Here is a 56,304-nt window from a genome sequence, read left to right as displayed (position 1 = left end):
TCTACATCAATAGCTGCAGTGATATTATTACCAACTTTTAAAAAACCTTTTACAATTTTTCCTAAATGGCCAATACTTTTACCATATTTTTGACTATCAAAAACCCTAAATTCAAGATTAGCTGCTGTTAATAAGCCTTTATCACCAATTTGACCACCAGATTCTCCATAAAATGGCGTTTTGTCTAAAACGACGATAGCTTCATCGCCAGCACTAATACTTTCAACTTTTTGACCATTTTTAAATATAGCAATAACTTTTCCGGATGATTCTGTTGCTTGATAGCCTAAAAACTCAGTTATATCATCAAGTTTAATAACATTGCTATAATCGACATTAAATGAGCTTGATTCGCGGGCTCGTTTCCTTTGCTCTTCCATACATTGATTAAAGCCAGATTCATCAATACTAATATTTTTTTCTCGGCATACATCAGCTGTTAGATCTAACGGGAAGCCATAAGTATCATAAAGTTTAAACGCAACATCTCCAGGTAAAACTTCACCAGTTATTTTAGCTAACTCTTGATCAAGCAAAGATAACCCTCGCTCTAGCGTTTTTAAAAACTGTTCTTCCTCAATTTTGAGTGCGTTTTCAACTAATTCTCGATTATTTTCTAATTCGACTGCTGCACTTCCCATGACGTCAATTAATGGTTTAACCAGCTTATAGAAGAAGATATCTTTTGCTCCTAGCATATGCCCATGGCGCACTGCACGCCGAATAATACGGCGTAATACATATCCTCGACCTTCGTTCGAAGGTAAAACACCATCCGAAATTAGAAAAGCACAAGAACGGATATGGTCAGCAATAACTCTGAGTGATTTACTTTCTAAATCTTTAGTTTGAATAATATTAGCTGCATCTTGAATTAATTTCTTAAATACATCTATTTCATAATTAGAATTTACATGTTGCAAAACTGCAGCAATACGTTCTAGTCCCATACCTGTATCGACTGATGGTTTTGGTAATGGTTCCATTGTGCCATCAGGATGGCGATTAAATTGCATGAAAACAATATTCCAAATTTCGATAAATCTGTCACCATCTTCTTCAGCACTGCCAGGAGGTCCCCCAAAAATATGATCACCATGATCATAGAAAATTTCGGTACATGGACCACAAGGACCAGTATCACCCATCTGCCAGAAATTATCTGAGGCATATGGAGCACCTTTATTATCACCAATACGAATGATGCGTTCTTTTGGTATACCTATTTCTTTTTCCCAAATTGCATACGCTTCGTCATCTGTCTCATAAACGGTAACCGTTAACTTATTTTTAGGTAGATTAAACCATTCTTCACTGGTTAATAATTCCCATGCAAAATGTATTGCATCATGCTTAAAATAGTCACCGAAACTAAAATTCCCTAACATTTCAAAAAAAGTATGATGTCGAGCAGTATAGCCAACATTATCTAAATCATTATGTTTACCACCAGCACGGACGCAACGTTGCGATGTTGTTGCTCTAGTATAAGAACGCTTATCAACACCTAGAAATACATCTTTAAATTGATTCATTCCGGCATTAGTAAATAACAGTGTTGGGTCATTGTGTGGAACAAGGGAACTACTTGCGACAACTTGATGTCCTTTGCCACGGAAAAAGTCAAGAAAACTTTGACGAATTTCTGCAGTACTTTTCATTTATGCTTCCATATAAAACGATAGATTTTTAAACATAGTAATATACCCGTTACAACTAAAGTTGAAAAGTAAATATTCTTAAATCGGGTTGAAGCTAGTTAATATTACAAGTAAATAAGGAAAAAATAAAAAAGAATTAGTGAGCTTTTTGTAATCAATTTTATTAAATTACATATATTGTATTCTAGATATTATAATTACTTAAGTCAATAAATTGGACACAGTTTTAATATCATCTTGTGTATAGCCTCTCGCAATCAAAAAATTAATAACTTTTTGTTTTTTATGATTGTTTTTAAAGTCAATTAGTTTTAGCTTTTTTATTAATTGTTTATATGCAAGATTTGCCCAGTTAATATTAGACATCTGTAATAATTGTCGACTCAAATCAACTGATAACCCTCGTTGTTTAAGCTCCATTGCAATTCTATACTTTCCATAACCTTTATTTGCACGCATAACAATATAATTTTTAATATATTGTTCATCATTAATCCAATTTTGATTAATACAATATTCAATTACATCTAGTATTTCAGTTTTCAGTGTAGCTAATTGATCGTGATATTTTTCATCTGTACTTTGTAGCTTTTTGGCAAAAAAAAATGTTATTTTTTGTCCCAGTTCATATGAAGAGTGATCTCGCTGTGCAAGTAATTGCACAGCTTTATTTAGAATTGATTTATTGAGGTTTGTATTCTTATTCAAAGTTTTCATCCTCTGATGAAATATTTCCTTCATCAGTCGTAAAAACTGCAGGACTATTTAATAATAGATCACGTAGTTTAGTTTCAAGTTCTTTAGCGATTTCAGGATGCTCTTGTAAAAACTTAATTGAGTTAGCTTTGCCTTGGCCAACTTTTTCGCCATTGTAGCTATACCATGCTCCAGCTTTATCGACCAACTTATGCTTAACTCCTAAGTCAATCAATTCTCCTTCTTTAGAAATGCCACAGCCATAAAGAATTTGGAATTCTGCTTGTCTAAAAGGTGCGGCAACTTTATTTTTTACGACTTTTACACGCGTATCACTACCAATAACATCTTCACCTTCTTTTACCGCACCTGTTCGACGAATATCTAAACGTACTGATGCATAGAATTTAAGAGCATTACCGCCAGTTGTGGTTTCTGGATTACCAAACATAACACCAATTTTCATACGAATCTGGTTAATAAAAACAACTAAACAATTTGCATTTTTGATATTCGCAGTTAATTTACGTAATGCTTGTGACATTAAACGGGCTTGCAATCCCATATGAGAATCGCCCATTTCACCTTCGATCTCTGCTTTTGGCGTTAATGCAGCCACTGAATCGACAATAATAACATCAACCGCACCAGAACGAACTAATGCATCACAAATTTCGAGTGCTTGTTCTCCTGTATCTGGCTGAGACACTAATAAGTCGTCTACTTGCACTCCTAATTTTGCGGCATAAATTGGGTCGAGTGCATGTTCGGCATCAATAAATGCACAAGTTTTACCTTCTTTTTGAGCTTGTGCTATGACAGATAAAGTGAGTGTTGTTTTACCTGATGATTCGGGGCCAAAAATTTCAACGATTCGGCCCATTGGTAATCCACCGATACCTAATGCAATATCTAATCCTAAAGAACCAGTAGATACCGCATCTACATCTAAAGTTTGGGTATCGCCTAAACGCATAATCGAACCTTTGCCAAATTGTTTTTCGATTTGACTTAATGCAGCGGAAAGTGCGCGTTGTTTGTTTTCGTTCATATTATAAAACTCCAGTGAGTTAAGATATGGATATATTACACTGTATTATTATACAGTATCAAGTTTTTTTTATACAGAGCAATCATTTAGTTAATTACGGGAATTACTTCACAAATTTTTATGAATAATGGTTGAGTTTAATAATGGAAACTAACAGATGGTGATGAAATATTGATATTCAAGATTACATTTATTGGATTATTCTATTAATTTTATGATTATAATACTCGATTAAATTAAACTAATAATGATTCTTTAAATAAGAAAAGTAATGTGTTTTATAGAGATTGTTATTTACACAATATAATAATCAAATTCTACTAATTTAATGCAATGCAGTAATATTTTCATAAAAATACCTTTTTAATTATTGGCTTTAAATAACTTTTTAATCACACTTTATTTATTAAAGTAATTATTTATCAAGTGATTGTTTAAAATAATTCATCAGTTTTTATACTTAACGCTATACTAATCTGTAATATTTTTACAGGTTAAAATATATATCAAATAAGGAAAATAATGGCCATTGATAGACAACATTATGTTTTATGCTCACACTGTGATTTGGTCATAGAATTAGCTGATATAGTTATAGGGCATAAAGCTGTTTGCTCACGTTGTAATACAACGTTAGCTAAAAACAATAATAATATGAAGTTTAGAGCTACTATCTATGCAGTTTGTTCATTAATTATGATTATCGTAGCCTGTGGCTTTATCTTTATTGATATTCGTATTGTGGGTAATTTTATCGGTATTAGCGTATTAGATATTCCTAAAACCCTTTTTTTTGATAAATATAGCTATATTTCAGCACTTTTTATCTTATTTGTTTTGTTTTTTCCGATAGTTAATTTAGTAATTATCGTCTTTCTCTGCTCCAAGCTACGGTTAACAAAGTATCGGAAACGAGATCTACTTATTGTTTATGAAAAGTTTCAGCATTGGTGTATGCCTGAAATATTTCTTACTGGTATTTTAGTTAGTTTTGTTAAATTAATGAGTTATGGCAGTATTGGTGTGACTGGCACATTTTGGGCGTTCTGTCTATTTGTCTTTTTTTATATAAAGTCTTTAGTTATTTTTTCGCCAGAAGCAATTTGGAATGAAATTCATCGGAATAACTTTGCTACAGATACATTAAAAGTTGGTAAAACAGGCATTTGTCAAAATTTAAAACTATGCAAATGCTGTCAGGCTATATTGCCTGTGCAATATATAAAATGTCCAAGATGTAAGCAAAAAAGCAAAATTAGAGATCGTGATAAAATACAATGGACCCTAGCTTTGTTGGTTACTTCATTGATTTTATACATTCCCGCTAATTTATTTGGAATTATGATAACTGTTGTTTTAGGGGCATCATCTACTTCAAATATTATGGATGGTGTTATTTATATGTGGCAAGCAGGCGATGTGCCTGTTGCTCTTGTCATTTTTATTGCTAGTGTCATTATACCAATCTTAAAAATCATTTCATTAAGCTGGCTTTGCTATTTTGCACTAGCAGTAAAACGAAAAAATAAACGTAATTGCTTAAAAATGAAAAAATTGTACACTGCAGTTGAGTTTATTGGTAAATGGTCAATGATAGATATATTTGTGGTCTCTGTTGTTTGTTCTTTAGTGAGAAATCAACAAATGATGGGGGTTTATCCAGATATTGGTGTTACATTTTTTGCAACTGTCGTTATTATCACAATGATTGCATCACAAAAATTTGATCCTCGTTTAATTTGGGATCGTCCGCAAAATAGACAATAGATTAATAGGAACAATATGGCAACATCAAATAAATCAGCAAAAATAATTAAAATTAGAGCTATTTCAGCAATATGGATTATTCCCATTGTTACTGCAATTGTTGGTCTATGGATAATCTACTCTCATTTTACCAATAAAGGTACTTCGTTCACATTGCTTGCAAAAGATGCAAGTGGCATTGTTGCTGGAAAAACGGTAATTAAAAACCGTAGTGTTGATGTCGGTATAGTTGATGAAGTGACTTTATCGGATGACTACAAGCAAGTGGTAATAAAAGGCCGAATTTATAATGATATGGTTCCACTATTAAAAAATGATTCGATTTTTTGGGTTGTCAAGCCTGAAATTGGTCGCGATGGAGTGACTGGATTGGGGACTATTTTATCGGGTGTATATATAGAATTAATTGCCGGAAACGATACTCACAGTTTTCAAAATAAACCCTTCGTGCTTTCTGATACACCGCCATTATCCGATCCAAGTATTAAAGGAATTCGTTTAAATCTCGAAAGTGAGCAAAACGGTGTAATTCCTCGAGGTGCTTCTGTTATGTTTCATGGCTACCGTGTAGGTAATGTTGAAACCTCAGAATTTGATGTTGAAGCGCGTAAAATGAAATATCAAATTTTTATTACTAAACCTTACGACGTCTTAGTAACACAAAATGTCCGCTTTTGGAAAGAGGGGGGAATTAATTTGACACTCTCATCTCTAGGTGCAAACTTAGATGTTCCTTCTTTAGATGTATTAATGTCTGGTGGAATCAGTTTTGATTTACCTGATGGATCTAAATTAGGCGCGCCTGCGGAGCAAAATGCAGTTTATAAATTATATGAAGATAAAAAATCCATCCAAGATTCACAATATACTGAATATAAAGAATTTCTTATTATGCTTTCTGATTCTATATCTGGATTGTCAGAAGGTGTACCTGTTGAATATCATGGTATTAGGTTAGGTACAGTATCTAAAGTGCCATTTTATACTGCTGAAATGCTAGAAAAATCATCAATTTTAAATAAAAAAGTGCCGATATTAATCAGGATCGAACCTGATCGTTTATCTGAACTCGTTGATGAAAAGATCGACATTGCCGCAGTGATTATGAAAGAGCAAAAAAATGGGTTAAGAGCTTCATTAAAAACATCAAACATGTTCACTGGTGCACTGTATATAGATCTTGATTTTTATCCTGACCTAAAAAACAAATATGATCCCAAACTAGCGAAGCAGTTTGGTTACGATACAATTGAGACAACTTCGACTGGAATTGCGCAAATTCAGGCAAAAATTATGCAGTTACTAGATAACTTTAATAAATTACCATTTAACAATACTTTATCACAGTTTAATCAATCATTAGCTTCAAGCCAACATTTAATGGAATCATTAAATCAGATTATGGCTAGTAAAGAGATGCAGAATATGCCCAAAGATTTGCAAAAGACTTTACGTTCACTAAATGAAACAATGAAAGGCTTACAGCCAGGTTCTGAACTCAACAATCAAATGAAAGAGAGTTTACAAAAAGTGCAACAAATGATGGACGAACTCACTCCATTACTCAATACGCTTAATGATAAAAGTAATGCACTGATTTTTTCTGCGCCGGCGAAAAAAGATCAAGAACCTCAAGCAAAAGGTAAAAAATAATGAACAGAATATACAAAAAACTACTTATAGTCGTATTTATGCCATTGTTCGCTATATTAGCGGGTTGCTCTGCTAGCAACCCGAGTAAAAGTTATTTTCAACTTACTAGCAATTCACAGATTCCTGTATCGCAAAACATGAAAACCACGAATCAATTTATTTGGATTGAGTCAGTTGATGTGGCGAGTTTTTTAAATAAACCGGGTATTGTATTACAAACCGATAATATCAAATATGAAACAGCAATCAACCATTTATGGGTATCAACGTTATCTCAGCAGCTTCAAGACCGATTAACGCAGGATTTAACGGCTATGTTACCTAATTATTTAGTATCCAGTAAGTCAATTACAACACCAACACTAACGGTAAAATTATTTATAGATAGCTTTCATGGTAGTTATACGGGGGATGCGATAATTAAAGGTCGATGGGTTGTTACTGACCGTAAAAATAATATTGAAACCAAACCATTTGAGCGCCATGTTCCTTTAGCAACCAATGGCTATGATGCTTTAGTTAAAGCGCTATCGAAAGGATGGCAAGATGAAGAACTAGACTTTGCAAACTCAATAAAGCATTAGTGTTACACTGACATTCCTTCAGCGTGCTGACGGAATGTCTAAACTTAAATAGCAATAGATCTTAGTGACAGTTTGAACTGACTAAAAACCTTATCATCAATTTCCACCCATTTGCGAACACTATTGATAAAAGCGATTTTATCGGCATTTACCAGATCATCTTTTAAAATCGTTTTTTCTAACAATTGATTGTGATCCAAATAAAATTGTCGCATGGTGCCAGCTAATAATCCTGATTCTTTTTTAGGTGTCACCCATTGATCATTAATCAGTAACGCGAGATTACCATTAACAAATTCAGTTATCTCATTGTGTTGATTAAAATTAATATATTCTTTTCCTACAGTTAAATCCGGAAAGTGCTCACGATTTGATGTTTTATGATACAAATAGACATTTTGGTTATCAACGCACTGTGTTGCAAGTTGAATTTCATTAATGTCTATCGGAGTGTTAATGATATCTTTACTAATAGTATAATGCCCATCTTTTTGCTGTAAGATTCTTACTTTATAAATATTGTTAGGCATTGAATTTGCTAACTTAATAAGTTGCAACTTAATTGCGTGAATGTCACAGTTAAAATCAAAATAATCAGCTGATTGGGCAAGCCTGCTTAAGTGTTCATTCAATAAAAAGAATTGCCCTTTTTCAAGCAATAACGATTCAATGATATATTTTGGAGTAGAAGTAGTACGATGCAAAATTGCTGTTTTAGCCAAGATCTCGCTATATTCGTCTTGGGATGTCGAATCCCAAGTGATCCCCCCGCCAACACCATAACGCAACTGTTGGTTGTGTATGGTCAATGTACGAATTGGGATATTAAATATGGCCTTATTCATATAGGGCTCAATGTAACCAATTGTCCCACAGTAAACGCCACGTGGTGAGTTTTCAATATCTGCGATAATTTGCATGGTACTGGTTTTTGGGGCACCGGTAATTGATCCGCAAGGGAATAGGGCTTGAAAAATTTGATATAAATTGACATCTTCTTTCAATTCACCTTGAATTATTGAAGTCAATTGCCAAACCGTTGGATATTTTTCAGCTGAAAATAATTCAGGCACCGTTACTGTTCCTGGTTTTGCAATGCGACTTAAATCATTACGCAACAAATCAACAATCATCATGTTTTCAGCCTGATTTTTTTCAGAAAATAATAATTTTAACTGTTGTTTATCTTGTTGATTATTTAAGCCGCGTGCAGTTGTCCCTTTCATTGGCTTTGTCGTAATAATTTTATTGTCTAACTTAAAGAATAATTCCGGTGAGATGGATAAAATATGATAATCATCAAACTCAAGATAAGCGCAATAATCTGCCTGATTGTTTTTTTGTAAAAAGTGGTAATAATCAATAGCGCTTTCATTAAATGGTGCGGTAAATTGAATCGTATAGTTGGTTTGATAAGTATTACCTGATTCAATTTGTGATCGAATAAAGTCAATTTTTTGATTATATTCATCCATTAATGTATCGCTAATTAAGTTAAAACTTGACGGTGTATAACCACTTATTTCTACTTGTTCAACGATAGAATAATGATCAAAAATACCAAATAACAATAGTGGTAAACCTTGATGGACCTCATCATTATGTTTTGTTTTATTTTCGCTATTTAACCCTGTTGCGCTTTCATAAGCGAGATACCCAACCGCGTAAAAACCTTGTTGCGTAAATTTTTCGATTAAATCGAATTGCTGTTTAATTGTCGAGTAATCATTCGATCTTAAAATGGCGATAGGATTGCAAAAATATTTATGTTGATTTTCAAAATCTATATAAATTTTCATATCAAGATTGCTCATGGACAAAATTATTAATCATTTGTAAACCTGATTCGGTTTTTATCGCTTCAGGGTGGAATTGAACTGACTCAATGGGTAACGATTTATGACGCAATCCCATAATCAACCCTTGATTGTTTCGAGCGGTTACAATCAGGTGAGAATCTTCTTGTGAAAAATTATCACAAGCAATTAATGAGTGATAGCGAACCACTGAAAGCGGGTTTTTGACTCCTTTAAATACCCCCTGACCATCATGCGTTATTTCATCAACTTTACCATGCATCGGTATTGGTGCTTTGGCAATACGGTAACCATAATATTGAGCAATCGCTTGATGTCCTAAACAGATACCCAGTATCGGGCAAATATGAGCAAATTCGGCAATAATAGCAAGTGATATTCCTGCATGAATTGGTGCCCCTGGGCCGGGAGAAATGATAATTTTAGAAAAGCTTAGTTCTTTTATTTGTTCGATTGTTAGTTCGTCATTTTTGATAACTCTAACTTCGGCGCCAACTTGGCATAAATAATCGTAAATATTAAATGTAAAAGAATCATAATTATCTATTAATAATATCAAAATACAGTCCATTAATTACAAAACATATTGATTTAAAAACCGGTAACTGTAACAGTTAAAATCCAGTCGTAACAGGCTTTATTATATCGTTAATACACTTAAAAAAAGAAATCATTGCGATTTTACCCTCTTTTTATCTCTCTTTTATACTTAAACAATATTTTTAATGAAACTTTTTTACAAAAAGCAGTTTTTCTGTGATTGATTTCACAAAAAAAATACAACTCTACTTGTATGGTAGTATTTGTGTTGTTATTTTAATAACGTCTAAATTTACATGAGAGGTATTGAATGAAAATTGTAAAAGCAGATGTTTTTGTATGCAGTCCAGGAAGAAATTTTGTCACATTAAAAATAACCACCGACGAAGGAGTTTATGGTGTTGGTGATGCAACGCTTAATGGACGTGAATTGGCCGTAGCTTCTTATCTTAAAGATCATCTGTGCCCTCAACTAATTGGGCGCGATCCGCATCAAATAGAAGACATCTTCCAATATTTCTATAAAGGCGCCTATTGGCGTCGTGGTCCTGTGACTATGTCAGCTATTTCGGCCATTGATATGGCTCTGTGGGATATTAAAGGAAAATTAGCCAACATGCCTCTTTACCAGTTATTAGGAGGCGCGTCGCGCACAGGAGTTATGGTTTACTGTCATACTACTGGTGCAAGCATTGACGAAGCATTAGATGACTATGCTAAACATAAGGAAATGGGGTTTAAAGCAATTCGTGTGCAATGTGGTATACCGGGTATGAAGACAACCTATGGTCAAAGTAAAGGGAAAAACCTAGCTTACGAACCCGCCACTCGTGGCAATTACCCAGAAGAACAATGTTGGGCAACAGAGAAATACCTCGATTTTATGCCTAAATTGTTTGATGCCGTACGAAATAAATTTGGTTTTAATGAGCATCTACTACATGACATGCATCACCGTTTAACACCAATCGAAGCTGCTCGTTTTGGAAAAAGTATAGAAGATTACAGGCTGTTTTGGATGGAAGATCCGACACCGGCCGAAAATCAAGAATGTTTTCGTTTGATACGCCAACACACAGTCACTCCAATTGCAGTTGGTGAAGTGTTTAATAGCATCTGGGATTGTAAACAACTTATTCAAGAGCAATTGATTGATTATATTCGAACTACAATTACCCATGCGGGCGGTATTACTCATATGCGCCGTATTGCTGATTTTGCTGCACTTTATCAAGTAAGAACAGGATCCCACGGACCATCTGATTTATCCCCAATTTGCCATGCAGCTGCACTGCATTTTGATATGTGGGTACCTAATTTTGGTGTGCAAGAATTTATGGGTTATTCAGAGCAAATGCTAGAAGTCTTTTCACCAAACTGGACTTTTAATGATGGCTATATGCACCCAAGCGATGAACCAGGCCTTGGTATAGATTTTGATGAAAAGCTTGCCGAAAAATATCCATACAAACCAGCTTACTTACCAATTGCTCGTTTAGATGATGGTACGTTGTGGAATTGGTAAATTATAGGAGGTTATATGAAAAGTATTGTAATCAAACAACCTAATGAATTGGTAATTGAGGAACGAGAAGTTCCTCAGCCTGCAAATGGGGAAGTAAGAGTAAAAGTAAAATTAGCAGGTATTTGTGGTTCAGATAGCCATATATACCGCGGACATAACCCATTTGTTAAATATCCACGAGTTATTGGTCATGAATTTTTTGGTGTGATTGATGAAGTTGGTGAAGGGGTTGATAGATCTAGAATTGGAGAAAGAGTATCTGTCGATCCAGTTATTAGTTGTGGGCACTGCTATTCTTGTTTAGTAGGTCGTCCTAATGTTTGTACATCTCTTACTGTATTGGGTGTTCATCGAGATGGTGGATTTAGTCAGTACGCAGTAGTTCCAAGTAAAAATGCTTATGTTATCCCAGATGAAATTAGTGATGAGTTTGCAGTGATGATTGAACCATTTACTATCGCAGCAAATGCAACCAGCCATTTAAAACCAACTGAAAATGATATTGTACTAATTTATGGTGCAGGCCCAATGGGACTAACTTCAGTACAAGCGTTAAAAGGAGTTTATAACGTTAAAGAGGTTATTGTTGTTGATCGAATTGAAGAACGTTTAAATATGGCAAAAATTAGTGGTGCTGACAGAGTAATAAACAATACCTTTTTATCTTTAAAAGATGAGCTGGATAAGCTCAGTATTAAACCGACGGTTATTATAGATGCAGCCTGTCATCCATCCATTTTGCAAGAAGCAATTAGTATTGCATCACCAGCAGCAAGAATCTTAATTATGGGGTTCTCAAGTGATGCCTGTCAGATAACTCAGCAAGGTATTACAAGTAAAGAATTATCTATTTTTTCATCTCGATTAAATGCTAATAAATTTCCAGTTGTAATTGATTGGCTTAAGAAAAAATTAATTGACCCGCAAAAGTTAATCACACATCAATTCGATTATATGCAAGTCATTCAAGCGATAGAAACTTTTGAAAAAGATCAAGAACAGTGTTGCAAGGTGTTACTAACTATTAGTTAGGAATTTTTAAACACATTTTTATTGATGATCTTTTATATATAAAATTATAAGGCGAGTAAAATATGAATAACATAGGAAAGATTAAATGTGAAAGAAATGCTTCAGATTTAGTTAAAGCGGCTGTTTCTGGATGGCTTGGAACAGCATTAGAATTTATGGACTTTCAATTATATTCTTTAGGCGCTGCACTAGTATTTCGTGAAATATTTTTCCCCGAACAATCGGCAATTATGGCACTAATCTTAGCTATGGGAACCTATGGGGCAGGATACATTGCCCGAATTGTTGGTGCTTTTATCTTTGGGAGAATGGGAGATGCAATTGGTAGAAAGAAAGTATTATTTATTACAATTACTATGATGGGTATTTGTACAACACTAATTGGTGTATTACCAACTTATGCTCAAGTAGGTATTTTAGCTCCTTTAATGTTGGTCCTCTTACGAATAGTTCAAGGTTTGGGTGCTGGTGCTGAAATTTCAGGGGCGGGCACTATGCTTGCAGAATATGCACCTATAGGAAAAAGAGGAATTATTTCTTCATTAGTTGCAATGGGCACTAATTGCGGTACATTGAGCGCTACTGCAATTTGGGCAGTTATGTTTTTTTTGTTAGATAAAGAACAGCTAATTGCATGGGGATGGAGAGTACCTTTCCTTGTAAGTGCGATTGTTATGATTTTTGCGATATGGCTTAGAATGAACTTAAAAGAAAGCCCTGTATTTGATGGTGTTAATGATGTAAATACCCAATCAATTAATGACAAACAACCAATCAAACACATTTCATTAGTTGAAATGATAAAAAGTAAATCATTTTGGCTAGCAACTGGTTTACGTTTTGGGCAAGCAGGAAATTCAGGGTTAATTCAAACTTTTTTAGCAGGTTACTTGGTGCAGGCTTTATTATTCGAAAAAGGTATACCTACAGATGCTTTAATGATTAGTTCTATTGTAGGATTTGTTACTATTCCTTTTTTAGGGTGGTTATCTGACAAAATTGGTCGACGAATTCCATATATTGTTTTGACTGTTTCTTCAATTATTCTTGCTTATCCAATGCTATCTATTGTTGTTGATAAAAGTTATTCAGTTAGCACTATAATGTTATGCTTAATTATTATTCATAACATTGCAGTACTAGGGTTATTTGCGCTAGAAAATATTACTATGGCGGAAATGTTTGGTGCTCGTAATCGCTTTACTCAAATGGCAATATCTAAAGAAGCCGGAGGTCTTATTGCAGTCGGATTTGGTCCTTTATTAGCCGGAATTTTCTGTAATATTGTTAACGATTGGTGGCCAATTGTTGCTATGATCATTGTTTATTCTTGTATTGGTTTGATATCAGCGATTTTTATGCCAGAAATTAAAGATCGTGATTTATCTGATTTAAATGATGCTGCATTATAATTTAAGGTTTTGAAGGAAAAATAATGAAACTATCAAATCTAACTTTATCACAACTACCTGAAAAGGTAGTTGTACCGAACTATGATAGAAATAAGCTTAAAACTAAAATAGTTCATCTTGGTTTTGGTGCTTTTCATCGTGCTCATCAAGCCGTTTTTACTGACATTTTGGCAACAAAATATGGAAGCGATTGGGGATATTGTGAAGTTAATTTAATCGGCGGTGAAAAACAAATTGAAGATTTAAAGCAGCAAGATTACCTATTTAGTGTGTGTGAAATGGCTTATGATAATTGGAATTCGCGAGTTGTCGGGGTTGCCAAAGAGGCATTACATGCTGATATTGATGGTATTGCAAAAATATTAGAAGTTATGACACGCCCTGAAATCGCTATCATTTCAATAACTGTGACTGAAAAGGGATATTGTTATTTACCGTCAACGGCATCAATTGATCTAAATAACCCGCTGATTAAACACGATATTGAAAATGCAGCTAAACCGAAAACTGTTCCGGGTCTGATCGTTGAGGCATTACGTTTACGTAAAGAAAAAGGTTTAAAACCGTTTACGGTAATGTCTTGTGATAACATGCCAGAAAATGGTCATGTGACACGTAATGTTGTTTTGGCGTTAGCCAAACAACGTGATCCAAGTTTGGCTAGTTGGATCGACCAAAATGTGACATTCCCATCAACAATGGTTGACCGAATTGTACCTGCCGTGACACCTGAAACCATGGAAAAAATCCAAAAACAACTGGGTGGCATTGAAGATCCGGCTGGGGTTGCCGGAGAGCCATTTAAGCAATGGGTTATTGAAGATAACTTTGTTGCTGGCAGACCCGAGTGGCAAAAAGCCGGTGCTGAACTTGTTAGTGATGTCTTGCCTTATGAAGAGATGAAGCTACGTATGTTAAATGGTAGTCACTCGTTTTTAGCTTATTTAGGCTATTTAGCAGGTTATTTACATATTGATGAATGCATGCAAGATCCTAATTATGTGAAAGCTGCAAGACATTTGATGATAAATGAACAAGCAAGCACATTACGAGTAAAAGGAGTTGATTTACAGGCTTATGCCGATTCGTTGCTTGATCGTTATCGCAATACAGGTTTAAAACATCGTACTTGGCAAATAGCCATGGATGGTACTTTAAAATTACCCCAACGTATGCTCGATTCAGTCCGTTTTCATTTAGCGAATAACACACCTTTTGATTGCCTAGCTTTAGGTATTGCAGCTTGGATGAAATATGTAAGTGGGACTGATGATGCAGGTAAGATGATTGAGATAAGTGATCCAATTGCTGATAAGTTGAAAGAACTAGTAGCAAACAGCCAAGATAATCAAGAACGGGTAAAATCGCTATTGTCATTATCACATGTATTTGGTGATGATCTACCTAACAATAAATGTTTTGTTGAACAGGTAACTAAAGCTTATTTAGCTTTGCGGGATACTGGCGCTAAAAAGTCAGTTGAACAATTAGCAGAAAGTTTTTAAAGTTTTTTTTAAACATTACTAACACAACTAACATAATTAATAAAAACAAAGTGTAATTGCCTGCAAGGGCGTTACACTTTTCACTTGTACTCCAATTTAGTACAAATAACCTTTCTATATTTATTTCATTGAAATAGCAACACATTTCAAACAAAAAATTAAGGGGTAAGTGTTTTTTAAATTCAACGGAAGGCAAGTAGCCTAACGAAGAATGTAATCGTTTATGATTGTACCAATAGGCATAAGCCGAAAAAGCGCGTTGTAACTCAGTCGTTGAGTTTAAGCTATTAACTCTTGTTCTTTTTATTGATGTGGCAACCCCCTATTATACAAATAAGTCAAATCCTATTAATAATACATTTTCAACAATCGCGCAAAATGATATTCACACACAAATTAATTCATTAGTAGCATCAAATGAAGATAAAACAAAGATTTGTCTTGACGCTCAAAATTTACTTGATTGTGCGCATGAAGTTTGTGAAAAACACCTTTACCATGATGATATAAAACAAGATTTTATTGATGATATTAATAATTTTGCCACGCACATTGTAAATCAAGTCGAAAGCGGAGCTATGAGCTATGAACAAGGCTCAGAAGCGATAAAATCTGAAGAAAAGAGTTATGGGATCAAAGCCTGCACTGGGTAGGTCGGGGACTAAGTGTTTTAGGTGGTGCAGGCTTGATGATGACGGGGTTTGCAATGTGCACAACTGGTATGGGTTGTATACTTGGCTCATATGTAGCAGCGCATGGAGTTAATAGTATTCAAGAAGGGATAACCGGTGAGGATGGTTTTTTAAAATCAATGTATCAAGATGCGGCGGTAGGATTAGGAATGTCTAAAGAGGCAGGTTCTTTGGCTTATGATTTAGTTGATATCGGTATATCCGTACATGGTAAACTTAAATTAGTTCCTAAAATTGATAAAAGTTTTGCAATTAATCAATTTAATCGCGCTAATTCAGCAAAATTCAAATTATTTCATTATGGTAGAGAGGATTTGACACGAGCATATAGACAGATGAATAAATGGTTGTTAAGTTCTGAAATAGTAAGTGATGTTATGTCTTTAAGTGAAATTTATGAACAAAGCAAAAATATTTTTTTTAAAAACAATGAGCTTGATGAGATGAATCTATATATTTCAAATCCCGAACAGATTGATAATATAGAGAAAATTGTAGATAGTTGTGCAATAGTAATACGTATTACAGGTAGTGAATCTGATGTAGATGACCAACCTAATTATTCATTGTGCACGCGCTTGGATGGTACTACATATCGGCAATATTTTGATGGCCATATTGAAGAAGGTTCTATTGAATAACAGGAATAACACAGATGATTATATTGATTTACATTGCGTATTACTTTTTTTCAATTATGCCTATTATTATTACTTATCGTTTTAGACAATATACAATAAGTGATTATCAATATAATAAAAAGTTGAAATGGCAAAGGCGCATTATGTTGTTTTTAAATTATATCGTTGCTTTTTTCGAGGCGTTTATTGCCGGACATAGAAAAACAATCCATAACTATAGTTCTGGCTATGAGCTTTTACTTTTCTCATCAGGAATATTTATTTGTATTTACATTTTTAGCATAGGGTGGTTAGAAAGCCCAAAAGAGTATTTAAAAAAGAAAAAGAAAAAATGGAAATAATAATGACTTTAGTGAAGTTAGCTTTCCACCATTAACAACTGTCGCATTACCTTCCAAACAAATTGTAGAAATTCCTCGCGTTGTTTACAGTAATTTGAGAAACGACTGTAATGAATATACATAAAAAACAAAATTAACGCCTTATCACAGACAAGAAATATGGCGCTTATATCATAAAGAAAAAATAACGGTCACCAATTTGGCTAAATGCTATAACAAAACCTATCCGGGTGAAATGCTACACGTTGTTACCAAAGGTTTACCTTTACTTAAAAATGAAACAAAACAGCAAACTAGAGAATATTCACCCATTAATATCTATTTGATTTTTATTGTTTTTATACATAAACGTAGTGTGCTCCAGAAACTTTTTAACAAAAATTCTACTGTCTTTGTTTGTTAGATAAATGTTTGTTTAGATAAACTGCGTGATAACCAGCGTATCAATCAAAAATCGACAAAAATCACCTGCAACGACAATTTGATGTAGGTGATAAAGAACAAATTGTTGTTGCGGATTTAACCTAATGACAAAGGGTAGCGGAAGCGGCATTTAAAACAATTAAAACGGAATTAGTAAAAGGCCAACGTTTCAACTCAACGGCTGAGTTACAATGCGCTTTTTCGGCTTATGCTTATTGGTATAATCATAAACGATTACATTCTTCGTTAGGCTATTTGCCTCCCGTTAAATTTAAAAAACACTTACCCCTTAATTTTTTGTTTGAAAATGTGTTGCCATTCTAATCAAAAAAACTTTTCTTATACCTAAAAATATCCTACTATTCTTCCTTATTTTGTTCCTTACCATAAGAATGATATATGTTTAAATCTGCCGACTTAAATATTTCAGAACCCGTTAATCAACAAATTTACCGTAAATTAAGAAAAGCGATTATTACTTGTCAAGTATTGCCTGGTGTTTTACTGTCAGAAAAAGAGATTTCTAGTCAATTTAGTGTTTCAAGGCAACCGGTTAGAGAAGCGTTCATTAAATTAGCTGAAGCGGGACTTGTGCAAATTCTTCCGCAACGAGGAACATTTGTTACAAAAATATCGATTAAAAAAGTTATTGATGGCCAATTTATACGAGATGCTGTTGAGTGTGCAATTATCAAACAAGCAGCACTAATGATTAGTGCGGCAGATATTTTATTGCTGCAAAAAAATCTTGATGAACAAAAACAAGCTAATAAGCACAAGAATATTCATTATTTTCTTGAAAAAGATGATGAGTTTCATCAAATTTTAATGAATGTGATAGATTGCCAAATGGCTTGGGAAAGTGTCGAGAACATTAAAGCAATGATGGATAGAGTCAGATTTCTTTCATTAGAACAGATTTCTCCTCCAGAAAATCTTGTTAAACAACACGAAAAAATTCTGACAGCTTTAAAAAAACATGATCCGGAGCTCGCTGCAATAGCTCAACATGAACATTTATCGGCTATTTTAGAGACAATAAAAATAGTATCCAAGCAGAAGAATGAATGGTTTATTGATTAGTATGTATTAAAGCTCTCGATTATTCTTTTTTATGTTATGAATAAAATTATGTTGCTTATCTTTTTATAATCTGATTTATTTTGACGGTTATTGATTTTTACGCAAATAACCTAAAACTCCAAAATCCGCTATTGTCCATCTTCCGTTTTTAAAAATTAAAGGAAAGGTTGCTCGACTGCTTGCATTAGGTCCTGGGTTTTGTTGTACAATTTCAATTTCGTTGTCGGTTACTTTACTGATAATAGCAACATGTCCATAGCTAGACCAATTAAGGACAATAATATCGTCAACTTGTGGTTTAGTGGGTGAGCCGTTATGAAATTGTAGTAAATTGCGCTGACGATTGATCTTTCCATCAACAATTGATGGGTCAAAAAAATCTTTAGCATGACCATAGCTATTTGGCATTTTATGATTAAAACGCTGATAATAATAACGTTTAATAAATTCAACACATTGATATTTTTGACCTAAGTTATAGCCGTCTTTAGCGATATTTCTTCCACTTACATTATGGATACTACCATTATAATAGACTTTCACCCCATTAAATTCATCAATGACTTTGCCAATTTTTTGCTTATCAAATTCAATATTGGCAAAAGCACATGGATAGAGTGTATAGTAGCTCAATACGGAGAATAAACAAAGAAAGAACAAGCTTTTTTTATATTTTAATAACATTTTTATTTCCATCGTTTTAATTATTTATTATTAATCATGATCGCTTATTTTATTAAAAAATAAAATTTAATCGAATAATAAAAACATTATTATTAGTGTATCTAAAATAAAATACTGCAAGTGTCGTATTTATTCGTTGAATGGTGTTCACTTTTTATATAAGTTATTTAGTCATGATAGAGAATTATATTTAGTATTTACAATCTGAATTAGTATTTCATCATTAAGATAAATATGTTTGAATTAATCATAAAATAAGGCTACAGGATGATTAAGAAAGTTAAAATAAATGTTGGTGGTCGTGTACAAGGTGTAGGATTTCGTTTTTTTACTTATCAGCAAGCTCAAAAACTTGGTTTAGTTGGCTATGTTAGAAATTTAGATAACGGCGATGTTGAAATTATTGCTCAAGGTGACAGCTTACAAATAGCCAAATTAACACAATGGGTTAAAAATGGCGGGCCTGCATCATCGCGTATTTCATGTGTAAATATTTGCGAATTATTGCCACAAAACGATTTAACTTCTTTTAATGTTCGATATTAATTTAATAAAAAATAAAGTAGAATAATTAAAATTTTGGGCATTCGAAATAATAATTTCTAATTAATGTGATTAACGTATGTTATGAATAAAAAAAATCTTATCTGTTTTTTACTTCTCATTGTTGTTATCGGTGTTTATTACAATTATCAAAAAGGAGATGATGTAGTAAGCAAATCAACCCAAAATATATCAGATAAGCCGAATTATCAAAGTGATGAAATGTTAACAAATATTTACGACTTATCTGGTGAGCTTATTTATAAAATTGAGTCCAGTAATATTAGGCACTTTGATGATTCAGACAATACTGAATTTGATTTGCCCAATTTTACTTTTTATGATCAAGTTCATTTAGCTGCATGGCATATTAAAGCAAAGAAAGCGATACTAACAAGTGATAAACTTTTGTATCTTTATCATGATGTACAATTAGATAATTTGACACAAGAAGCTCAATTAAAACAAGTAAAAACAGATAATGCCGTGATAGATTTAACTTCACAACTAGTCACATCAAAAGATCCTGTCATCGTTAATGGTGTGGGGTTTTATTCAACAGGTATTGGATTAGCGGGTGATTTGCATGCAAAAACGGCTAACATACTTGAAAATGTAAAAACATATTATAATACAGAGGCAAAATAAAACATGATTTCGCTAAAAAAAGTTGTTTTTTCATTAATTTTATTGCTACCTATCTCTTTAAGTAGTTTTGCAAATGAATCTACTACGCAATCAGTAGAACCTAAAGAAGACCATAAGATGTTCGCCGATAATAAACCTATTACGATTGATGCGGATAATCAACAAATTGATATTGAAAATAACACAATTACATTTATTGGTAACGTTGTCATTGTTCAAGAAGGGTTAACCATACAAGCAGATAAAGTGGTTATAACAGACACGCAAGACACGGTAAAACAAAAAATCACGGCCTATGGAAATCCAGTGAATTATAAGCAAATTTTACCGGAAAACAATAAGATTGTAACGGGTCATTCTTCACAAGTTATTTACAATGTAAAACAAAATAATGTGGTTTTACAAGGTAATGCCGAATTATTTCAACAGGACAATCATATTATTAGTGATCTTATTACTTACGATGTCAAAAAACAGCAAATATTAGCGCAACCAGGTAAGAATATGCGAGTAAAAAGCACTATCATCCCAAACCAAGTTAAAGAGATGAATAAATAAAATGTCAATGTTAAAAGCGGAAAATCTAGCTAAAGTATACAAAAAACGCCGTGTAGTTGAAGATGTGAGTTTAACCGTTAATTCTGGCGAAATCGTCGGGTTATTAGGACCAAATGGCGCAGGTAAAACCACCACTTTTTATATGGTGGTTGGTATTGTGACCTTAAATGCAGGCAAAATTTACCTTGATGATCATGATATCAGCATTTTACCTTTACATGAACGGGCTCAAAAAGGCATTGGTTATTTACCACAAGAAGCCTCTATTTTTAGAAAATTGTCTGTTATTGATAACATTATGGCGATTTTAGAAACGCGCAAAGATATTGATAAAAATGAAAAAATTGATCGTGCCGAAGAATTACTTGAAGAGTTTCATATTACGCATATTCGTGACAGCATAGGTCAATCTCTATCTGGTGGTGAAAGGCGCCGAGTTGAAATAGCAAGGGCATTAGCGGCTAATCCTAAATTTATTTTGCTTGATGAACCTTTTGCTGGTGTCGATCCGATTTCAGTGATAGATATTAAAAGTATCATTAAACATTTACGTGATCGAGGGCTAGGCGTATTAATAACCGATCATAATGTCCGTGAAACGTTAGATGTTTGTGAGCGTGCTTATATTGTTAATAAAGGACATTTAATTGCTGAGGGTTCACCAAGTGACATTTTAAATAACGAATATGTAAAACGCGTTTACTTAGGAAACGAGTTCAGATTATGATCAAACCCAGTTTACAACTGAAAGTATCTCAACAATTATCCATGACACCACAATTACAATTGGCGATTCGATTGTTACAGTTGTCAACTTTAGAGCTTCAACAAGAGATTCAAACCGAGCTTGAAAATAACCCATTGCTCGAAGTGGCCGATCAATATCACGAAATTGATGTTGAACAAAACGTTAAAGATGAAAATATCGATACGCGTGAAGCCTTAGATAGCCGAGAAATACCCGAAGATATCCCATTAGATGCCTCACTAGATGATATCTATACTGCTGGAACCCCCTCTGGCACTCACTCTGATTATCGTAATGATGAATTGCCTATCTACCAAGGTGAAACTCACGAAACGTTACATGATTATTTAAGATGGCAACTTGAGTTAACGCCTTTTAGTGATATTGATAGGGCGATAGCGGTGTCGATTATTGAAGCGATTGATGAGCGAGGCTATCTAACAGTTTCATTAGATGAAATTTTGGAAGAGCAGGGTAATGACGAGATTGAATTGAACGAAGTTGAAACTGTTTTAAAGCGTATTTGGCATTTTGATCCAATTGGCGTGGGAGCCAGATCGTTACAAGAGTGTTTATCCATTCAAATTCAACATTTAACCTGTCCACTACTGGTTAAACAAATTATTGAGAACTACTTAGATTTGTTAGCGACGCGAGATTATAGAACATTAAAAAAAGTATTAAACGCAAGCGATGAGCAGTTAAAAGAAGCAGTCAATTTTATTCAACATTTACAGCCGTATCCTGGTGATTCAGTCAATACCACACCACCAGATTATGTGATCCCTGATATTTTAGTAAAAAAGGTGAATGGAAACTGGGTTGTCGATTTGAATAATGACACCATGCCGCGCTTACGTATTAATCAGCAATATGCAGCAATGGAAAAGATAGCAAATGAAAGTGATAGCCAATATATTCGCTCACATTTGCAAAATGCGAATTGGTTTATTAAAAGTGTTGAAAATCGTAATGAAACATTACTTAAAGTAAGTCAATTTATTGTTGAGCATCAGCAAGCATTTTTTGAACACGGTACTGAATACATGAAACCAATGATTTTATCTGATGTTGCAACGGCAATTGACATGCACGAATCAACCATTTCCCGTGTGACAACACAGAAATATTTACAATGCCCTACAGGAATATTTGAGTTAAAATTCTTTTTTTCTAGTCATGTAAACACAGAATCAGGTGGTGAAGCTTCGTCGACAGCTATTCGTGCTTTAATTAAAAAATATATATTGGCAGAAGACAGCAAAAAGCCATTAAGTGATAGTAAATTGGTCGCAATCCTTGAAGAACAAGGTATTATGATTGCCCGTCGAACCGTAGCAAAATATCGTGAAGTCTTATCAATTCCGCCATCAAGCCAACGTAAACAACTTTAAATTTAAATCTGTTTATGACCACGGATGATTTTAGATGACTTTTTCAGTTTCAATAATCATCATATCTGTAGTAAAAGAACCATCTGCTTGAAGTTCAAAATAATTTTTTGTATCGTCAGCTGCTGTTTCTTGGTAAATTCGTATTGCCTCAATTAACTGTTCAGGAGTACGCATTCGTTTAACCCATGTATCAAAAGAGAGTGTTAAACGATGGCGGGCTATATTATTAATGACAAAACCAGCTTCAGTTAAAAAGGTTAACCACTCACCGGGGGTATAGTGAAATAGAACATGATAAATAATAACAGAATGATGAGATAAATGGGATATAACAAAATAAACAGGGAAATAATGAAATTGTTTTTTGAAAAAGTGTTACAAAATATGAAATAAAAAATTGTCTAAAAAATTTTGCTCTAAAAATTAATTAGGCGTCATTAAATTCAAACAGTGTTGGTTGTTTTTCTTTTATCATTCGTTTATGAACTCGGTCGATTACTTTTCTAATACCTCGTTCGGTCATATTATATTTTTGGCTGAGTTCTGCATAATTATTACCTTTAAATGCATCATAGATTTGTAGATCGCGTTTGTTTAACTTAAAAAAATAATCTCTTGGAAATGTGAAATTTTGACCTCCAAATAATTCTGAAATTGTATTTGCAATGTTATCACCTAACTGTGCTGCAATATCTTCAGGTAAACCATAATCCATTGCGTCGTTAGTAGCAGATAATGATACATGTGTTAGTAATTCGTGACGTTTGATAGACATTGCAGACTTTGTCATAATTTACGCTCCTGTTTTCTTCTTATACCAATCTAGTGCACCAGGTATATTTTTTTCTAATTTATTAAAATCGATACCGGCTCTATACATCTGTTCAAAATACTCTTCATTACTGCTACGAACAGGTTTATCTTCTTCTTTATGTTCAACGTACGCAAATAAATGCTTAGTAGAATCATAAACTGACTTTAGATAATTATGATTTTTAAACGGCTTATATTCACCTAGTGCACGCTTAGCGTGAATATTATTAACGGTTTCTCTTAGTGCATGAGCCAGATGTCTGCTAGGTTGATATAATTTTAGGACCTCATTAATTAAGTTTACTGCTCTAGAATTGCTTAAATTTGATTTTTGAGTACGAAATAAAGCTATGTAGGCAATCATTGGTTTAGCACAGCCATAGTTTAAATTACTTACTAATATAAGTAGTTCTCTGCCAGAATCATCTTCAACTAATGCGTCTAAATTAATTTCGTTATGGCAAATGGGGCAACGTGTTAATTTCATACTTCTTCCTTTATATGCGTGCTTGCCAACTTTTTAGGCTTTCAATTACAACCATTGCTTGTTTTTGAGTCAGCCAATCCATCACTTCAACACCAGTAATACGTTTTACATAAGAATTGATAGCTTTTTCAGAACGATTTTTGATTTCACCTGCATCAGCTAGCTCTAGCCATAATGAGCGTATTTTTTTATGAACTGGTTCTGTAGCAGTTATTTTCCCCGTTTTTTTTGATGATTTAACTTTGAAACCTTTTAATTTCAAATTAGTTATAACTTTTTCCAGTTCCCAAACTGTCATATCCTTGGTGCTAGTTTTTTTAGTTATAGTCAGTAATAGATGACGATAGGTATCGTCATCTAAATTAAGTTGTGTTTTAGCTATATGAATAAGCTTGATGTATCTAGATTTCATCTATTTAACCTCTATTTTTGTCATAAAAACACCTTAAAAAACCAACAAAACGCTGTTTTAATGTTTTAACTGATTTTAATTTTACATATTTAGCATAGAGTTCATCGTACAGCTTTCCATCAACATAGCCCTGACCAGTTACTTCACGCATAAATGAATGTTCATGGCTGATTGAAATATAATGGTCGGGCATATAACGCTTAGGGTTAGAGAATTTAGCCATTTGCTAATTCCTCTAGCTCGTCAACAATACGATCGGCTTCACATGCCGATAAGTCACGTTCTTTACAGTACTCAATAAAATTAGGTATTTGACTAAGGATAAATTGATGCAAAATATAAAAATCTTGTATTTGCATGATTAGATAACCTCCTGTTCAAAAGGTACTATCGCAAAATCCTCTACATCTTTTTTGATAGTGATGCCAGGAACATGTGCTACTGCATTTGGTTCATTCAAAATAGCTTCTTTATTAACTTCTTCTTTTGTACGAATAAATCGTTCCAATTTTAGCTTTTTCAGTGTTTCTATAACTGTTTCTAACCCCCGAATAACACACGATGGTGGCCGATTGCGCCATTGCACTTCACCAGTAACTAAATTAGCTGATTTAACTTTACCATTGTTGGTTAATTCATCACGGTTTGCTTCGCACCAAATTTGGATGCCCTTTTGTATTTCTGCTGACTTCTTTTTTAATACTTCAATATTTGATGAATAAATTGCGGTAATTTCAGCGATTTTATCGTTCATTTCAGTTTCTAAACGAATCAATTCACGTTGAATATCACCCAGATATTTAATCGCTTCTGATGCTTGTTTTTTAGATTGCACAACATAGATTGACGCGGTAGCTTTAATACGTTTTTTAGTCTTTATCATTTCTATAGCTCCTATTCGATTAATGCAAGCGACTAATATCGCGTTCTTTCCATATAACTCGGCAGCCATTTAATTCAAATTGGCCAAACCTGTAATAACCTTCATGTCGGTAATACATCGCTTTACCCACAGCTATAAACTTATTGCACTTTGGGTGATGCTCAATTTCAATAGTTGGCTTTGAAAGTGAATCATGATAAAAACCAATGACGGTAAATTCTTCATTAGATAATATAGTTACAGCCTTATTAACCGCATTGATGCTATTATTGATGAGTTGGTTCTTTTTCATCAGATATCTCCTCGGTCTTTGATACACTCAACAATTACTTCACCTGTAACTTTTAGCGCACCAATGCGTGCAGCTAGATTTAATGCGTTAGAAACAAGGTTATTTACTGCTAATGGATAACATAATGAACGCACTTGCTTTTCACCTCGACGTGTTGTTGCAACACGTAACCGATTGATGATTTCATTAAATGCAGATAAATCAAATAACGTTGTATAGTCCATATCAACACGTGAAAATTTATGCTTGATATATTCTTCAACTTTAAAATCAAGTGGTTTTAAGTTCACAACTTCACAACGCTGAACCACTTCACGAACTTCAGGGTTGTATTCTGATAGTTTTGTTTGTAGCTCTGTTTGCCCAATCAGGATAATTGACAGTAATTTTTTAAAACCTTCTTGTAGCTCATAAAAGCGTTTTAAATGCTTAAGCGTATGAATTGATAAACCATGAGCTTCTTCAATAATCATTAAATGTTTACGACCTGATAACGCACTATTCTTGAGTAGCTCATGCATTTGCCTTGCTCGTGCTTCAGCACTGCGTTTTGGTTTTGCTTGTGGATCAATCGCATTGATGATTGCACCACTAATATCCATACTTTTTAGCGATTTACCTTTGACTTCGTTATCTTCTAAACCAAGTACATACGGCTCGATAACTGTTATTGGTTCATGATTAATATTGATCCAATCAATTAAATCATGGCGCAATGTTGATTTACCACTTCCTGATTCACCAATAACGGCCAACAAGCCCCCATGCTTTGCCGTTTGACGCATTGCTGCACGTACATAACGAATATCATCGGATAGATAAACGTCGGCATCCTGTGTCATTTCATCCGTAAATGGATCCCTTGGAATGCGGAAATGTGCCCGTGCATCTCGATTTATAGTTTGTTTTCGTAGTAACATATAGGCTGACTCCTTTGTTGATTTTTCATTTGAGTCAACTGGCACAGCGTCGTCCGGCAAGATTTCGGCTGTGTCAGTTTCTTCTTCAAAAATATTCAGTAAATAATCGTTATTTAAACCTAGTTTAATTAACGCTTTTTCAATTTTTTGCTCTAGTTCATTACGAACTATTGAGCGTGGCCAAATATCATGATTAACAAGCTGATTAATAACGGCTTGACTGATTGAATTACCTTTATACTCAATCAAGCGGGCAAGCTGTGCTTGTTTAATATTGAACTGTGCCATTACACTTTTTAATTTCAGCATTATTTAACAATCCTTAGTCCTGTTGTACCGTCAGCGACGGCAACAGGTGTTGTAAATGTACGAATTAATGAAGCTAGCGAATCTTCTGGTACACCATCTTGATAACGAGCCGATAACCATTTGTTTTCATCTATTGTTAATCTGCGCCCGATTGAGCTAGTAATACGCATTAAAGCTGCGGTTAGCGTTAATGTTGTGGTAGCCGGCTTTAAATGTTCCGGTGTTTCAATTTCATTGCCTTTTTTAGCACTTGCTAAATAAGTTGGATGTTCAATATCATCTAAATAATCCAGTGTGTTAAGCTTGCCACCAAACGGTGCTACTTGTTTTTGTTTAGCTTTCTTGATTTCGTCATCATTCATATCTGGATATGCAACTTGATCCATCGCTTTAGCTGCTTGTTCAATTTCAGTATCACCTTTCGATTTGTATTCTTCGCCAATCGCTGGTGCATCTAAACATTGTCCAAATTGGTCATAATTGCGATTTGGTTCAACACGATAAATCAGTGCTTCACCGTCATAACGAGGTACTTCAATTTGAATAGCACAATCACCATAAACTAATGAACGCACACTGACTTTATCTTTAACAGCAATACCATCTAAGCCTTTTAAACTATAGACTAATGATGATTCTGATTGTGGATGTTTGAAACTAATGGTTAAATCAGCTTTAACTTGGCGCTCTTGCTCACGACTTGCCATAAGGGCTTGGCAAACTTCTATTGATGGCAATGTGCGTAACTGCTCTGCCGTAATATGTTGCCACAGTGATTGACGTGATACAGGTTCTGATAACCCAATACGACGCAAACGTGTATCTTGCCCTGGTAAACGATTAGCGTTATATGCTTCAGCCCAGTTCATTGCTGCATGATTTAACTCATCAATACTGCTGACAGGTTGAAACTTTAAACGGCTTTCAAATTGTGTTTCGATAATATTATTGGCGTTTTCAACGCCACCTTTAGCCCTTGCATTACCTGCTTCGTGTTCTAGATATTTAACTTCTAAATGGTCTAGCAAGTTCTTGATTGCTGATGATGTATTAGCCGAACCTTTATCCCAATAAAGCAGTTGTGGTACACCATGAAATAAACGCCCATCTTGCTTACCCCAAGCAAACATTAAAAACTGGAATAATGAGTGTTGGTTTTCGCCTGCAGCTTCAACGTACCACGGAATAATGATGCCAGATGCACGGTCATACAATGTGTAACGCCAAACTTTGTATTTAACTTTTGCGTAGTTTTCTAACTTGTTTTTATAAAAATCACGGTCACGCATAATATGCTGTTTATTTTTCATGTAATAAATCAAACATAAAGATGGATCAATTTCATGCACGTGGTTCGGGTGTAAAGCACGCAATGATTGTACAGGATTTGCTACTTTTTGCGCTTTTACGTTCAATTTTCGTTGACGCATCAATCGATTAAGTGTTGCATTACTGACATTAATTTCATGTCCATTTTGTTCCAATATGCCGCGTGCGGTTGTTGTAAACATAGTTTGCTTGCCATTATCCCGTACTGATTCACGACTCATTGTTGCTATTGCTAATAAAGAATCACTTGAAACACTCATCTTGCCTTTATCCGCTCTTGCTTTACGCTCACTTGACCAACCGCAAACTTGTTTTAACTGTCTGTAAATAGTTTGTCTTGAATAACCTAAAAAAGCTTGTGCTTCATCCAAAATCACACCACGTTGCCCGTGGCTGACATTATCCAGTTTGACGGCAACTTTATTTAAATATTCACGAATATTTGGCGCAATCATGTTAATTACCTTTTAAATTACTTACTCATTAATCACACTATCGACAATGTCAGAACCAATCTCATCACTAAAATTCATCCATAAGCGTTGATACGTGTTTTTACTCTGCTGAGCTGTTAATTTTAATGAACCATGTAATATCTTAATTGTTACAACTAATGATTCCGGTAATGAATAAGGCTCCTCAGGGTCATAATCTGGATCATTTTCCATAACTTCTTTTTGTAACTTGTCTGCCATTTCCATGTATTGCCGTTGTTGTTCTAGTAGCTCATCAATACGTGATTGCGTTTCTGCTATTTGTTTTTTAAACGGCTCTAAACGCTCATCTAGTGGTACGGTTTTCATTTCAAATTGAGCCAATTTGATTGCTAATTCTTCCTTTTCTTTCGCTACATCAGCATTACGTTTGCTCAGGGCTTTATAATCAGCTTGCAAATTACTATTTTCTTTTTTGAGCTGCTCTTTTTCCTTAGCATTTTTAGCAATAAACTCTTCTGCCAATTCAACTAAGGCCTCTTTATCACCTGCTTTAGCCACTTCAATTAATGCCGTTTTTTGGTCCTCGGGTAGTTTTCGGTATTGACGTAATTCGCGATATCCGATACCCATGCGGGACATGGATTCAAGGGCTTCCTCGCCGAATGATTTTAAGTTTGCTATATCTAATTCAATTTTGTCTCTAGATGAACCGAGTAACAGACAAAAATCTTCCCACGTTCCTGAAAATAGCGAACCGTTCGCGGTTTTCATTCCTTTAAGTTGTTGATATAGTTTATTTTCACGGATAAAAGCCAATTTAGATGTGCGAACCGTTCGCGAAAACTGTTCAAAAGCCTCAGCCATTTGAGCCTGACCTAAAACTTGATTAACTAAATCACGAGATTCGTTATATTCACTTTGAATCGTAGTCATGGTATTCATTGCATCATTAATCCCTTGCTCATCAAGCGGAGGTAATTCAATTGCTTCTTTTGTTGGATTTGCTGTTCTTGCCATTTTAGTTACCTTTATCTTGCACCAGCTGTAATGCGCTGGTTCATTTCTGTTATTTGGTCTTGCATTTTAGTGATGTGAATTGCATGAGCCTGAGCTATCTGTAACATTTGCACACTATGAGCAAATAAGCCATTATCTAGCTTAATTACCAATCCTTCTTCAATAAGAGTTTGTAACGCCCTAGTAACATTAACAGGTGATTCATTAATCATCTTTGCAATATCGCCGTTAGATAAACCCGTCAACGTATAGCCTTTAAGTGCCTTGAGTACTTTCAGTATTCGAATGCCGGATGTTGAAATTTGTGAACTATGCATGTTTTTTACCCTTTTTCTATATATGAAAAACTGTTACAATCAGGGTTATGAGGCTTGTTTTAAGCCAAGTTTTACTGCGATTTCGTGCATTTTGCCGCGACTTGCTTTAGTAAAACCGTTGGTAACTCGGTAAACGTCAATTGGGTGATAGCCGTTATCATGTGCCCACTTTGTAAATGTCAGTCCCTTTTGACGGAACTGTTGCTTTACTTGTTCGGGAGTAAGAACTTTCGCAGTCATTTTTTTGCTCCTTTTATTACGAATATATGTGTAATTTATGTGCTATAGTATGGGTAATTAATTACCCACTGCCAAGGTATTTATGAGTAAAAATATACCCATTGGTTTAAGACTGCGTGATGAGCGAGAAAGACTTGGTTATAACCAAACTAATTTTGCTGAACATGCAGGAATAACAAGAAAAACTTTATTTGGATATGAAACTGGTGCTAGATCTCCTGATGCTGCGTCTCTTGCTGCGTGGGAAGAATTGGGGTTAGATGTGCTTTATGTCGTCACAGGAGTAAGCCAAAATTTAAGAACTAAAAGAGAAAAAATTTCATCAGAAAAAAAAGAACTTATTGAAGCTTTTGAGGGCATGACCCCCAAACAACAAAAAGTGCTTCTTGAACTCGGCAAAGTCTTGGTGCAACCAGAACCAAACAAAAGTGCAGGATAATGACGAGCAGCTAAAGCGAATGTTATTAGCCTTAGTGAATGGCGGAAATATAGGAGTAGAAAAATATGAAAAAAGCTTTACTGATTTTAATAGTTATAAGCATAGCTGTCGGTATATTTATCTTCATTATGGATGCTCGTTATCAACTTAGTCCTCCAACTAGCTCAGATGCAATATATTTGGCTCAAAAAAGATTAAAAATCAGTTTAAAAAATCCAAAATTTACAGATGTAATTTTCTTCAACACATCAAAAGATAAAGAATCAGAACATGTTTTAGCTGGAAATGTTTGCGGTAAAGTAGCGTCAGAATATTCAGATGATATGTATAGCCAGTTCTCAAGATTTATTGTTCCAATTCTGATAACAAATATGAACGGTAAACAAGGCGAAACTTCTACAATTTATTTAGAAGCAACACATGATAATGCAGATAACTTCCAATTTGCTTGGGATATTATGTGTAAAGAATAGAGATATTTGCATAGAAAATATTTATGAATTATAGCTTGTAATTCAAAAGAGAAAATTGCGAGGTAAAAAGTGAAAATAATAAATAAAATATTTTGTTCATTTTTTATTATGTTTAGTGTTTTTGGGTTGGCTAGCTGTGATTCTCACCCAGAATATGAGAAAAAAATAAAAAATTATATGATGGGTAAACTGAAAGATCCTGATAGTGCACAATATATATTTAAAGGTTATATGCAAGGAAAAATAGATGACCATGATGCAACTATTTATATTGTATTTATTAATGCTAAAAATGGGTATGGTGCTTTTACTGGTTATAAAGAATATGAATTTGCAATCTATAAAAACCCATCTGAAATAAGTGGATTACTTTTATCTCAAGGTGGTGTTGAAGAAGTTAGCCATTTAACAAACACAGATAGATTTGAAGTTATTGAGAAAATGAAGATTATTGATGGTTAATCTATAATATTAAAAAAGCCTTTAAAGCAGGCTATTTAAATAAATAGGACTGAGTATGAATAAATTAAATTTACTAATTTTATGTTTAGCTTTAGTTTTAACTGGCTGTGCTACTAAAAATTACGGTCGTCAGGGAGAATTAACTCAATATGAAAAAGAAACCATGACTTGCCGTGAAATAGCACTAGAAAAAGCAAAAGTTCAAGGTTTTATAGAACATGTTGACAAAGAAAGTAAATTTGATGGTCGTTCCGTTCTATCCTTTTTAGGTGATTTTGGGGTTGGTAATGTTATTGAAAAAGGTGAAGCGCTGAAAAGTGCGAATAGGCGGTTGGCGCAATTAAAAGAAGTTGAAGAGAAGAAAGATTGTGGGGAATAGTTATTAGTTAATTTTTGATGTAAGGAATCAAATAATGAGTTTTAGTAAAAACAAAGAACATCCATATACAAAGCAAGTTACTATCCAAAAGTTTTCAGCATGCATCAACGGGGTGAAAGCTGAATCATTTCAAAAAGATGTTTTTAATGCAATTAAAAATCTAGGCAATGGAACGCTTAATGTTTCAAAGGAAATTCATATTAAATGCCGAAGATATGAGGAAGTAGATAGTAAATTATTTGTTTTTTTTAGCTGGTACGATGATAAAATTGATGTTTCAACTACTGAAGCAATTGCCGATGACAAAATCACAGCTAAAACTGTAGATAATGCAGATATTTGTCATCTATTTGTTTCAATTGAAAATAACATTCTTTGGGCATTCACAACTCTTTCGCCTTTAAATATTGATGTCAGACTCAACCAAACCTTTTTCAAGCTGTTAAAGAATAAAAACTTAAATATTGTTAATGAAACTGATAAAGATAATGTGGCTATCATCCAAAAAGAAGGAATTAATCATATTGAAATTGAGGGTGTTTTCGATTTATTATCATTAGGATTCCCGAAAAAAAATATGTTCAGCAAAATGGTACAAAAAGAAAAAAATAAAGAGGAGGAACAAAATCATTATGGCACATTAATCCTAGGTAAAAAGGGTGATGCAAAAATTATTCAACGTATTGAAGAAAATCCTGCTGTTGCACTAAGTTATATGAAATCTGATTCAAATGAAACGGCAAAAAGTATTTATATTGTAACTAAAAAGAAACGTAAAATAGATGGTAGAGATTTAAAGAAAAGACATATACTATATCTCACACCAAATGGTAAAACAAAAACAGTTCACTGGTCTGATGTATGTGATTTGTTTTCGTCTATTGATGATTAAGAGAATTTAATATGAAAGTGGATATGAAATTTAGTTATTATTTAATATTAAATATTTTGGTATCTATATTCGTTAGTTATTTGTTTTCATCAACAATTACTAAAAATAAAGATGCACTGAATTTGATTGTAAATACCTTTTCTATTTTATCTGGTTTCTTATTTATTGTCATTGCTGCTATTGGTGAGCTAGCTGTATTCAAGAAAGAAGATTCATCAGCAGAAAAAATTAGAAAATACGAGAACTTCAATATCCGTTTCACTCGATTTTCTAGCTTATTTATTTTATACCTTTTTGTTTTGTTAGCAATTTTCGTAGGTTTTATATTAGAAAATGTTTCAAAATCAGAAAATGAACTCTGCAACATAGTCTTGGAAATAACTCAAATTCTAATCCCCTATATTATAACTTTTTCCGCTTGTTTTTGTTTCCTTGCTTCCATTCAATTACCTTGGTCATTAAAACGCTTTGTTGAAGAAAAAAACGAAAACAATTAATCTGCCCCCGTTCAAATTACATTTCAAGTAAGTAAGATCATAATAACCTCATACATTAATTTAATTAATTATGAGGTTTTTTATGGCTCATCCTATCAAAAAATTATCCCAAATTCGTCTGCTTAAGTGGTATTTAGTCGCTATTACTTTATTTGCAATTATTACGTTACTCTCACCTCAACAGTTGCCTGTTGTTGCTTATAAACTGGCTTTAGTCTTGCTTTCTGCTGTGATTGGTTACCACCTAGACCGTGCACTTTTCCCTTATGCATCTCCTGGAGGTTATTTATATAACGATTGGAAAGAGTTTGGTCCTGATTTTTATACTCAGCAATATATTGAATCTTTAGAAAATAATGAACAACCAGAGGCAATGGATTCTAAAATGTGTGCGGAATACCCTGTTCTTGATGAGTATCGAAACCTATTTGCGGTTGTTCTGATTCGTCGGGCGTTGATTGTTTCCGCTGTGATTTTTGGCGTAACACTTGGATTATAGCCATGCGTTACTTAACCTTACTTATTGTGTTTATGCTGTTTAGTTGTCATTTAGCGCCTGCTATAGCAGGTGTACCAAATGATGCTAAGCAACATCAACGGGAACTGACACGTAATGCACGTGCAATCTTTGGTCTTGATGCGCCAATTGCGTTGTTTGCGGCTCAAATTCATCAGGAATCTCGATGGAAAATAAATGCTAAATCACACGTAGGCGCACAGGGGCTTGCTCAATTTATGCCTACAACGGCGGATTGGATTGCAGGGGCTTACCCTAAATCATTGGGTAGCAACGAACCTTATAACCCATCTTGGGCACTGCGTGCCTTAGTTCAATATGATTATTGGTTATATCAGCGTATTAATGCAACGGCGAGTGATTGTGATAGATGGGGATTCACGCTCTCAGCATATAACGGTGGGCTTGGTTGGGTGAATCGTGATCGTCAGCGAGCAAAACGAGAATACCAAGATGCAACACATTACTGGGGGGTAGTTGAAAATATTAATGGTGGACGTAAAAGCATTAATTTTAAAGAAAACCGTGATTATCCGATTCGCATTATCTACCGTTGGCAACCTGTTTACATAGCTGAAAATTGGGGTTTAGGAGTTTGTGATGATTAAAAATATATACAAATTAATCAAAAACTTTTTTGTGGGTAGTAAAAGTTATTTTTTGTTGGGAATAATTTTGATTGTGGGTTTTGGTTCACTTTACCGATTAGGTATCAGTCATGGCAAAGCAATAGCCAAGCAAGAATATATTGCTTTAGAAGCCCAAAAAGTAGCAGATACTTTAAGCCAATTGATTGAGAGCACAAAGCAACTAACTAAAACCGCTAACGATGCAAGTTATTCATTGTCACAGCAGATAGCAGAAAGGAAATTATATGATGAACAATCAAATCAAGCATTACAAGATGCACTTAACAAAACGGCTAATGATCGCAGTCATTGCGTGTTTGATGATAGTGTCTTGCAGTTCATCGACTCAGCCCGTGCAAATGCCGCACAAGCAACAACCCATGGTTTTACCAGCACAACTGACGGTACCATGCGAATTACCCGTAAAACGACGAAATAATACGGCGGATGGTTTAGCTGAAGCCTTAAAACAGCTTTATGACCAATATGGGCAGTGCTCAGGTCGATTTATTGAACTAATAAAATATATTAACGAGGTAAACAATGGACAACGCTGATTTAGCATCAACTGTAGAAATGGAAGCACGGGAACGAATACTAGCAAAACATCAAGCAAAAGCAGGAGTATCAAGCCTGTATTGTCGAATCTGTGAAGAGCCTATAGCTGAAGCACGTCGAAAGTTAGTCGTTACTGATTTATGTATTGAATGTGCAGCATTGGAAGAAAAAAGGAATAAATGATGAATTTTAATGAACTTACCTTTAACTGGCAGTTTCTGCAATGGGCTGTAATGGCGGTGGTTGGTGTTTACTCATGGTTAATTGGACGTCAATCGGCTAGCCAAAAAGAGCTACTAGACTTACGTATTCGAGTAACACAAGTTGAAGAGACGGTTAAGTCATTACCAACTCAGCATCAGGTAACCAAATTGATTGAAAAACTAAGTAGCAATGAAGCTACTTTAAATCAGTTATCTGATCGGCTTTCAGGATTATCTCGTCAATTAGATAACATTAACCAATTTTTATTAAAGAACAAGTGAGGGATTATGAGCTACGCTGAATTTTTAAAAGAAGATCAACGGTTGGTTATTTTGCGTATCTTATATGAAATGCCAAGCTACAGTAGTAATTCTAGCATTATCTATAGTGCTTTAGATCACTATGGCCACGCTATTAGTCGTGATCAAGTTAAAACCCATTTAAGTTGGCTTGGACAGCAAGATTTAATTAAAACGGAAACAATCGGTAGTGTTATTGTTGCACGTTTAACCGATTTTGGTGCTGATGTGGCTACCGGTAAAGTTGTTGTGCCTGGTGTAAAACGTCCAAGCGCAGGAGCGTAATTATGGGACGTAAATCAACGATCCACAAATTAGAACCCGAAGTTCGTTCATACATTGAAAAACTATTACGAGCGGATCAACTTACTCTTGATGAGATGATTGCAGAACTGCAACAAAAATTCCCAAGCAATGAAACTCCTAGCAGAAGCAGTTTGCATCGATATCAGAAGGGATTTAATGAAATGACCAATAGCTTACGTGAAATTGAAACGGCATCACGTATTTTGGTTGATGAACTTGGTGATAGTGTTGATGATAAATCAGGAGCACTACTTGCTCAGGCTGTTACAACGCTGGCAACGCGTGCTGCATTTAAGGCGCATGAATCGGAAGATATCACGATTAAAGAAATTAGTTTTTTAGCGAAAGCCGCTAAAGAGGCCATGCAAGCAAGGCAATTAAGCTTTAAAGAAAGGCAGGAAATAGAGAAAGCAGCACGTGAAAAGTTATTGCGTGAACAAAAAGAAAAACTGGATGAGCTAGAAAAAACAGGCGAAGTACCAGCTGAAATGTTAGCTAAAGTAATTAAAGCGGCGTATGACTTATGACAGTAAAAAATGAACCGGCCTTAAAACTCTATGACTATCAAAAACAGTGGGTAAACGACACTAGCCGTTTTGCTATTGCAATGTTCTCTCGTCAATGCGGTAAAACCTTTACCAGTACATTACAAATTGTACTCGACTGTTTGCGAGCTGAAGCTCAAGGTAAACGTGCGCGTTGGGTGATTTTATCACGTGGTGAACGTCAAGCACGTGAAGCCATGAATGAGGGGGTTAAAGTTCATCTGCGTGCAATGTCCGCAGGTTTTAAAGAACTCGATTATGATTGGGATGCCAATATTCGAGCGTTAGAAGTTGAATTACCAGGTGGCAGTAAAATTACTGCTTTACCTGCCAATCCAGACACCGCTCGTGGTTTTAGTGCTAGTGTGTTACTTGATGAATTTGCCTTTCATCAAGATAGCCGTGCCATTTGGAAAGCCTTGTTCCCTGTTATTTCAAAGCCCGGATTAAAATTGCGTGTGATCAGCACTCCCAATGGTAAAGGGAATAAGTTCTATGAACTGATGACTGGTAAAGATGATGGTTGGTCACGCCATGTAGCGGATATTTATCAATGCGTTAATGATGGGTTGCCTCGAAATATTGAGGAATTACGCAAAGGTGCCGGTGATGATGATTTATGGGCACAAGAGTTTGAACTCAAGTGGCTTGATGAAGCCAGCAGTTGGCTTGATTTTGATTTAATTACTAGCGTTGAAGATGAAAAAGCAGGCGTTCCTGAACACTATACGGGTAATCCTTGTTTTGTTGGCGTTGATATTGCTGCACGTAATGACCTATTTGTTATTTGGGTCATTGAACAAGTGGGCGATGTTCTTTGGACTCGTGAAATTATTGAGAGAAAGCGACTCTCTTTTGCTGAACAAGATTTACTGCTTGATGATGTATTTCGCCGTTATCGAGTCATTAGAGGTTGCATGGATCAGACTGGTATGGGCGAAAAACCCGTTGAAGATGCAAAACGCCGTTATGGTGAAACAGTGATTGAAGGTGTTTTATTTACCTCTCCTAACAAACTAACATTAGCAACACAAGGTAAACAAGCATTTCAAGATAGAAAACTTCGTATTCCCGCTGGCAATAATGCCCTTCGTGCTGATTTGCATAAGTTAAAAAAAGTGACTGGAGCAACGGGGCAACCGCGTTTTGTTGCTGATTCTGATAGTAATGGTCATGCTGATCGAACTTGGGCTGCCTTTCTTGCAATTAATGCAGCTAGCCAAGATGGGTATGAAATTGAATACCAATCACTAGGCGTTCGTGATTCTTACCGTTCATTGAATCAATATTCGAGTAGCTCAGAACTGGAAACAACCGATACAGGCTTTGGCACGGTACGGGGCGGTAACGATTTTGGAGGATTTATTTAATGTTATGGTTTAAAGGCAAAAAGCCACATGTTGAAACAGGACGAGAGCTGGCAGGCACAGGTGAAAATAATGATATTACTAAATTATATGTTGGTTCGCTAGCGCAGCCAGATGATAGTGTTCTTCGTAATCGGGGTGGTGGTCGTTTAGATATTTATAAAGAAGTATTGAATGATGATGAAGTCAAGTCAGCATTTACCCAACGTCAAGATGCAGTAATCTCTCGCGAATGGAAAGTGGAACCCGGAGGCGATAAACCAATTGATACCGAAGCTGCTGAAGCTATGAGTGAGTTACTGAAGTCGGTGGGATTTGACCGTGTAACTAAGTTAATGCACTACGGTGTTTTTTACGGTTATGCTGTGGCGGAGTTAATTTATGGCATCAAAGATAATCTATATTGGATTGACGATATCAAAGTTCGTGATCGGCGTCGTTTTCGGTTTACTCCAATGGGTGAACTGCGCTTATTAACGCCCAATAATATGCATGAAGGTGTTGCTTGTGATGCACCGTACTTTTGGCATTATGCAACTGGTGCCGATCATGATGATGAACCCTACGGCTTAGGCTTGGCTCACTGGCTTTACTGGCCAAGCTTTTTTAAACGCAATGATATTAAGTTCTGGCTAATTTTTCTGGAAAAATTCGGCATGCCAACGGCAGTGGGCAAATATAGTACAGGTGCAACACAAGAACAAAAAAGGGACTTACTGTCACTCACTCGTGCAATTCAGACCGATTCAGGCATCATCATGCCAGATGGAATGACGCTTGAATTGCTACAAATAGCACGCTCAGGCGCAGGCGATTACAAAGCGTTTTACGACTCAATGAACGAAGCAATTAGGCGTGTAACCGTTGGGCAAATTACTTCCTCAGGTGGTGCATCAAGCTCAATCGGTGGTGATGAATCACTCCAAGCTGCGGTATTAAGTTCAATTGCAAAATCAGATTCTGATGTAATGTGTGAGAGTTGGAATCGAGGACCAGGTACTTGGTTTACACAGATGAATTTTCCCGGTGCTGCTGTCCCTCAAGTTTCACGTATTTTTGATGAACCTGAGGATCTGAAATCATTATCAGAACGTGATAAAAATATTATTGAATCAACTGGCTACCGCCCAACTCTTTCGCATGTACAGGATACTTATGGTGGTGAATGGGAAGAAAAACCGCAACTAGCAGAGCCGATTGATGCGCAATCTTTAAAAAACGTTGATTTTGCCGAACAGCAACCGAATACCTTTGCACCAGTGTTGCAATCAAATCATTTAAATACGGAAATACAACCAGTTACCGACCAATGGATTAATCAAATTAAAGAACTGGTTGATAATGTTCAATCATTAGAAGAATTACGTGATAAGTTATTTGAGCTAATTCCCGATATGCAATTAGATAAATATGCAAAGGTCATGGCTGAAGCATTAACAGCAGCTAATTTAGCAGGTCGCACAGAACTACTTGAGGATAGCAAAAATGGTTAATGTCGCATATGGCTCGTTGCCATTTAAAGAGCAAATTGAATTCTTCAGACGTAAAGCAAATGTGCCCACAAACAGCTATGTAGATATCTACAATAATGAGCATGATTATGCCTTTGTTGTGGCGGGTGCTAATCGTAATGCATTACTAAATGATTTTCGTGCAGCTATTGATAAAGCAATTAGCCAAGGCACTACACTTGAAAAATTTAGAAAGGATTTTGCCGAAATTGTCGAAAAACATGGCTGGAGCTATAACGGTAGTTTTAGTTGGCGTACTCGTATCATCTATGAAACGAATTTAAACAGTTCTTACCAAGCGGGTCGCTATCAACAACTACGTGATGCAAAATTTCCATATCTAGAATACTTACATAGTGATTATGTTGAACACCCTCGTGAACTTCATCAAAGTTGGGATCATCTGGTATTAAATTTTAATGACCCATGGTGGAATACTCATTTCCCTCCAAATGGATATGGTTGCCAGTGCCGTGTTCGTGGGCGGACTAAAGGTGATTTAAAAAGAATGGGAAAAAATCGACCTGACAAAGCACCAACAATAAATTGGGTTGATAGAGTGATTGGTGAAAATAGTGGTAATCCTAGAATAGTTCGAGTACCTGAAGGAATTGACCCTAGTTTTGAACATATTCCCGGACAATCAAAACTTGATAATTTTGTACCAAATCCATTAGATACAGATCCAACTTTAAAACGAGGTTTACCATCAAGCAAAGCAACTGATGAATGGCCAGCAATCCGTGAAGTAAGCAAAAATAGACTGTTAGAAAAAGGCTTAACTGAAGAAGATTATGCCAATATTTTCTTAAATGAATTTGGCGCAACGTTAACTAAGCCAGCTATTTTTAAAGATGTAGCCGGTGATGCATTAGTAATCGGTAAACAGCTTTTCACTGTTAGCAAAACTGGTGAATTGAAAGTGACAAAACGTGGTCGTGAGCAATTTTTATTGTTACTTGCGGATTCGTTAAAACTGCCCGATGAAATTTGGACAAGAATGGAATACTTTGATCATCTACAAAAATCGGTGGTTCGCCGTCGCTATATCTCACGTTTTATGATTGATGGCGAAGTTAAGCCAATGCTTGCGGTATTTGAAGTGGGTGATGATGGTTGGCTGGGTGTGACAACATTTGCGCCCGATAACCCTGAATATTTAGAACAGCTTCGGGTCGGTGTTCGAGTGTTTAAACGATAAACCTCAATCACTGCCATAATTGAGGTGCATAAGTAAGGAATTGAGGCTTTGGCAGAAGCTGCTTACTTACATTCAAAATAGTATAGGTGAAAAAATGACTGGCGTAAATATTGAGTTTAATATACAAAATGCGCTTGATGCTATGCTTCATATTGAAGCGGCCATAGATGATACTCAAAGTTTATTTAGTCATATGGGCGAAGTATTACTTGATATTCATGAAGCACGCTTTAATGCCCAAGAATCGCCCGATGGTGTACCGTGGAAAGAACTATCTCCTTGGTATAAAGACTCAAAACCCAAACAAAAAGATAAAATTTTAACGCTAGATGGTAATCTAAGAAGTACGTTGCATTGGCAGATTGAAGGCAATACTTTGTTGTTTGGTACGAACTTAATCTATGGCGCTATCCATCATTTCGGCGGTACAATTAAACCAGTTAAGGGCGTGGTAATTCCAGCACGCCCATGGCTTGGCATTAGCGCCCAAGATAAATTACTATTGGTCGATGTTGTGCGTGAGCACTTGGGTTTTGCTTAAAACGCAATATAACGCGTTTTAAGCCACTTTATTAAAAAAGGCTAATCAGTTTATTTACGAATCGCTTTAATCGTGTTGTAAATGCTTTATAATAAGTTTTTAGTGTATATTCTTTCTATTATTTTGCCACTCTCCTTTCCAAATCATTAAAAAATTATCTGCCCGCGTTCAGATTACCCTTTCCTTAAAATAGATCATGATGCTCTATATCAATTTATTGGAGCATTTTTTATGGCACTTATCCCCGTTTTTAAACCTGGTACGCACACTGCGGTAGATGGTCGAAAAATCACTTTCACTTTAGAGAACTGTATTGATTTAGCAGAAAGCTATGATCCGAGCTTGTCAGAAGCGCCTGCTGTAATCGGTCATCCAAAACTAACTGCACCAGCTTATGCATGGGCAAAATCATTTGAAGTAAAAGATGGTTTGGTTTATGCCAAGTTAGATCAGATTAATCCAGAATTTGCTGAAGCCTATAATGCGGGAAGTTATAAAAAACGTTCACTTTCAATTTATTTGCCGGATTCACCGGGCAATCCTAAACCGGGTCATTATTATGCTCGTCACATCGGTTTTTTAGGTGCAGCAGCTCCTGCTATTAAAGGCTTGCCTGACGCCAGTTTTGCGGAGTCTGAAGGTGAGCAAGGTGCCGCAGAGTTCTCTATGGCTGATGAAGAATTTGATGAGAATTTGATTTCAATTTTATCTAATTTGCGTGACCTGCTGATTGAAAAAGCCGGCATTGCCTGTGCTGACCTATTTTTACCGCAATGGCGCCTTGAATCATTGCGTGCAATATCCGACCGAAAACAAAAGGAGAAAGAAAAAATGCCACACACTTTCAACGCTAGCTTTGCCGAACAACAAGCAGCAATTGACGCTAAAAATGCTGAACTAGCAAAACGTGAACAAGCATTGCTAGAAAAAGAACAAACTAACAAGCGTGCGGAATTTGCCGCCTTTGCTGATGAATTAGTTAAATCTGGCAAATTATTACCAACCCATAAAACTACAGTCGTTGAAGTGTTTATGTCGCTAGGTAGTGAGCCAATTTCGTTTGCTGAAGGTGATGCAACGGTCAACAGTTCACCATCCGATTTAATCAAAAAAGTACTTTCTGAGCGTCCCGCATTTATGGATTTTGCTGAAAAGTCGGGGGCGGATAAAGGTACTAAAGACGGTGATGCTAAACAAGATCCTAAAGTTATTGCTGATTTAGCAAAAAAATATCAACAAGAGCAAGCAGACAAAGGTATCACAGTTTCTATTTCCCAAGCTGTTGAGCATGTAACGAAAGCTAAAAAACAGTAAACAGCAAAAGCAAACAATATTACATGGACTGATTAATTTCAGTCTTATTTTGAATTTTAATTTAGAGGTTTCTCAATATGAATATTCCGGGTTTAACAGTTGCAAAAACAGCAGAAGGTGAAATCAAGCCTCGTGTAATTGTGTGTCATGGTAATGAAGATGGGCTAGCAAAAACTGCAATTGACGGTACTGCATTATTAATCGGTGTATCAACAATTGTCGGTGGTGGTGATGGAGAAGTGTTTGACGTTGTACGCAGCGGATTGGCACAAGTTTTTTATAGCGAAACCATTGCGATTGGTGACCCAATCACTGCAAATGCGGATGGCCGAGCTAAAAAAGCGATGTCAGGTGATTTTATTATTGGCTATGCCGAAGTTGCGGGTAACGTCGATGAATTAGGCTCTATTTGGATTGCACCAAGCAAACAAGCTTAGCCTTTTATTTAACTAATGGTCCATGGTCTTTGATAAACAATTTTATAAATAGGAGTTTTATATGCAACGTCCTTTTCCCGTTGAACCGCAGTTGACTGCAATTGCTATCGCTTACCGTAATAATAAGTTAATTGCCGATGAGGTTTTGCCCCGTGTGCCTGTTTCTAGCACATCATTTAAATGGCTTGAATTTGATTTTTCAGAGCGATTTACTTTGCCTAATACCAAAGTTGGTCGGACGTCACAACCGAATCAAGTTGAGTTTAGTGCCAAAGAAAAAGAAAGCTCAGTTGAAGATTGGGGACTTGATAGCCCTGTCCCTCAAGATGATATTGATACAGCCATTACAGGCTATAACCCACTTGGTCATGCCGTTGAAGCCACGACTGATTTAATTTTGTTAGATCGTGAGGTTCGAGCTGCAAATTTGCTTTTTAATGGTGCAAATTACAACAATAAACAAACATTAACTTCTGCACAGCAATGGAATAATCCTGATAGTGACCCAGTAGCATTAATAACGGATGCATTTGATGCAATGGTTCAGCGTCCAAATATCGGCACACTAGGACGTCGAGTTGCCACAATATTACGTCGTCATCGAAAAATTGTTGCCGCATACCATGGTAATGCGGGTGAAAACGGTCTTGTTCCGCTAGGGTTCTTAGCTGACTTATTAGAGTTAGAAGCCATTTATGTCGGTGATGCATTTTTAAATAGTGCAAAACCAGGTAAATCTCCAGCATTACTTCGTGCTTGGGGCAATAAAGCATCATTCACGGTACGTAATAAATTAGCAAATACTAACGGCGGTGTGACGTTCGGTTATACAGCTCAATTTAAAGATCGTGTTTCGGGTTCGATTGTTGATCCTGATATCGGTTTACGTGGCGGTCAACGTGTTCGAGTTGGTGAGTCAGTCAAAGAGCTCGTTGTAGCTAAAGATGCGGGCTATCTGTTTGAAAATGTTATTCCAGCAAACAGTTAATAATGTGAACAACAACCAACGATAATTTATCGTTGGTTTGGGTAAAGATGATGAATATTCCATACATTACATTGCTAAATTTATCCGAACGTCCAGGACTCATTGAGCTATCGCAATTGGTTGCACAAGATGGTGAAATTCCAGTAGATGCTAATTTGTTGGAAGTCATTATTAATGGTGGTGATGTTTCAAATTGGTTACCTGATGATGTTATTAATGCAAATCGAGCAATCTCACGTATTAATGAATCAATAGCTGATACTGAAGCTGAAATCAATGGTTTTTTGCGTCAGCGTGGGCATAAGCTGCCATTAACTGTTGTGCCTCGATTATTGACAGATTGGGCACGCATTATTGTTCGTTATAAATTGCATCGCAATCGAGTTTCTGATGAAAAAAGCGATCCTATCGTGCGTGATTACAAACAAGTTCTGGGCTTTTTAAAAATGGTAGCTGAAGGGAAATATTCGCTTGGTATTGAAGATATTCTACCCGTCGCAGGCGGTGTTCCGAAACAAACTGGCCCTGTTCGTGTATTTGATATGAACACATTACGGGATTTTGGACTATGAGCAGCGCACCATTTGATGTATCAGTTATTGCTGACAAACTCAAGGTATTACTGCAAGAAAAAAACTTAGTGTTTGTTGGTACTAGTGCTGAGTACAGCAAGTTAACAGATTTAACCAGTGCGCCAACGCCAAGTGCTTATGTTCTGCTTGGTAAAGAAACGCCCAATGATAACCCCGTCGGCACAAGGCAATCTGTCAATGTTAATTTTGGTGTTGTGATTGTAGCTCGTGATTTATCAAGCCACGCGACCAATATTCAAAATGTAAAACAATTGGCAAATCCGGTTATAGGTGCGGTGCGTGATTTGTTGATTGGTAAAACAGTTCAGTTTATTGATGGAGTTCGTCCAGTCACATGGGTTGGTGGGCAAACGTTAGGTTTTCAAAATGGCGTTCTAGTGTGGATTGATTCATTTCAAACCCAGCATTTTATTGGTAGCCGATAAATAGTTTTAGGAGAAAGATATGTCAGATTTATTAATGAGTCTTCAGGGTACGATTAATCTCGCTACTCGTGATACTGCAAGTTTACCAGCCCGCCCTGGTGCATTTCGGCATGTGGGTACGGCTGATTCCTGTGAAATGGAACTAAGTGTTGAAACGGTAACACAAAATGAATCATATACAGGACAACGTCTACAAGTTGGTGAATTAACACTGGGTAAAAGTGGTACGTTAAATCTTACGTTAAAAGATTGGTCAATCGAAAACATTGCGTTAGCGCTTTATGGTGAAAAAATTACTGTTGATGCGGGTATTGTCACTGATGAAAAATTACCTGAAAGTCTGGTAATTGGTGACCGCATCAAATTAGCCCATCCATTTGTTGCCGATGTTGAGTTAAAAATTGCTGATGGAACCATATTAGTATTAGGTACGGATTATGAAATCGAATCAGCTCATGCTGGATTAATCAAGTTACTAACTACACAGGCATTAACAGCAACGGTAGATTATTCATACGCTAAGACTGAAAGCTTGGGCATTTTTACCCGTCAACCACCAGAACGTTGGTTTATGCTCGATGGTATCAATACTGACCGTGAAAATGAACATGTAATTGTGGAGCTATTCCGCGTTAAATTCAACCCAATTTCTAACTTCTCGTTACTACACAATGAGGGATACGGTGAATTACCACTTACTGCCACGGTCTTAGCTGATATGAGTCAAAACAAGGATAGCTCGCTTGGTTATTTTGGCTCATACGTTCAAAAGGCGAAGTAAATTTATTTTATTATGCGGTGATGTGTCACCGCTAATTATTCAACTCTCTAATTTTATTAGTAGGTAAATAACATGGCAGAAAAAGTGACAGCAACAAAAGAAGAATCAAATGATTTAGCAACATTAATGCCGAATCGTGAGATCGTGCTAGCTGGTGAAACAATTACAGTACGTGAATATTCATTTAAAGATGCACTAACAATCGGTAACGAAATTGACCAGTTTGTTGCATTAATTGTGAATGAAATGAACGGTACAAACAAAATCACTATTGAGCAAGCCGACACAATTATTATGGGTAATTTAGAGTTGGTTTATTCGTTAATCAGTACTTCTATTCAAAAACCGATTTCGTTTATTGAAGCGTTGTCATATGAAGATGGTTTGCAATTACTTGATTGGTGGTGGGTTGTTAATTCTCGTTTTTTTATGAACGCGGTAACTCGCAAAATCATTCGGCAAAACGCTGCAAAACAGGCAAATCAGTAAGCTGGAGTGAGGTTTTTACATTATTAATTAAAAATGGACATGATGCGCAGCAGTTACCGCATTACACGCAACGCCAATTACTGCTGTATTACGATGAATTAATTAAGTTACAAAACCGAGAACGAGCTAACCGAATTGAAGATATTTGTGTTGGCTTTAATGGTGGTAAACAAGTTACAAAGTTTGTAAAACAGTTACGCGGAGAGCAATAATAATGGCTAATAACGATATGAATATTGCAATGAAATTCACGGCTGACGTGAATCGTGCTAAAAAAAATATTCATGAAGTGAGTGATGAAGTTAAAGATTCAGCAAAAACCATTCAAGAAGCAAACCGCAAAAACGCTGAAAGTTTCCAAAAATTATTTAATCAACAATCTGAATCATGGAAAAGAGTTCATATTGAATCTTTGTGGGATGATTACATCAAAGAGCAAGAAAAACTTGCTAAGGCGCAAGAGGCAGCGGCAAAAGTTACTAAGGCTCATCAAAAAGAGGTTGAGAAATTAAAATCTGGGTTGGATCAATTATTAGCAAGTATTGATCCAGCAACTAAAGGTTTAAGTCGATTAGATGCATTAGAAAGTAAACTACGTCAATCAAAAAAAGCGGGCGTGATTGATACTGATACGTTTGATGATTATCTTGGGAAAATCAATAACCAACGTGTAGCTCTATCAACGGTTGAAACACTCAATGAAAGTACTAAAAAATTAGATCTGAATACCAGAGGCGCTCGTCGTAGTATCGCCAGTATGTTTAAACAATTAGCAAGTGGTAATTTTGCATCAGCGGGAAATTCATTACTAACAGTTGGTAATATGACGGGACGGTTACCACCATTATTTAGTGCTGCCACATTATCCGTTGGTATTTTTGTTGCTGCCGCTTACAAAATGTCACAAGTGATAAGTACGATAATTTCAGACCAAGGGCGGTTTAATCGTGCATTAATTTCAACAGGTAATTATGCTGGTGCTACAGCTGGTGGGCTTGAGGTGATGTCTCAACGCATCGGTAAAATTAATCATAACTACAGTGAAACACGTGATGTTATTGCGGAACTGGCATCAGGGGGGCGGTTATCAGCAAAATCGATTGAAAATATCGCTACAGCATCAGCATATATGGCACAAGTGACAGGAAAAAATGCACAAGAAGCCGCTCAATCATTTAAAGGTCTTGAAAATTCGGTTACAAGCTGGGCAGTTGACAGTAATAAACAATACCATTGGTTAGATTTAGCCACTTATCAGCGTATTGCCGCACTTGAGGCTCAAGGTGACGCAGAGCAAGCCATTGCGGTTGCCACCGAAAGATATGCTAAAGAGATGGAAGTCAGTGCAAATAAGATGGAGGAACAACTCAATTGGTTAGAAAATGCATGGAAAAATTTTAAAAATGGAGTGAGTGATGTAGGAAATAGATTAAAAAAAGATATTAAATTCAGCCTGGGCTTATCAAACTTAGATGAAGATATTGAAAGGTTAGAAGAAGCCAAAAATCGAGGGTTCCATATTGTGTCCGGTTATGGGGCGATTTCATATAATAAAAATGACGATAAAGCATTACAAGAAAAATATGCAGAACGAGATAAACGGCAACAAGAAGCACAAGAAAAGCATGATACTGATGTCATTAATGAAAAAGCAATCAATGCCCAAAAAGAACTTGACGAGCTTCATAAACAAAATGCAAGCGATGCCGAAAAACAAGCTAAAGCGGTTGATGAATTACGTAAAAAATATGAAGCACTATGGGCCAACGAAAAAGGTCGTAAAGATTTGCAGGCTCAAGGGGTTACATCAAAAGACGGAAAATCATTTTCTGGTGGTCAATATGATAAAGATGTAAAAGAAATTACGGATAAACAACTAAGACAATATAACGAACAATTAAAAAATAAAGTTGCGTTACAAGAAAAAAGTACTGCCCTAGCTAAAGCACTTTATGAAATAGAAAAAGGTCAGTATAAAAATGCCAGCCCAGAGCTCAAAAAAGAGATTATCGCTAATGCAAAATTGGTAGATGAGCAAGAAGCCAAAAAATTGCTAAGTCAATATAATGAACAATTAAAAAATAAGGTCGCATTACAAGAAAAAAGTACTGCCCTAGCTAAAGCACTTTATGAAATAGAAAAAGGTCAGTATAAAAATGCTAGCCCAGAGCTCAAAAAAGAGATTATCGCTAATGCAAAATTGATAGATGCGCACGAAGCAAAGAAAAAAGCAATACAAGAATCAGCCCGAGCGGCAAAATCTGCAGCACGTGAAACAGAGCAATTTATAAAATCGCTGGAATCACAAGCGGATAAGCAGACACAAAAAACATACGCAACTCGGCAAGCGTTAATTGATTCTCAAAAATTAACGGTAGAGCAACGTAATCGAGCTAATGCGGCAAATAATGCAATTACAGCACACGAAAATAAAAAAATAAATGACGAATTACAAAATCAACTCAATTCGCTATTGTTTGATCCTGCCCGCCTTAAAACGGCAGAGATTGATAGATGGTATCAAGCTGTTATAGCACAACTTAAAGCCAATAAAAATATCGAAGGTATTAACTTAATTGACCAGTTGTTACCACTAAAAAAAGCTGAAGCAAATCTTGCCGAAATTTTAGCAAAAGTTCAGCAAGCACAATCACAACAGTCAATTAAAGAACAAAGTATACAAGCACAAGTCACTGCTGGTTTAATTACACAAATTGAAGCACAAAGCCAGTTAGTTGATTTGCACAAGCAAACAGCGCAAGAACTTGCCAAATATTTACCTACTTTGCAAGCTATGACTGAATTACCCGGACAAGCTGGCGAAAATGCCCAAAAAGCGTTGGTAACATTACAACTACAAATTGCTGAACTAAATAAAACCACAGATGCACTGACTAATGCATTTAAAAACGGATTGCAAAGTGGTATTCAAGGTAGTTTAGATAGTTTAGCTAAAGGTACATTTGAATTAAAAGATGCACTGCAAAATCTAGCGCAAAGTATTTTATCGTCGATGGTGCAAGTTGCGACAAAAGGTTTAGCTGATATGGCAATGAATGGACTATCAAATTTAGGTAGTTCGCTATTTGGTACTGCCACTGATGCTGCTGTTGATAATGCAAATGCTGCTGCTTCTGCCGGATTGATGGAAACAGCAATTGCAACAAGTAGCGCGACTGGCGCAGGGTTGATGGGTGAGTCAATATCGATGTCGACAGGTATTGGTGCAGAAACGATTTCAGCATCGATGGTAACAGCCGGAACAACAGCAGGTGAAATTATTAGTGCAGCAATGATTTCAGCATCAAGTGCTAGTGCTGGTGCAAATGCGGGCAGTTCTGCTATAGGCGCGGCAGCAGTAGCTGCAGCAACGGGTGGTTATATAACCGGAGCTGGTACATCAACATCAGATTCTATTCCCGCTAAATTGTCTAATGGTGAATATGTTGTTAATGCAGCATCAGTCAAAAAATATGGTATTGACTATTTACATGCCATCAATACTGGGCGATTGCATCGTTATGCAACCGGTGGACTTGTTAGTAATGTCAATATCCCAAAAGCGCCATTACTTGATGATAACCAACAACGCAAAATCTCCCCAACTGTATTGAGTCCCGTTATTCAGCAAGAACTAGTCATTGATGCGGGTGATATGGTCAGTCGTGGCATCAATAGCGTAACGGGTGGCAGAGCATTTAAAACATTTATTCGAGCAAATAAACAGACAATTAAACAAGATTTGGGGATTTAACTATGGCTTATCAAAGTGGCATTGCAGATAACGAAATTGATTTACTGGATAAATTAAATCTATTTTTAACAACTGATAGTGAATTAGTTAAAACAGGTGATAACTGGACAGAAATTTACAGTGGTGAAACTGCGGCTACAGCAACTATAGCAAAACGAAAATCATATGCATGGAGTGCGCCGGGAGCGACTGCTGGCAATAATATTTATGTTGCGTGTAAAACAGATAATCGCATTTCAAATGATACTTATAATCTTTATTTCTGCGGTGGAACCTACTTTAATGTTGAATTAATCAATCAACCCAATGACATATTTAGCGGTATGTTAAATCGCACACAAGTTGGACTATTTGCTGATAATAATCCATTACATTACTGGTTTTTTGCCAATAATCGTCGATTTATTGTGGTAACAAAAATGACAACTGTTTATTCAAGTTGTTATTGCGGTTTTATGCTGCCCAGCGCATTGCCAAATGAGTATCCGTATCCGCTGGTCATTGCGGGTAGCTGTAATAATGAACTACAACGATATTCCGTTACAACAGATTATTTTGCGTCAATTATCGATCCACGCATCAGTCATTTTTACCTATTTACACCATCTCAAGCGTGGCAACAGTTTTATGGATCTAGCGGTAGTGAAACAAATTTGCTGTATCCTAGGGGGATTGAAAAATTTTATGGTAATAAAATAATCAACATATTAACAGCATCACCCGGTAATTACTCACCGCTATATCCCGTATCGATTGTAGATGTAACAACAGGTGCAACTCAATTTTGGGGGGCGTTAGATGGTGTTTACTGGGTACCAGGGTTAAGCCGAGCGGCAGAGGATACGATTAAAACCGATGATGGACGTGAATTTATTATTTTTCAAAACGGTTTTCGTGTAACGAATGTTGATTTTTTTGCAATTGAAAAAGTATAGGATAGGAGCTCAGCATGGCATATCAAACGGGTAACGCCTCATCAGTCGTGGATTTACTATCAAAATTGGCGAAATTTGCACAATCGGTTCAGGGGTGGGTTGTAGATAAAATTGATACTAAAGCAAAAGAACTGTATTTACATAATGAAAATTGTTTTTGGAGCCTAAAAGTTGCCACATCAAATTCACTCCCCACGTTGTACATTGTTATCAACAATCAGTTTAACGCAAATTTACCCTGGGATAACCAAGCTGGTTCAAGCACTGTTAACGGTAAAGCAAATTTCTATCGCTATTATTTGGGGGCTGGTACCAATTTTCATCATGAACCATTTGCGTCATATACATTTTTAGCAACAGCACAATACATTCATGTTGTTGTACGTGTCGATTCTCGTCGTTTTCGACATTTTGGCATCGGGACAATAAAAAAATGTGGGATTTACAATGGTGGTCATTACGCATATGGAACACATTCAACAAACACGAATGACACTAGTCGCGCATCATATCCGTTTACTAGCAATATGTATTTGTTTATCGGAAATCACGATTCACGCAGCAGTGCCAGCGTCATTAGAGTTGAGGGAAACGATTATTTTTTTGGCGCAAATGAGTCTGGATACGAAGGCGTAGGCTCCATGGGAGTTGGTGATGCAACGATTGAGCGATCGTGGAAACCGCATCCGGACATGATGTTAGTTGACGCGAGTTTATCTCAATTTAATAATTTGATAACGTTGGTGCCCCAATCGATTTATCTGCATTTAGCTAGCAAACAATATCACCGAATCGGTGTAGTTCCTGATTTTTATGTCGCCAGAATTGACAGTGTTGTTCCGGGCACCATTCGTAAAATTAATGGTGAAAAATATTATTGTTGCGCAGCAACAATGTTTCAAACGGTCACAGAAAATGTTCAGGATGAGGATAACAGTTATGACCTAGGCTACGTTTATAGAGTAATTGAGTGATGAGTAACCAACATACAGGATACGTTATTAATAATTTAAAGTTACGTGGTCAACGTAGTTTTGATTTACAACTATATCAGGGGATGGCTCGACTGTCCTCTGTCGTTGACGAAAAAACGGGGCTAGCTACACGTGGCATACCGTTGCAGTTATTCAATGTTCGAAAAGGCTACATTACACAATCATTTTTAAATATTATTTATAACAAGCTCTATATTAACCCGTCTACGATTGATGTCGGCTATGTCAGTAATCAGCGCACTATAGAAGTATCAATTTTCAACGGCTATTTCAGCAGTAAAATTCTGACTGATATTACCTATAGTGAACAAGGGGTCACTGTCAGTAATGTGACGTTACCAGTTTTATTTAGCCGATTAAGCCTAAAAATATTATCAATTGATATTGATAGCCACGGCACGGATAGCATTAACTGTACAATTTCGTTTCATTTTCTAAACGCTGAAACCGTTACATTAGTTGTTAATGGTAATCGTTCCCTACCGCTTTCTCTCTCACCGAATTGGTCGCAAGGTATTACTGAAACATTAGAATGGAAAACCAATATACATCAATCGCAAACAGGGGCAGAACAGCGTGTATCAATGCGATTAACACCCCGTCGCACATTTGAATTTCAAATACTGATCCATCAACATGAACGTCGACAAATTGAAAATATACTATTTCAGAACTATTTAAGCTCGTTTTCATTGCCGATTTATAGTGATATAGCATTACTGGATAGAGAAATCAACCCGGGTGATAAGACAATCTATTTATCAACTATGGGGCGAGATTACCATGTTGGCGGTAATCTAATAGTTATGAATAATAGTAATACGATTGTGGCCAATATTGAGTCAATCACACATTTAAGTATTACACTATCTGAACCAATATATACAGCCGTTTCAAAAGGTGCAAAAGTATTTCCAATTAAATCGGCAAAATTGACTGAACCACCTAAAATTATCAGGCGAACAGATGAATTAGCAACCGCAGAGTTACGATTTTTAGTTGTTGAAAAAAATGACATTAACGTTAATGTTGAGCTACCTATATACAATAATTTTTATGTGCTGGAGCAAGAACCAGATTGGTCAGATGATGTACATGTTTCATATGAATCAATGCGACGTGAAATCGACAATCAAACGGGTATCGTGTACTACTCAGATAGCGCGAGTCGTGTTTTTATTACTCAATCTCATGAATTTTTAATTAATGGCCGTAATAAACAACTTGAACTGCGTGCCTTGTTTTATGCCCTCCGTGGTCGCCAAAAACCAATTTTTGTACCCTCGTTTAGTAATGATTGCAAACTAGTTGATGATGCAACTAGTGAAATTTTAGATATTGAACAAAATAATATGACTGAAACGGATCTCGGCGGACAGTTCTTAAGAATTTTACTGAGTGGTAACCGCATTTTATATCGTGAAATTGTCAACGTAAAAAGCAATAACAACGGACTTCGGTTATTGCTCAATAAAAAGGTTGCATTTATGCGCCAGGAAGTAATCAAAATATCCATAATGCGTCTATGCCGTTTAAATGATGACAAAGTTGTATGGGAGCATTTAACTGATGCTGACGGCACGGCGAGAGTAAACGTTACATTTAGGGAGGTAAGATATGAGTTGGAGTGAGTTTGAGTATTCTGTTGCAAATGGACAACCGTTAACACTGTATGAGTTTAAAAGGCAGAATTTGTATTACCGCTATACAAATGCCGATCGCTCGATAATGGTCAATAATGCTCTGTGGGAAGCGATTGCAATTAGTGATAACGGATTATCAGCAAGCAGTAATAATGTTGAAATTACCTTACCCGTTACGAATAAAGTTGTTTCGTTTTACCGAGGTGTGCCACCGAGTACATCGGTAAAAATTAGAATTTATCGCATGCATTATCATGATAATCAACAAGAGTTACGGGTGGCATGGGTAGGTAATATCACTGAAGTCAAACGTGAAAAAATTGGTGAAGCTAAAATTATCACAACTAATATTGTCAATACATTTGGTCGTCAGGGATTGAGGCTGACCTGGGGTAGAAAGTGCCCCCATGCACTTTATGATAGTAGATGTAAAGTTAAAGCTCGTCATTATGTCATTTCAGGATTAGAGATCACCGCATTAGATGGTAAATCAATTACATTCAATGTACCACAGAGTATTAATAATGGTTACTTTAGCGGTGGCTATATTGAATATGAGTTTGAAGGTCTAACAGAAAGGCGAGGTATTCGCATGCATAACAACAATAATTTAAGTCTGTACGGTGGGACTTATGGCTTAAGTGTAGGCTTGATAATTAATGTATATCCTGGTTGTGATAATACGATTGATACATGTGAAAATAAATTTAATAACCATTTGAATTATGGTGGTTGCCCACACCTGCCCGGCAAATCACCGTATAGCATTACTAAACTATTCTAGGAGGTTAATTATGTGGTGGGCGATTGCGCGTTTTGTTGTTGTACTGGTTGCATCCTATTTTCTAAATCAAGCATTAGCCAAAAAACATAATAATAAGGTTAATGCAGCAACGTTTGATGACTTTGATTATCCCCAGCCAACAGAAGGAACGCCACAGTGTGTGTTTTTTGGTGATTGTTGGACTGCGGATTGGTTTGTGCTGGCGTATGGAAATTATCGTTATGAAGCAATTAGAAAATAGTATATGGATAACTATGGCAGATATTCGCCGAGGCGGTGGTTGTGCGTGGGGGCTACGAGCGTGGTTTAAACACTATGGACTGAGTTTTAACGATTTTATTCAAAATGGTGGGATTGATAGTGCAACGATTTTAAGTACGGGTGATGCATTAGCTATTCGTATTGTTGAACTCGCAAAGCAAGCTAGTGTGCATAAGGGGTAAGTATGGGCAGTAAAAAGAAGAAAACAACAATTGGTTATAAATACTATTTCAGTATTCAGTCGGGGCTGGGGCGTGGACCAATTAATGAGTTAGTTGCCATTACTGCTGATGATAAAACTGTGTTTGCTGGTAAAGCAAATGAAGTCACTGTTAGCAAATCAATTTATATTGATAAGCCGAATTTATTCGGTGGTACTAATGTTGGGGGAGAAGGCGGTATTAAAGGGGTGTTTGAAATTGCAATGGGAGATGCAGATCAGGAGCCAACCAGTCGCGTAAAAAATTTACTGGGCGGTGCGGTGCCAGGGTTCCGTGGCATGGTTACAACATTATATGACGGATTAATTAGTGCATATTCAGCAAGTCCCAAACCGTGGAAATATAGAGTCAGGCGTACAACAAAAGGTTGGTCAAATAACGAGGTCTGGTATCCAGAAAAATGTATCATCATGTTATATGATGATACATCAACAATTCATGAAATAGATAATGAAATAACCGGCAATTTACGGACTATTCACGCAATGAACCCAGCGCATATTTTGATAGAATGTGCGACCAACAATGATTGGGGACGTGGTTTGCAACTGTATGAGGATATTGATTTAGATTCATTTAAAGCCGCTGCTGATATTCTATATAACGAAAAATTCGGTCTGTGTTTTCGTTACAACCGACAAGATGGACTAGATACATTTGTACAGCAGGTGTTAGATCATATAGGCGCAGTCCAATACGCAGATTTATCAACTGGAAAAATTAAACTAAAACTGATTCGTGATAATTACAAAACAGAAGATTTACCATTGTTTAATTACGATAACGGTATTTTAGTTGTACAGGACGATGACAGCAGCGCTGCAGATAATGTACCAAATGAAATTGCGGTTAAATGGTATAATCCAGTCACAAATGAAGATAGTGAAGTTCGGGCACAAAATCTAGGTGCAATTCAAGCTACTGGTTTAATCAGTAGCTCCATTGAATATAAAGCTCTACCGACATTTGAGCTGGCTGCACGTGTTGCACAGCGAGAACTGGAATCTGGAATTGCGGGATTAATTCGTTTAACGATTCAGTTTGATCGCCGTGGTGAAATATTAACTCCTGCTGATTGTTTTCGGGTATCACTGCCAGACAGGGATATCAAAGATATGGTCATGCGGGTGTGCTCTATTAACGAGCACGAAGATGGAATGATTGAAATCACCGCAATTCAGGATGTTTTTGGATTGGCAGATACCGTTTATAATAGTGGCAATCAATCTGGAACAGGAATAGTTCAAGATACAACACCCAGACCAGTTGAAGATTATATGTTATTTGAATCTCCCTATTTTGCAATGAACCAGTTATCAAATCATGATGTTAATAACGAATCAGGCTATATGCTCCTAGTTTCTGCTCAGCCAAATTCACAGTCAATTAATTATTTATTACAAACTACAA

At 35.9% G+C, this 56,304-nt stretch carries 69 protein-coding genes and 1 pseudogene (2 of these 70 only partly in view); 50 read left to right on the top strand and 20 right to left on the bottom strand.

Translation table 11 applies throughout. The features are described from left to right. The 3 genes from alaS to recA form a co-directional block, all read right to left on the bottom strand. Positions 1-1,661: the 5' portion of an alanine--tRNA ligase gene (gene alaS, locus A9G22_RS10790; RefSeq protein ID WP_065586951.1), read on the bottom strand. 973 nt of this gene lie to the left of the window's left edge; only the first 1,661 of its 2,634 coding nucleotides appear in the window; the start codon lies at positions 1,659-1,661; the stop codon falls past the left edge of the window. Between the two features lie 201 nt (positions 1,662-1,862). Beyond that, positions 1,863-2,369, bottom strand: a complete 507-nt coding sequence (locus tag A9G22_RS10785) for a regulatory protein RecX (RefSeq protein ID WP_176700269.1) — start codon at positions 2,367-2,369, stop codon at positions 1,863-1,865. Then, complete coding sequence (gene recA / locus A9G22_RS10780; RefSeq protein ID WP_065586949.1) at positions 2,362-3,408, bottom strand: recombinase RecA; 1,047 nt, start codon at positions 3,406-3,408, stop codon at positions 2,362-2,364. The genes A9G22_RS10785 and recA overlap by 8 nt, the downstream gene beginning before the upstream one ends. A 522-nt stretch (positions 3,409-3,930) precedes the next feature. Here recA and A9G22_RS10775 point away from each other — a divergent pair. The 3 genes from A9G22_RS10775 to A9G22_RS10765 are packed head-to-tail and all read left to right on the top strand — an operon-like array spanning position 3,931 to position 7,412. After that, positions 3,931-5,175: a PqiA/YebS family transporter subunit gene (locus A9G22_RS10775; protein WP_065586948.1), complete on the top strand. Its 1,245-nt coding sequence runs from the start codon at positions 3,931-3,933 to the stop codon at positions 5,173-5,175. Between the two features lie 15 nt (positions 5,176-5,190). Next, a complete protein-coding gene (gene pqiB, locus A9G22_RS10770; protein WP_075508891.1) occupies positions 5,191-6,828 on the top strand; it encodes an intermembrane transport protein PqiB in 1,638 nt (545 codons plus the stop codon). Beyond that, entirely contained in the window at positions 6,828-7,412 is a 585-nt protein-coding gene (locus A9G22_RS10765) for a PqiC family protein (RefSeq protein WP_075508890.1), read from the top strand. Before pqiB ends, A9G22_RS10765 begins: the two co-directional genes overlap by 1 nt. A gap of 44 nt (positions 7,413-7,456) precedes the next feature. On the opposite strand, the gene pabB is transcribed toward A9G22_RS10765, so the two are convergent. Both pabB and A9G22_RS10755 read right to left on the bottom strand, forming a co-directional pair. Then, on the bottom strand, positions 7,457-9,211 hold the full coding sequence (gene pabB, locus A9G22_RS10760) for an aminodeoxychorismate synthase component I (RefSeq protein ID WP_065586945.1): 1,755 nt from the start codon (positions 9,209-9,211) through the stop codon (positions 7,457-7,459). A 1-nt stretch (position 9,212) separates the two neighbouring features. Then, on the bottom strand, positions 9,213-9,788 hold the full coding sequence (locus tag A9G22_RS10755) for an anthranilate synthase component II (RefSeq protein ID WP_081296981.1): 576 nt from the start codon (positions 9,786-9,788) through the stop codon (positions 9,213-9,215). A gap of 291 nt (positions 9,789-10,079) precedes the next feature. On the opposite strand from A9G22_RS10755, the gene manD reads away from it, so the two are divergent. From manD to A9G22_RS10735, 4 genes are all read left to right on the top strand, one after another. Then, positions 10,080-11,294, top strand: a complete 1,215-nt coding sequence (manD, locus tag A9G22_RS10750; RefSeq protein ID WP_065586944.1) for a D-mannonate dehydratase ManD — start codon at positions 10,080-10,082, stop codon at positions 11,292-11,294. A gap of 15 nt (positions 11,295-11,309) precedes the next feature. Next, complete coding sequence (locus A9G22_RS10745; protein ID WP_065586943.1) at positions 11,310-12,326, top strand: Zn-dependent oxidoreductase; 1,017 nt, start codon at positions 11,310-11,312, stop codon at positions 12,324-12,326. A gap of 62 nt (positions 12,327-12,388) precedes the next feature. Further along, the gene (locus A9G22_RS10740; RefSeq protein ID WP_280642560.1) at positions 12,389-13,738 is read left to right on the top strand and encodes an MFS transporter; all 1,350 of its coding nucleotides are present in this window, start codon (positions 12,389-12,391) and stop codon (positions 13,736-13,738) included. 23 nt (positions 13,739-13,761) lie between these two features. Further along, a complete protein-coding gene (locus A9G22_RS10735; protein ID WP_075508889.1) occupies positions 13,762-15,243 on the top strand; it encodes a mannitol dehydrogenase family protein in 1,482 nt (493 codons plus the stop codon). Here the strand turns inward: A9G22_RS10735 and A9G22_RS11890 are convergent. Next, on the bottom strand, positions 15,206-15,550 hold the full coding sequence (locus A9G22_RS11890) for an IS3 family transposase (protein ID WP_141670051.1): 345 nt from the start codon (positions 15,548-15,550) through the stop codon (positions 15,206-15,208). The genes A9G22_RS10735 and A9G22_RS11890 overlap by 38 nt on opposite strands. 4 nt (positions 15,551-15,554) lie before the next feature. On the opposite strand from A9G22_RS11890, the gene A9G22_RS10730 reads away from it, so the two are divergent. The 5 genes and pseudogenes from A9G22_RS10730 to A9G22_RS10710 all read left to right on the top strand — a co-directional run bounded on the left by A9G22_RS10730 (position 15,555) and on the right by A9G22_RS10710 (position 18,423). Further along, the gene (locus tag A9G22_RS10730; protein ID WP_075508888.1) at positions 15,555-15,896 is read left to right on the top strand and encodes a hypothetical protein; all 342 of its coding nucleotides are present in this window, start codon (positions 15,555-15,557) and stop codon (positions 15,894-15,896) included. A 35-nt stretch (positions 15,897-15,931) separates the two neighbouring features. Beyond that, the gene (locus tag A9G22_RS10725) at positions 15,932-16,576 is read left to right on the top strand and encodes a DUF4225 domain-containing protein (protein WP_075508887.1); all 645 of its coding nucleotides are present in this window, start codon (positions 15,932-15,934) and stop codon (positions 16,574-16,576) included. A gap of 14 nt (positions 16,577-16,590) precedes the next feature. Then, positions 16,591-16,917 (top strand): hypothetical protein, encoded by a 327-nt coding sequence (locus tag A9G22_RS10720; RefSeq protein ID WP_075508886.1) that lies wholly within the window; start codon positions 16,591-16,593, stop codon positions 16,915-16,917. Positions 16,918-17,469: 552 nt separating this feature from the next. Further along, positions 17,470-17,664: pseudogene (locus A9G22_RS11885) on the top strand (IS3 family transposase); the annotation flags it as partial. A 75-nt stretch (positions 17,665-17,739) separates the two neighbouring features. Then, positions 17,740-18,423 carry a GntR family transcriptional regulator gene (locus tag A9G22_RS10710; protein ID WP_065586939.1) on the top strand — a complete coding sequence of 228 codons (684 nt, stop codon included), beginning with the start codon at positions 17,740-17,742 and terminating at the stop codon, positions 18,421-18,423. Between the two features lie 87 nt (positions 18,424-18,510). On the opposite strand, the gene A9G22_RS10705 is transcribed toward A9G22_RS10710, so the two are convergent. Continuing rightward, entirely contained in the window at positions 18,511-19,107 is a 597-nt protein-coding gene (locus tag A9G22_RS10705) for a CHAP domain-containing protein (RefSeq protein ID WP_075508884.1), read from the bottom strand. 267 nt (positions 19,108-19,374) lie between these two features. Here A9G22_RS10705 and yccX point away from each other — a divergent pair, with 267 nt between their 5' ends. The 5 genes from yccX (at position 19,375) to A9G22_RS10680 (ending at position 22,998) form a co-directional block, all read left to right on the top strand. Continuing rightward, positions 19,375-19,653 carry an acylphosphatase gene (gene yccX / locus A9G22_RS10700; protein ID WP_141670049.1) on the top strand — a complete coding sequence of 93 codons (279 nt, stop codon included), beginning with the start codon at positions 19,375-19,377 and terminating at the stop codon, positions 19,651-19,653. Between the two features lie 81 nt (positions 19,654-19,734). Continuing rightward, positions 19,735-20,298, top strand: coding sequence for an LPS export ABC transporter periplasmic protein LptC (gene lptC, locus A9G22_RS10695; protein ID WP_075508883.1), 564 nt, complete (start codon positions 19,735-19,737; stop codon positions 20,296-20,298). Between the two features lie 3 nt (positions 20,299-20,301). Continuing rightward, positions 20,302-20,856, top strand: coding sequence for a lipopolysaccharide transport periplasmic protein LptA (gene lptA, locus A9G22_RS10690; RefSeq protein ID WP_065586936.1), 555 nt, complete (start codon positions 20,302-20,304; stop codon positions 20,854-20,856). A 1-nt stretch (position 20,857) separates the two neighbouring features. Further along, positions 20,858-21,583, top strand: a complete 726-nt coding sequence (gene lptB, locus A9G22_RS10685; protein WP_065586935.1) for an LPS export ABC transporter ATP-binding protein — start codon at positions 20,858-20,860, stop codon at positions 21,581-21,583. After that, positions 21,583-22,998, top strand: coding sequence for an RNA polymerase factor sigma-54 (locus A9G22_RS10680; RefSeq protein ID WP_075508899.1), 1,416 nt, complete (start codon positions 21,583-21,585; stop codon positions 22,996-22,998). The genes lptB and A9G22_RS10680 overlap by 1 nt, the downstream gene beginning before the upstream one ends. Before the next feature lie 30 nt (positions 22,999-23,028). Here A9G22_RS10680 and A9G22_RS11445 read toward each other — a convergent pair whose 3' ends face one another. From A9G22_RS11445 to A9G22_RS10625, 13 genes are all read right to left on the bottom strand, one after another. Then, positions 23,029-23,172: a hypothetical protein gene (locus tag A9G22_RS11445; RefSeq protein ID WP_176700268.1), complete on the bottom strand. Its 144-nt coding sequence runs from the start codon at positions 23,170-23,172 to the stop codon at positions 23,029-23,031. A 253-nt stretch (positions 23,173-23,425) separates the two neighbouring features. Next, positions 23,426-23,788, bottom strand: coding sequence for a Mor transcription activator family protein (locus tag A9G22_RS10675; protein ID WP_075508882.1), 363 nt, complete (start codon positions 23,786-23,788; stop codon positions 23,426-23,428). A 3-nt stretch (positions 23,789-23,791) separates the two neighbouring features. Then, positions 23,792-24,298, bottom strand: a complete 507-nt coding sequence (locus A9G22_RS10670) for a hypothetical protein (RefSeq protein ID WP_075508881.1) — start codon at positions 24,296-24,298, stop codon at positions 23,792-23,794. Positions 24,299-24,308: 10 nt separating this feature from the next. Then, the gene (locus A9G22_RS10665) at positions 24,309-24,710 is read right to left on the bottom strand and encodes a gp16 family protein (RefSeq protein ID WP_075508880.1); all 402 of its coding nucleotides are present in this window, start codon (positions 24,708-24,710) and stop codon (positions 24,309-24,311) included. 4 nt (positions 24,711-24,714) lie between these two features. Continuing rightward, positions 24,715-24,933 (bottom strand): hypothetical protein, encoded by a 219-nt coding sequence (locus A9G22_RS10660; RefSeq protein WP_075508879.1) that lies wholly within the window; start codon positions 24,931-24,933, stop codon positions 24,715-24,717. Then, positions 24,926-25,069, bottom strand: coding sequence for a hypothetical protein (locus tag A9G22_RS11440; protein ID WP_176700267.1), 144 nt, complete (start codon positions 25,067-25,069; stop codon positions 24,926-24,928). The genes A9G22_RS10660 and A9G22_RS11440 overlap by 8 nt, the downstream gene beginning before the upstream one ends. Before the next feature lie 2 nt (positions 25,070-25,071). After that, a complete protein-coding gene (locus A9G22_RS10655; RefSeq protein WP_075508878.1) occupies positions 25,072-25,593 on the bottom strand; it encodes a host-nuclease inhibitor Gam family protein in 522 nt (173 codons plus the stop codon). Positions 25,594-25,612: 19 nt separating this feature from the next. Then, the gene (locus tag A9G22_RS10650) at positions 25,613-25,885 is read right to left on the bottom strand and encodes a hypothetical protein (RefSeq protein WP_065569109.1); all 273 of its coding nucleotides are present in this window, start codon (positions 25,883-25,885) and stop codon (positions 25,613-25,615) included. Beyond that, positions 25,885-27,114, bottom strand: coding sequence for an AAA family ATPase (locus A9G22_RS10645; protein ID WP_075508877.1), 1,230 nt, complete (start codon positions 27,112-27,114; stop codon positions 25,885-25,887). Before A9G22_RS10645 ends, A9G22_RS10650 begins: the two co-directional genes overlap by 1 nt. Then, positions 27,114-28,898: a DDE-type integrase/transposase/recombinase gene (locus tag A9G22_RS10640; protein ID WP_075508876.1), complete on the bottom strand. Its 1,785-nt coding sequence runs from the start codon at positions 28,896-28,898 to the stop codon at positions 27,114-27,116. Before A9G22_RS10640 ends, A9G22_RS10645 begins: the two co-directional genes overlap by 1 nt. Positions 28,899-28,919: 21 nt before the next feature. Continuing rightward, entirely contained in the window at positions 28,920-29,897 is a 978-nt protein-coding gene (locus A9G22_RS10635) for a hypothetical protein (RefSeq protein WP_075508875.1), read from the bottom strand. 11 nt (positions 29,898-29,908) lie between these two features. Next, positions 29,909-30,214 (bottom strand): helix-turn-helix domain-containing protein, encoded by a 306-nt coding sequence (locus A9G22_RS10630; protein ID WP_075508874.1) that lies wholly within the window; start codon positions 30,212-30,214, stop codon positions 29,909-29,911. 45 nt (positions 30,215-30,259) lie between these two features. Further along, the gene (locus tag A9G22_RS10625) at positions 30,260-30,454 is read right to left on the bottom strand and encodes a DNA-binding protein (RefSeq protein ID WP_075508873.1); all 195 of its coding nucleotides are present in this window, start codon (positions 30,452-30,454) and stop codon (positions 30,260-30,262) included. 82 nt (positions 30,455-30,536) lie between these two features. Between A9G22_RS10625 and A9G22_RS10620 the strand changes: the two genes are divergently transcribed. From A9G22_RS10620 to A9G22_RS10465, 33 genes are all read left to right on the top strand, one after another. Then, positions 30,537-30,893 (top strand): helix-turn-helix domain-containing protein, encoded by a 357-nt coding sequence (locus A9G22_RS10620; RefSeq protein WP_075508872.1) that lies wholly within the window; start codon positions 30,537-30,539, stop codon positions 30,891-30,893. A 65-nt stretch (positions 30,894-30,958) separates the two neighbouring features. After that, complete coding sequence (locus tag A9G22_RS10615) at positions 30,959-31,366, top strand: hypothetical protein (protein ID WP_075508871.1); 408 nt, start codon at positions 30,959-30,961, stop codon at positions 31,364-31,366. A 69-nt stretch (positions 31,367-31,435) separates the two neighbouring features. Beyond that, positions 31,436-31,828 carry a hypothetical protein gene (locus A9G22_RS10610; RefSeq protein ID WP_075508870.1) on the top strand — a complete coding sequence of 131 codons (393 nt, stop codon included), beginning with the start codon at positions 31,436-31,438 and terminating at the stop codon, positions 31,826-31,828. A gap of 55 nt (positions 31,829-31,883) precedes the next feature. Then, positions 31,884-32,207: a hypothetical protein gene (locus A9G22_RS10605; protein WP_075508869.1), complete on the top strand. Its 324-nt coding sequence runs from the start codon at positions 31,884-31,886 to the stop codon at positions 32,205-32,207. 34 nt (positions 32,208-32,241) lie between these two features. Beyond that, entirely contained in the window at positions 32,242-33,099 is an 858-nt protein-coding gene (locus A9G22_RS10600) for a hypothetical protein (protein WP_075508868.1), read from the top strand. A gap of 11 nt (positions 33,100-33,110) precedes the next feature. Beyond that, positions 33,111-33,596: a hypothetical protein gene (locus A9G22_RS10595; RefSeq protein ID WP_075508867.1), complete on the top strand. Its 486-nt coding sequence runs from the start codon at positions 33,111-33,113 to the stop codon at positions 33,594-33,596. An 82-nt stretch (positions 33,597-33,678) separates the two neighbouring features. Beyond that, positions 33,679-34,095, top strand: coding sequence for a putative holin (locus A9G22_RS10590; protein ID WP_075508866.1), 417 nt, complete (start codon positions 33,679-33,681; stop codon positions 34,093-34,095). A gap of 2 nt (positions 34,096-34,097) precedes the next feature. After that, a complete protein-coding gene (locus A9G22_RS10585; protein ID WP_075508865.1) occupies positions 34,098-34,721 on the top strand; it encodes a transglycosylase SLT domain-containing protein in 624 nt (207 codons plus the stop codon). Then, positions 34,714-35,181, top strand: coding sequence for a hypothetical protein (locus A9G22_RS10580; protein WP_075508864.1), 468 nt, complete (start codon positions 34,714-34,716; stop codon positions 35,179-35,181). The genes A9G22_RS10585 and A9G22_RS10580 overlap by 8 nt, the downstream gene beginning before the upstream one ends. After that, positions 35,102-35,299, top strand: a complete 198-nt coding sequence (locus A9G22_RS11880) for a hypothetical protein (RefSeq protein ID WP_442899752.1) — start codon at positions 35,102-35,104, stop codon at positions 35,297-35,299. Before A9G22_RS10580 ends, A9G22_RS11880 begins: the two co-directional genes overlap by 80 nt. Continuing rightward, positions 35,286-35,483: a TraR/DksA C4-type zinc finger protein gene (locus A9G22_RS10575; RefSeq protein WP_075508863.1), complete on the top strand. Its 198-nt coding sequence runs from the start codon at positions 35,286-35,288 to the stop codon at positions 35,481-35,483. The genes A9G22_RS11880 and A9G22_RS10575 overlap by 14 nt, the downstream gene beginning before the upstream one ends. Next, the gene (locus A9G22_RS10570) at positions 35,483-35,785 is read left to right on the top strand and encodes a DUF2730 family protein (RefSeq protein ID WP_065574282.1); all 303 of its coding nucleotides are present in this window, start codon (positions 35,483-35,485) and stop codon (positions 35,783-35,785) included. The genes A9G22_RS10575 and A9G22_RS10570 overlap by 1 nt, the downstream gene beginning before the upstream one ends. 6 nt (positions 35,786-35,791) lie before the next feature. Then, positions 35,792-36,088, top strand: coding sequence for a VpaChn25_0724 family phage protein (locus tag A9G22_RS10565; protein ID WP_065588008.1), 297 nt, complete (start codon positions 35,792-35,794; stop codon positions 36,086-36,088). A gap of 2 nt (positions 36,089-36,090) precedes the next feature. Continuing rightward, positions 36,091-36,636, top strand: a complete 546-nt coding sequence (locus A9G22_RS10560; protein ID WP_065574284.1) for a phage protein Gp27 family protein — start codon at positions 36,091-36,093, stop codon at positions 36,634-36,636. Beyond that, entirely contained in the window at positions 36,633-38,024 is a 1,392-nt protein-coding gene (locus A9G22_RS10555) for a terminase large subunit domain-containing protein (protein ID WP_082264539.1), read from the top strand. Before A9G22_RS10560 ends, A9G22_RS10555 begins: the two co-directional genes overlap by 4 nt. Beyond that, on the top strand, positions 38,024-39,514 hold the full coding sequence (locus A9G22_RS10550) for a DUF935 domain-containing protein (protein WP_141670048.1): 1,491 nt from the start codon (positions 38,024-38,026) through the stop codon (positions 39,512-39,514). Before A9G22_RS10555 ends, A9G22_RS10550 begins: the two co-directional genes overlap by 1 nt. Then, positions 39,507-40,733 (top strand): PBECR2 nuclease fold domain-containing protein, encoded by a 1,227-nt coding sequence (locus A9G22_RS10545; protein ID WP_075508861.1) that lies wholly within the window; start codon positions 39,507-39,509, stop codon positions 40,731-40,733. Before A9G22_RS10550 ends, A9G22_RS10545 begins: the two co-directional genes overlap by 8 nt. Before the next feature lie 94 nt (positions 40,734-40,827). Then, on the top strand, positions 40,828-41,274 hold the full coding sequence (locus A9G22_RS10540) for a phage virion morphogenesis protein (protein WP_075508860.1): 447 nt from the start codon (positions 40,828-40,830) through the stop codon (positions 41,272-41,274). A gap of 231 nt (positions 41,275-41,505) precedes the next feature. Further along, positions 41,506-42,588 (top strand): hypothetical protein, encoded by a 1,083-nt coding sequence (locus A9G22_RS10535; RefSeq protein WP_075508859.1) that lies wholly within the window; start codon positions 41,506-41,508, stop codon positions 42,586-42,588. 77 nt (positions 42,589-42,665) lie between these two features. Continuing rightward, positions 42,666-43,025 carry a hypothetical protein gene (locus tag A9G22_RS10530; protein ID WP_075508858.1) on the top strand — a complete coding sequence of 120 codons (360 nt, stop codon included), beginning with the start codon at positions 42,666-42,668 and terminating at the stop codon, positions 43,023-43,025. Positions 43,026-43,086: 61 nt separating this feature from the next. Beyond that, positions 43,087-44,013, top strand: a complete 927-nt coding sequence (locus A9G22_RS10525) for a phage capsid protein (protein WP_075508857.1) — start codon at positions 43,087-43,089, stop codon at positions 44,011-44,013. Between the two features lie 50 nt (positions 44,014-44,063). Next, entirely contained in the window at positions 44,064-44,585 is a 522-nt protein-coding gene (locus A9G22_RS10520; RefSeq protein ID WP_075508856.1) for a gp436 family protein, read from the top strand. Next, entirely contained in the window at positions 44,582-45,031 is a 450-nt protein-coding gene (locus A9G22_RS10515) for a phage tail terminator protein (protein ID WP_075508855.1), read from the top strand. Before A9G22_RS10520 ends, A9G22_RS10515 begins: the two co-directional genes overlap by 4 nt. Before the next feature lie 19 nt (positions 45,032-45,050). Beyond that, positions 45,051-45,812, top strand: coding sequence for a hypothetical protein (locus A9G22_RS10510; RefSeq protein WP_075508854.1), 762 nt, complete (start codon positions 45,051-45,053; stop codon positions 45,810-45,812). 72 nt (positions 45,813-45,884) lie between these two features. Next, positions 45,885-46,301 carry a DUF6631 family protein gene (locus A9G22_RS10505; protein WP_075508853.1) on the top strand — a complete coding sequence of 139 codons (417 nt, stop codon included), beginning with the start codon at positions 45,885-45,887 and terminating at the stop codon, positions 46,299-46,301. Positions 46,302-46,515: 214 nt separating this feature from the next. Then, a complete protein-coding gene (locus A9G22_RS10500) occupies positions 46,516-50,055 on the top strand; it encodes a phage tail length tape measure family protein (RefSeq protein WP_075508852.1) in 3,540 nt (1,179 codons plus the stop codon). Positions 50,056-50,057: 2 nt separating this feature from the next. After that, the gene (locus A9G22_RS10495) at positions 50,058-50,990 is read left to right on the top strand and encodes a hypothetical protein (RefSeq protein WP_075508851.1); all 933 of its coding nucleotides are present in this window, start codon (positions 50,058-50,060) and stop codon (positions 50,988-50,990) included. Positions 50,991-51,004: 14 nt separating this feature from the next. Then, the gene (locus tag A9G22_RS10490; RefSeq protein ID WP_075508850.1) at positions 51,005-51,964 is read left to right on the top strand and encodes a hypothetical protein; all 960 of its coding nucleotides are present in this window, start codon (positions 51,005-51,007) and stop codon (positions 51,962-51,964) included. Beyond that, positions 51,964-53,616 carry a hypothetical protein gene (locus tag A9G22_RS10485; RefSeq protein ID WP_075508849.1) on the top strand — a complete coding sequence of 551 codons (1,653 nt, stop codon included), beginning with the start codon at positions 51,964-51,966 and terminating at the stop codon, positions 53,614-53,616. The genes A9G22_RS10490 and A9G22_RS10485 overlap by 1 nt, the downstream gene beginning before the upstream one ends. Then, complete coding sequence (locus tag A9G22_RS10480) at positions 53,603-54,412, top strand: phage BR0599 family protein (protein ID WP_075508848.1); 810 nt, start codon at positions 53,603-53,605, stop codon at positions 54,410-54,412. The genes A9G22_RS10485 and A9G22_RS10480 overlap by 14 nt, the downstream gene beginning before the upstream one ends. Positions 54,413-54,422: 10 nt before the next feature. Further along, a complete protein-coding gene (locus A9G22_RS10475) occupies positions 54,423-54,653 on the top strand; it encodes a hypothetical protein (protein ID WP_075508847.1) in 231 nt (76 codons plus the stop codon). Further along, positions 54,634-54,855 carry a hypothetical protein gene (locus A9G22_RS10470; RefSeq protein ID WP_218058805.1) on the top strand — a complete coding sequence of 74 codons (222 nt, stop codon included), beginning with the start codon at positions 54,634-54,636 and terminating at the stop codon, positions 54,853-54,855. The genes A9G22_RS10475 and A9G22_RS10470 overlap by 20 nt, the downstream gene beginning before the upstream one ends. A 2-nt stretch (positions 54,856-54,857) precedes the next feature. Continuing rightward, positions 54,858-56,304, top strand: the 5' portion of a protein-coding gene (locus tag A9G22_RS10465) for a phage tail protein (protein WP_075508846.1). Its footprint extends 764 nt past the window's final position; the window shows 1,447 of its 2,211 coding nt (coding positions 1-1,447); the start codon lies at positions 54,858-54,860; its stop codon lies beyond the right edge, outside the window.

Origin of the sequence: Gilliamella sp. App2-1 (assembly GCF_001690255.1) — a bacterium.
Taxonomy (GTDB): domain Bacteria; phylum Pseudomonadota; class Gammaproteobacteria; order Enterobacterales; family Orbaceae; genus Gilliamella; species Gilliamella apicola_G.
This window is presented reverse-complemented; position numbering and strand designations above follow the sequence as displayed.

Excerpts from the sequence above, each read along its gene's own strand:
- A9G22_RS10630 (WP_075508874.1), bottom strand. The coding sequence starts at position 30,214 with ATGCATAGTTCACAAATTTCAACATCCGGCATTCGAATACTGAAAGTA.
- A9G22_RS10645 (WP_075508877.1), bottom strand. The coding sequence starts at position 27,114 with ATGCTGAAATTAAAAAGTGTAATGGCACAGTTCAATATTAAACAAGCA.
- A9G22_RS10705 (WP_075508884.1), bottom strand. The coding sequence starts at position 19,107 with ATGTTATTAAAATATAAAAAAAGCTTGTTCTTTCTTTGTTTATTCTCC.
- A9G22_RS10585 (WP_075508865.1), top strand. The coding sequence starts at position 34,098 with ATGCGTTACTTAACCTTACTTATTGTGTTTATGCTGTTTAGTTGTCAT.
- A9G22_RS10470 (WP_218058805.1), top strand. The coding sequence starts at position 54,634 with ATGAAGCAATTAGAAAATAGTATATGGATAACTATGGCAGATATTCGC.
- A9G22_RS10745 (WP_065586943.1), top strand. The coding sequence starts at position 11,310 with ATGAAAAGTATTGTAATCAAACAACCTAATGAATTGGTAATTGAGGAA.
- A9G22_RS11440 (WP_176700267.1), bottom strand. The coding sequence starts at position 25,069 with ATGCAAATACAAGATTTTTATATTTTGCATCAATTTATCCTTAGTCAA.
- A9G22_RS10590 (WP_075508866.1), top strand. The coding sequence starts at position 33,679 with ATGGCTCATCCTATCAAAAAATTATCCCAAATTCGTCTGCTTAAGTGG.
- A9G22_RS10500 (WP_075508852.1), top strand. The coding sequence starts at position 46,516 with ATGGCTAATAACGATATGAATATTGCAATGAAATTCACGGCTGACGTG.
- A9G22_RS10740 (WP_280642560.1), top strand. The coding sequence starts at position 12,389 with ATGAATAACATAGGAAAGATTAAATGTGAAAGAAATGCTTCAGATTTA.
- A9G22_RS10510 (WP_075508854.1), top strand. The coding sequence starts at position 45,051 with ATGTCAGATTTATTAATGAGTCTTCAGGGTACGATTAATCTCGCTACT.
- A9G22_RS10725 (WP_075508887.1), top strand. The coding sequence starts at position 15,932 with ATGATGACGGGGTTTGCAATGTGCACAACTGGTATGGGTTGTATACTT.
- A9G22_RS10640 (WP_075508876.1), bottom strand. The coding sequence starts at position 28,898 with ATGATTGCGCCAAATATTCGTGAATATTTAAATAAAGTTGCCGTCAAA.
- A9G22_RS10475 (WP_075508847.1), top strand. The coding sequence starts at position 54,423 with ATGTGGTGGGCGATTGCGCGTTTTGTTGTTGTACTGGTTGCATCCTAT.
- A9G22_RS10600 (WP_075508868.1), top strand. The coding sequence starts at position 32,242 with ATGAGTTTTAGTAAAAACAAAGAACATCCATATACAAAGCAAGTTACT.
- A9G22_RS10620 (WP_075508872.1), top strand. The coding sequence starts at position 30,537 with ATGAGTAAAAATATACCCATTGGTTTAAGACTGCGTGATGAGCGAGAA.
- A9G22_RS10525 (WP_075508857.1), top strand. The coding sequence starts at position 43,087 with ATGCAACGTCCTTTTCCCGTTGAACCGCAGTTGACTGCAATTGCTATC.
- A9G22_RS10650 (WP_065569109.1), bottom strand. The coding sequence starts at position 25,885 with ATGAAAAAGAACCAACTCATCAATAATAGCATCAATGCGGTTAATAAG.
- A9G22_RS11445 (WP_176700268.1), bottom strand. The coding sequence starts at position 23,172 with ATGCGTACTCCTGAACAGTTAATTGAGGCAATACGAATTTACCAAGAA.
- A9G22_RS10535 (WP_075508859.1), top strand. The coding sequence starts at position 41,506 with ATGGCACTTATCCCCGTTTTTAAACCTGGTACGCACACTGCGGTAGAT.
- A9G22_RS10560 (WP_065574284.1), top strand. The coding sequence starts at position 36,091 with ATGGGACGTAAATCAACGATCCACAAATTAGAACCCGAAGTTCGTTCA.
- A9G22_RS10655 (WP_075508878.1), bottom strand. The coding sequence starts at position 25,593 with ATGATAAAGACTAAAAAACGTATTAAAGCTACCGCGTCAATCTATGTT.
- manD (WP_065586944.1), top strand. The coding sequence starts at position 10,080 with ATGAAAATTGTAAAAGCAGATGTTTTTGTATGCAGTCCAGGAAGAAAT.
- A9G22_RS10660 (WP_075508879.1), bottom strand. The coding sequence starts at position 24,933 with ATGGCTAAATTCTCTAACCCTAAGCGTTATATGCCCGACCATTATATT.
- A9G22_RS10550 (WP_141670048.1), top strand. The coding sequence starts at position 38,024 with ATGTTATGGTTTAAAGGCAAAAAGCCACATGTTGAAACAGGACGAGAG.
- A9G22_RS10555 (WP_082264539.1), top strand. The coding sequence starts at position 36,633 with ATGACAGTAAAAAATGAACCGGCCTTAAAACTCTATGACTATCAAAAA.
- A9G22_RS10545 (WP_075508861.1), top strand. The coding sequence starts at position 39,507 with ATGGTTAATGTCGCATATGGCTCGTTGCCATTTAAAGAGCAAATTGAA.
- A9G22_RS10635 (WP_075508875.1), bottom strand. The coding sequence starts at position 29,897 with ATGGCAAGAACAGCAAATCCAACAAAAGAAGCAATTGAATTACCTCCG.
- lptC (WP_075508883.1), top strand. The coding sequence starts at position 19,735 with ATGAATAAAAAAAATCTTATCTGTTTTTTACTTCTCATTGTTGTTATC.
- A9G22_RS10625 (WP_075508873.1), bottom strand. The coding sequence starts at position 30,454 with ATGACTGCGAAAGTTCTTACTCCCGAACAAGTAAAGCAACAGTTCCGT.
- pabB (WP_065586945.1), bottom strand. The coding sequence starts at position 9,211 with ATGAAAATTTATATAGATTTTGAAAATCAACATAAATATTTTTGCAAT.
- A9G22_RS11880 (WP_442899752.1), top strand. The coding sequence starts at position 35,102 with ATGCCGCACAAGCAACAACCCATGGTTTTACCAGCACAACTGACGGTA.
- A9G22_RS10595 (WP_075508867.1), top strand. The coding sequence starts at position 33,111 with ATGAAAGTGGATATGAAATTTAGTTATTATTTAATATTAAATATTTTG.
- A9G22_RS10530 (WP_075508858.1), top strand. The coding sequence starts at position 42,666 with ATGAATATTCCGGGTTTAACAGTTGCAAAAACAGCAGAAGGTGAAATC.
- A9G22_RS10495 (WP_075508851.1), top strand. The coding sequence starts at position 50,058 with ATGGCTTATCAAAGTGGCATTGCAGATAACGAAATTGATTTACTGGAT.
- A9G22_RS10480 (WP_075508848.1), top strand. The coding sequence starts at position 53,603 with ATGAGTTGGAGTGAGTTTGAGTATTCTGTTGCAAATGGACAACCGTTA.
- A9G22_RS10710 (WP_065586939.1), top strand. The coding sequence starts at position 17,740 with ATGTTTAAATCTGCCGACTTAAATATTTCAGAACCCGTTAATCAACAA.
- A9G22_RS10580 (WP_075508864.1), top strand. The coding sequence starts at position 34,714 with ATGATTAAAAATATATACAAATTAATCAAAAACTTTTTTGTGGGTAGT.
- A9G22_RS10505 (WP_075508853.1), top strand. The coding sequence starts at position 45,885 with ATGGCAGAAAAAGTGACAGCAACAAAAGAAGAATCAAATGATTTAGCA.
- A9G22_RS10520 (WP_075508856.1), top strand. The coding sequence starts at position 44,064 with ATGAATATTCCATACATTACATTGCTAAATTTATCCGAACGTCCAGGA.
- pqiB (WP_075508891.1), top strand. The coding sequence starts at position 5,191 with ATGGCAACATCAAATAAATCAGCAAAAATAATTAAAATTAGAGCTATT.
- A9G22_RS10515 (WP_075508855.1), top strand. The coding sequence starts at position 44,582 with ATGAGCAGCGCACCATTTGATGTATCAGTTATTGCTGACAAACTCAAG.
- A9G22_RS10720 (WP_075508886.1), top strand. The coding sequence starts at position 16,591 with ATGATTATATTGATTTACATTGCGTATTACTTTTTTTCAATTATGCCT.
- A9G22_RS10490 (WP_075508850.1), top strand. The coding sequence starts at position 51,005 with ATGGCATATCAAACGGGTAACGCCTCATCAGTCGTGGATTTACTATCA.
- A9G22_RS10570 (WP_065574282.1), top strand. The coding sequence starts at position 35,483 with ATGAATTTTAATGAACTTACCTTTAACTGGCAGTTTCTGCAATGGGCT.
- A9G22_RS10540 (WP_075508860.1), top strand. The coding sequence starts at position 40,828 with ATGACTGGCGTAAATATTGAGTTTAATATACAAAATGCGCTTGATGCT.
- A9G22_RS10565 (WP_065588008.1), top strand. The coding sequence starts at position 35,792 with ATGAGCTACGCTGAATTTTTAAAAGAAGATCAACGGTTGGTTATTTTG.
- A9G22_RS10765 (WP_075508890.1), top strand. The coding sequence starts at position 6,828 with ATGAACAGAATATACAAAAAACTACTTATAGTCGTATTTATGCCATTG.
- A9G22_RS10665 (WP_075508880.1), bottom strand. The coding sequence starts at position 24,710 with ATGAAATCTAGATACATCAAGCTTATTCATATAGCTAAAACACAACTT.
- A9G22_RS10575 (WP_075508863.1), top strand. The coding sequence starts at position 35,286 with ATGGACAACGCTGATTTAGCATCAACTGTAGAAATGGAAGCACGGGAA.
- A9G22_RS10675 (WP_075508882.1), bottom strand. The coding sequence starts at position 23,788 with ATGACAAAGTCTGCAATGTCTATCAAACGTCACGAATTACTAACACAT.
- lptA (WP_065586936.1), top strand. The coding sequence starts at position 20,302 with ATGATTTCGCTAAAAAAAGTTGTTTTTTCATTAATTTTATTGCTACCT.
- A9G22_RS10615 (WP_075508871.1), top strand. The coding sequence starts at position 30,959 with ATGAAAAAAGCTTTACTGATTTTAATAGTTATAAGCATAGCTGTCGGT.
- yccX (WP_141670049.1), top strand. The coding sequence starts at position 19,375 with ATGATTAAGAAAGTTAAAATAAATGTTGGTGGTCGTGTACAAGGTGTA.
- recA (WP_065586949.1), bottom strand. The coding sequence starts at position 3,408 with ATGAACGAAAACAAACAACGCGCACTTTCCGCTGCATTAAGTCAAATC.
- lptB (WP_065586935.1), top strand. The coding sequence starts at position 20,858 with ATGTCAATGTTAAAAGCGGAAAATCTAGCTAAAGTATACAAAAAACGC.
- A9G22_RS10485 (WP_075508849.1), top strand. The coding sequence starts at position 51,964 with ATGAGTAACCAACATACAGGATACGTTATTAATAATTTAAAGTTACGT.
- A9G22_RS10670 (WP_075508881.1), bottom strand. The coding sequence starts at position 24,298 with ATGAAATTAACACGTTGCCCCATTTGCCATAACGAAATTAATTTAGAC.
- A9G22_RS10735 (WP_075508889.1), top strand. The coding sequence starts at position 13,762 with ATGAAACTATCAAATCTAACTTTATCACAACTACCTGAAAAGGTAGTT.
- A9G22_RS10605 (WP_075508869.1), top strand. The coding sequence starts at position 31,884 with ATGAATAAATTAAATTTACTAATTTTATGTTTAGCTTTAGTTTTAACT.
- A9G22_RS10775 (WP_065586948.1), top strand. The coding sequence starts at position 3,931 with ATGGCCATTGATAGACAACATTATGTTTTATGCTCACACTGTGATTTG.